Consider the following 57,671-nt stretch of genomic DNA (forward strand, 5'->3'; position numbering starts at 1 on the left):
ATTACATATTCTAATGATCCTTTTTGACCAATAGCTGTGCGTGGTTGCATATCTTCCTTATACCATGTATCTCCATAATCAACAATGTTACCATCTTTAATTAGATCTGGACCAAAGTCATAGGTATGCCTTGCACCCAAACTCAATAATTCTTCTGCATTCTTCTTTCTATACTCATATATTTTAAAGTTTCCTTCCTTATCTATAACCAATGGAGCACAATCTAAATCAGTACCTCTGTATACTACACCATCTCTTATTACATATCCTGATGTATTAAATCCACAAGCTGCACCATTAATAGCAAGAATAGCATTATGCCTGTTGGCTATAGAAGATGTTTTCTCTTTTATATTTAAGGAAAAAATGTCTCCTGAAAAAGCAGAATTAAGCTGACTTTGATTTTTTATCTTTACTGTTGTAATCCAATATCTAAGGTTTGGGTTAACTTTTACTATAGGTTCAATGATGATCATCATTGTAGGTGACCCATACTTCCTAATCCCTGTTTCATTATCTATTTTAACATATGTATCAGATGGAAATTCATCAAGCTCTACCTGAGAAATAACTTCACTATTTAATGGAGTATAATTATATAAACTAGCAACTAAAAATAGTAATATCCCTATTAAAATAGCAGATAATATTATTGTGATAATCTTTCCAACATCTAGATTACTTAATAATTTTGAGTTCCTCTCATTCATAATATCTCCCCTTGTAATACTTATACTAATATAAATATGTGCAATTATTGTTAATTATAAACAAAAGGACCAATTAATTTAAAACTAATTAGTCCTTTTGTTTATATTATTTTAGTTATTTTTTCATTTGTATTGCTAACTTTCTTAACCTCTGGTAATGATACATGACCCCACCAACGATGAGTCCATGCTACTTTCTCTATTTCACTTTCTTCAGGTATAATTTCAAAATTCAATGCTCTTTCTACTCTATCAACGTCGGTATATGAACCATATTGATTCATTTGTGTTAATAATAATATAGCACTATATTTTCCTGGAGCTAGTGTACTTATATCCAAATTAAATATATCATCATACATGATGCCTGATTTTGCATTTACAAAAGGCTTGGAATAACTTACACCAACTGGTGTATTATCTGAAAATAAGACTTCAACTCTCAGTCTTAAATTAAACAAATCTTTACCAGCTTTCCATTTCATTTTAAAGGTAATAGATTCTTTAGAAGTAAATATACAATCTTTATTATTTAGTATTTGCGTACTTATAATAGTTGCACTTTGCATAATATGTGATTGCCTTTTTTGGTTTTCAAGATTCATTAATGGGGTAGTATTAAAATTATTATTCATATAAACTTTTATTCCATCATCTACATCACCATCAAAGATAATTTTTCCATGGTCTAAAACTATTACCCTACTACAAAGCTGTTGTATTGTCCTCATACTATGGCTTACATAAAGTATTGTTCTTCCCCCATCTGCTATATCCTCCATCTTTCCTAGACATTTTTCTTGAAATCTCATGTCCCCTACCGCTAATACTTCATCAACTATGAGAATATCTGGATCAAGGTGAGCTGCTACTGCAAATGCAAGCTTTACATGCATTCCACTTGAATATCTTTTTACTGGTGTATCAAGAAATTCACCTATTTCTGAAAATTCTACTATATCCTTAAACTTAGCCTCTATCTCCTTTTTTTTCATGCCTAAGATAGACCCATTTAAATAAATATTTTCTTTTCCTGTTAATTCTTGATTGAATCCTGTTCCAATTTCTAAGAGAGAAGAAATCCTACCTTTTATTTTAATTTCTCCCTCCGTTGGAAGTGTAATTCTAGAAAAAACTTTTAAAATAGTAGATTTTCCAGCTCCATTATGCCCAATTATTCCAATTCTTTCACCTCTATTAACGGTAAAATTAATATCTTTCAATGCCCAAAATTCATTACCAGATGACATTTTATTCTTCTTACTAAATGCTCCTTTAATAGAGTTTAAAAGAACAGCTATAAAAGTATCACTTTTATCTTGATTAGATAACAACCTATACTTTTTACCAATCCCTTCAACCCTCAAAACTTCCTGAACCATATAAATCCTCCTAAATTACATCAGCAAAAGTATCTTCAAACTTTATAAAAAATTTTACTCCTAATGTTAATCCTATTAATGAAATAACAATTGAAAAAATTAATGCTGGAACATATATCCTTGCTGATGGCATAATGCACCATCTAAACCCTTCAATCACTCCAACTAATGGATTAATGGAATATATTAATCTTAGATTGGTTGGTATCACTGAACTTGTATATGCAACTGGAGACAAATACATACCAAATTGCAATATTACTGGTATTATATATTTTATATCCCTATATTTTACATTAAGTGCAGAAAAAAATAAGCCAAATCCTAAGGCTATTGTGAAAGCTAAAATAATAAAACATGGAAATAATAATATTTTTATTGGAGGTAAGTATCCAGTGAAAATCATTATAATTAATAAAACTAATAATGAAATAACAAAATCTATAAACGCTGTAACCACAGAAGATATAGGTAATGTAAGCCTTGGAAAGTATATTTTTTTAATCATATGACCATTATTAACTAGACTATTAGATACACCATTGAATGCTGCAGAAAAAAAATTCCATGGTAAAAGCGCTGAATACACCATAATTGCGTAAGGAACCCCATTCTCTGAGGGCATATTTGCTAATCCTCCAAATACAAATGTCATGATTATCATTGAAAATATTGGCTGAAAAATAGCCCAGAGTACCCCTAGTGCAGTTTGTTTATATCTAACTATAATATCCTTCCATGATAAAAATGTTATAACTTCTCTATATTTCCACAGTTCTTTCAATCTCTTTTTATGAGATGGTTTACCTGTTATTAAAATTACCTCATTCATAGTATTTCCCCCTTTAATTGTAAGTACTTATTATACAAATTTGAATTTATACAAAATAGTACCCACATACATTTTTCTTTAAAGCTAAATAAAGGACATTTTAATAAATATAATAATTCTGACGCAAATAATTTTTTATATGTTTTTATATGTGTATTATCCATATTCAATAGATTAAACGCTTTTTTATAGCAATTAAAAAACTTAAAACAAATGTATACTGAGCTTTATTATATAAGTTAATATTTCTTATTTCTTTAAAGAATTTTATTCTATCTTTATATGCATATGCTGCATCAAAATTTTTTAATGTAAATTTACCATTTGTAATTCCCTCTTCATTTTGATAATAATAATACAAGGGATAGTTAATATATACAGTATTTTTACTATTAAATAATACTTTATGAATTACAAATTCATCTTCATGTATTTTACCATAAGGATATCTTATATTTTCAAATATGTTTTTATGATATAACTTATTCCAAGCTGTAACAAACTTAACTCCATTCTCCTTATGCATCTCATTTAATGCTTCAACATTATTAAATTTATTTATATTTAATATTTTAGGAATTTCATATTTTTCTATGCTCTTATTATTCACCATATCATAGTCACAAAATGCAATATCAGCCTGATAATCAATTATAGTATTATATAATATATCATACATATTTGGATGTATGTACTCATCACTATCTACAAATCCTATGTATTCACCCTTTGCTATATCTAACCCTGAATTTCTTGCTGAAGAAACTCCTTCATTATTTTTGTGTATAACTCTTATTCTTTTATCCTTTGTAGCATAATCATCGCATATTTTACCACAATTATCTGGTGAACCATCATCTACAAGTATTAGTTCAAAATCTTTAAATTTTTGATTAAGAATTGAATTAATACATCTATTAATATATTTTTCTACTTTGTATACTGGTACTATGATACTTATTTTACACATACACACCCACCTATAAACTATTAAATTTAAACCTAATATAATTTATTATAAATTTAAATATATCTTTATAATTAAAAACAGTTAGTTTTCTTAGACTTTTTTTTATTTTTGTAAAATTCTTCAATAAGAATTTTACAGGATACCTATAGAGTATATCTATATAAAAACTTTTTAAATATATTACCCCATTATCAAACTCATATCTATAATCAATACTTAAATCTTCTTGTATAATGTAATCTTTTATTCTAATATATCCCCAAAGTAAATCTAATATCTTCTCATCTTTACTACCAGTTGTTGAATCTGACCTAATCAAATAATTATACCCTATATGCTTTGCCACACTCACTTTACTAGACTTTAAAAATAACTTAGGTATTAACTCTAAATCTTCATAATACTTGCCTTCATAAAATAATAAGTTATTATTTAAAAATAGCTCTCTTCTAAATAATTTATTCCATGGATGTGCTCTTTTTAAAATGTCACTAAAAATTATATCTTTAGGAATATACTTATATCTTACAATTCCACCTTCATCTACCTCATTTACACCAGTTAAACACATATCAGCATCATTATATACACATGTTTCATAAAGAATCTTATACATATCAACCTCTATCCAATCATCACTATCAACAAATCCTATATACTCACCTCTTGCAATATTTATACCTGCGTTTCTTGCTGTTGACTGTCCTCCATTTTCTTTATTAATCACTATAACCCTTTCATCTAATTCACCATATTCATCACACATTTTACCAGAACTATCTGTTGATCCATCATCTATAAGAATAAGTTCAAATTCCTTAAAAGTTTGATTTAATATGGAATCAACACATTTATGAATATATTTTTCAACATTATATACAGGCACTATTATACTTATTTTAGGATTCATATTATTTTTCCTTTCAATTAATATAGTTACATAGTTTACTAACTTCACATGTTGTATCTATCTTCTCCCTAGATAAAGCTTTTGAAAAATTCTCACTAACTTTTGGATTATCGATAAGAAATTTAATTTTATCGCATATTTTATCTACAGTACACTCAGCAATTAAACCATTCTGTCCATCCTCAATCTGTTCATTAGATCCAATAAAATTTGTAATAACTATTGGCTTGTTTAAACATTTTGCCTCTGCTATGGTTATACCGTAGCCTTCATGTCTTGAAGGCTGAACATAGATGTCTGAAGCCTTTATGTAGGGATAAGGATTTATAGTTTCTCCTAATAAAATAAAATCGTTTCTCAGATTAAGATTTTCTATAAGCCTCTCATATTCATCTCTATCATTACCTTCTCCAACACAATACCATCTTACTTTATACCCTTGTTTTTTCAATTTATCTAATACGCTTATTGCCAAATCTTGCCCCTTTTCTTTAGATAATCTTCCTATAGTCAAAATTCTTATACCTTTAAAACCATTGTCAAAATCTATTTTTTCTTGAGCCATGTCTTTAATTAATTCATGTGAAACTAAATTGTTAAACACCTGTGATTTAGTAGATGTAACTGGAAACTGCTTATTTAATATTCTCTCTCCATTCTTAGACACTACAAATATCTTATTAAATCTTTCATATAACTTTGTATATAATTTTTTATTTATCTCATGATGTGAAATATCAAAATGTACCCAGGAGATTTTTAGTTTTGCTTTAATTTTATGTGTTATATAAGCATCTATTATCTCAGTTGGACCTGCATAGGCTATTGCTGCATCATATTCTTTCATATTCATTGGAATGCTTTTTAGTATGTTTTTATAATATATATATCTATCATTTGATTTTTTACTCTTAAAATATGAATAAAAAAATCCAAGAATTTTATGATATTTTCTCTTCTTAATATAACTTTTTATAGTCTCATAAGGTGAATCCATAAGAATTGGTTTAATATCTTGAAACCAATTAGTTTCTTCTACTTTTACCCACTGTGGAAGATATTCTAGAAAACCGCCTTTTTTCTCAAGGAGTAAGATTGTAACATTATATTTATCCTTTGGTATAACTGATAATAGTGAAAGCAAGGACTTTTCAACTCCACCAATATTCATACTGCTTAACATAAATAGAACTTTTTTCACTGGCATTACTCCTATCCTTCTATCATTTTTCAGTTCATAATTACTCTACTAATTTTTTCAATTTCTGCTGTTGTATTTATAATCTTACTACTAAGGTTGTTTCTAATTGCCTCATATAAGTCATTATTGTCTAATAGCTTTTTAACCCCTAAATATATGGAATCAGCATCTTCACTAACTATAATTCCATTTTCTTCATTAATTATTTGCTCAGTGGCTCCAGTAAAATTAGTTGTTATAATTGGATTATTAAAGCACCTAGCTTCAGCTAAAGTTATACAGTATCCTTCATGTCTTGATGATTGTACATATATATCACAATCTTTCATATATGGATAAGGATTTAATCTTGATCCTAATAGTACATAATCTTTTTCAATTTTAAATTTATTTATCATTGTCTCATACTCACTTTTAGCTCCACCTTCTCCAACACAATACCAACGTACTTTATACCCTTCACTTTTTAATCTTGCTAAAACAGGTATAGTTAAATCTTGTCCTTTTTCTTTGCTTAATCTTCCTACTGTAAGAATCCTAATTCCGTGAAAATCATCTTTAAAAGAAGCTCCATTATCAGCAAACCTATTAATCTTCTCATGATCTAGAATATTATAAAATACTTGGGTCTTATCCATTACCTTAGGAAAACTCTTTATAAATTTACCTAACCCATCTTTGGATACCACAAAAATTTTATCAAAACTTTTATATAGCTTAGATGCTAATCTTTTGTTAAAATGTATTTTTTCTATATCAAAGTGTATCCATTGTACTTTTTTTTCTGAGTTTATTTTATTTGCTACAAAATATGTTATAAAGTCCATAGGTCCTGCATAAGCTACTGCAATATCATAGTTTTTATCTAAAGCTTTTATATTTTTAAAGATATACCTATAATAGTAGCTAAGATTCCCAGTAATTTTAGTGATGAAATATAAGATGGCAATAATGATACTCTCTAAATATTTATGTTCTGTTACATTTTTCTTTAACACAGATAAAGGTGACTCATTAAAATATGATTTTAAACTCTTATATTCATATACATACTTAACACTAACCCAGTCTGGTATTTTATTTAAAAATCCGCCATATTCCTCTAACATAAGAATAGTAATATCCCATTTAGTTCTATCCATTTCTCTTATCATCGATAGCAGCGCTTTTTCTGTACCACCTATGTTCATATTAATAACCATAAATATTATTTTATACATTTAATCACATCCACAATAGTAATATATTTCTTACTTCATATATTTTAGTTACTATTTAAACAATTCATAAATTTTATATATTTCATTCATTGTATTATAATAGCTTTCTGATTTAAGATTTCTAAGGATCTTATCTCTGAAACTGTGATCATCTAAATATTTTTTTATCCCATTTAATAGTTGTCCTTCATCTTGTTCTACAATTAAACCATCTTGCTCATTTTTAATTAATTCATTAGAAGTATTAAAATTAGTACATACAATTGGTTTTTTCAAGATTTTTGCTTCAATAACAGTTAATCCAAAACCCTCATTTCTTGATGGTTGAACGTATATATCACACATTTTCATGTAAGGATATGGGTTATCACGAGATCCTAATAATATAAAATATTTTTCAAGGTCATATACTTTAACTAAATCTTGCAATTTCGCTTTATCTTGTCCATCTCCAATAACATACCATTTAAACCTATAACCACTACTTCTTAGTAAATTAGCAGTTTTTATTGCTACATCATATCCCTTATATCCTATTACTAATCTGCCTACAGTTAATATATTCACTTCATTAGAATCAATTTCTTTAATTTTTTCTGTTGCCATATTTACAATTATATCCGGATTAACTATATCTTTAATTACTACTATTTTATTTGTATAATTTTTGTTTACATTTATAATTGAATCTTTTGATGCCTCAGAAACTGCAACTATTTTGTCAATTTTATCATAAAACATTTTATCTAACTCTTTATTATAAGTAGTAGCTTTGTAATCACAATTTATCCAAGCTATTTTCTTATTTGCATCTATCTTATCTACCACAAAATAAGTTGGAAATCCTTGTGCAAAGGCAATTGCTATATCATATTTCTTTTCAATCCTTTTTAATATATTTTTTTGATTTATATAAAATATTTGTTGATTGTTTTTAGTTTTTTTACTCTTTAATTTATTTAATCGTATATCTATAGATGATTTTATACGACACATTCTGTATAATAATCCCTTAACTATTGTTTTATCGTAATTTTCATTGTTTAAGTATAAATAAAAATTGGGAATATCTAATATATTAACTTTATTTGGAATATATTTGTCTAATGATTCTCCCTTTTTTAGCATTAACAAATCTACTCTATACTTTGAATAATCAATTACATTTAAAAGAGAAACTAAACTTTTTTCTGAACCTCCGATTGATAAGGAATTAATTACAAATAATATATCTTTTTTCACTATTAATCACCTACTTTTTGATAGATAAAACTTCATTTATATAATTTTTTGAAGAAATAATTTTTGCTTTTAAAATTTTATCCACTTTAGCATAATCTATATCCTCTAACAATTTATCCAAAATATAGTCATTTTCAATATATCTATGTTCTAAATTAAAATCAATTAACAAATCTCTCATCCTTGTATTTATATTCTCTAACCTTCTAACAATTGCCATAGGTTTCTTATATATTAAAGAAAATGCCACTGCATGAAACGAGTTTGATATTACAAATTCTGCATTTCTCACTAAAGATATGAAAGTTTCTGGTCCACTGAATTTGAAGTTTTTATCCTCATATGACCCTCTATAGTGATTTATAGTATATATCTTACATCTTCTATAATGTGAAATTTCCAATGCTAATTTCTTTATAATAGGATTATTATCAAAATCATAAACTAATACATATTTATCTTTAAATTCTGTATTACCAATATCATCCCATATTTTTCTATCTAATAAAAATACAGGATCAACTACCACTTCTACTTTTTTTAACTCTAATTCATTAATGATTTTTTTACCACTTTTTTCTCTCACCGATATTCTATCTAATTTTAGTAGATTTTCTCTTACAAAATTTTTGTATTTATTATCAATAGTTTCTGTCGCAAAACTTGCTGCATAGGAAGCTCTTATTTTAGAATCTGGTACAAAATCGAGATAAAAAGCAGGATCTTTTCCATTATCTCGTAAACAATTCCATATTTGATCACTTCCACATAAATAAACATCTGCTTTAGGAATATTATTTATTAGTTGTATATTAGATGTATATCTATATTTTGATAATGACATAAATTTATTTTTAAAAGTGTCAAAGGCTTTCTTCCTTTTCAATGCTTCTAATTTAAATGGTAATTTTAAAATTATATAAGTAAGTTTTGTTATATAATTTTTGTTCCACTTAGGGTTATCTATTGAAATTATTTTATAATGTCCACTTAAATAATCTGGCTTATAATCAATAATTTCCACATCATTTCCAATCTGCTTTAAATATTCTATTAATGCATATGCTTGTAGTGAAGCTCCATGATTATATACATCATGACAAGTTATTGTACACACTTTCATAATTTTATTCCTTATCTTTTATTTATAGTAAATCATATTTTTCTTTTGAGTAAACTACTTACTAACGGTTCCATATCTTCTCCCTTTCTTAAAATAGCTTATATATTTTTCCTAATTCTTCCATATTACTATAGTTACTCTTTCCACAACACTCTTCCATTTCCTTTTTTAAACGTCTGTCATTGTAAATATTTTCTATTCCAGAAGCTATTCCTTCTACTGATTTATCACATATTAATCCATCAACTCCATCTCTTAACTGACTTTTAGCCGTAGGATAGTTAGTAATGATTACAGCCTTTCCTAGTATTTGAGCCTCAGTAACAGTTACAGCTCGTCCTTCATACCTTGATGGCTGTACATATAAATCACAACCTTTCATATAGGGATATGGATTGATTTTTTTTCCTAGTATTATAAAATCTTTCTCAAGATGATTCTCTTTTATTAACTTTCTTATCATCTCCTCATCTCCCCCATACCCAACTACATACCACTTTATATCTGTAAACCCTTTATCATGCAATGTTCTTAAAGCTCTAACTCCATTATCTATTCCCTTTGCCATTGACAATCTAGCTACTGATAGAAGCTTAAAGCCTTTTCCTTTACTTATATCATCTTCCACTTCTTCTTCAGCCATGAATCTTATAAACTCTGGAGATACAATATTCTCCATTACCACCACCTTATTTTTTAGTTTGTTATATTTCTTTAAAAAGGAATTTTTACATTCTTCCGATACAGCTACTATAGAATCAAATTTATTCCAAAGCTCTATATCCTCTATAACATCAGTATCAATACAGGAATAATCCGTATGAATCCAGGCTATCTTTTTCTTAGCCTTTACCTTATTAGCTACAAAATAATGTGGCCATAGGTAGCTTATAGCTACATCATACTCTTTATTTAAACAAGGTAAATATTTCAATGAAAATTGCCACATCCTCTGCATCTGTACATGCCCAGATTCTTCTAAACTATTTTTCTTAGCATATTTAGAAGCATCCATTCTAGCTTTAATACGTGCTAATCCTAAACTAATTTTTTTATCCTTAAATATCTCTAATATAGATTTTCGAAAGGTGGTGTATTCTTCTATCTCATCTAAAATGTTAAATTTGCCCCTTAATAACTTCATAAAATCTCCTTTATGTCTATATAACATCAAATCTACATTATAATTGTTATAATCAAAGCTTTCTAAAATATTTATAAGACTTCTCTCTACTCCCCCAACTTCCATATCAAAGGATGCTATTAGCACATTTTTCATATTTATTCCCTTCTAATTCTATTCCATATAATTTATATAGTTTACCTTTAACGTCCTCAATTCTATATCCATGAAACTCAAATGTTCTTTTTATTAACATCTTATCAACCTTGGATTGTTCTAACATTTTCATTACTGTATTACTCCAAATTTCTATACCTGCTTCAAGATTCAATCTCTTAAGTAGATCTAGATGTAAATCTGCTTCCGGCTGAATAGCTGTAGATGTTAAACATGGTACTCCTGAAGCTTGTGCCTCTAAAAGTACAAGGCCTAATCCCTCATAGGTGGATGGTAATATAAATAAATCTATTTCCTTAAGTATGTTATTCACATCATCTCTAATACCTAACAGATGTATGTTATTCTCTAAGTTTAATTTTTTAATTTTTTCTTCTATAGGCCCCCTTAAGTCTCCATCACCAATTAAAATGCATTTAAATTTAGGATTTATTCTCACTAAGTTTGACATTAAATTAATTAGAAAATTATGATTTTTCACACGAATAAATCTTCCTACATTTCCAATTAAAATATCATCATTGTTTATTCCTAATTTTTTTCTTATATAGCTACTACCTTCATTATTAATAAATCTTTCATAATCAATATAATTAGGTAATTTACAGTATCTATCATCTTTAAGTGTACTGTATCCAAATAAATACTTACCTGCTGCATCGCTACATGACAAAAAGTTTGTGGAAAACCCCTTTATTAATCCCTTCATTATGGATATGTATAATCTTTTTATTAGACTTTTACTACAATCCTTAGTAGTATGGGCATGAGATATCCTTACCTTTACTCCAACTAGTTTTGCAGCCAATACTCCAACTCCACAATTAAATAAAGTATGAGCATGAACAGCACTATACTCATCATCATTCTTTATAATCTTCATTAAATTTATTACGGATTTTATCACACCTACTTCACTTGGAGGATCTAACTTTATTATTATTCCACCTAATTTTCTAATTTCTTCATCATAATAGCCTTCCTTATGGTAATAAGAAACAAAGTCAAATTGAATCTCCTTATAAACCTTTCTATATAAATTCATAAGCATAGTTTCGGTACCACCCACGTCCATTCCACCTACAATATGAAGCACCTTATTTCTTTTCATTTCTCATCTCTCCTTACTTTTCATCTATGATTGGGAGTATAATAGAAAATAGATTTTATATCTAAAACACTCTTATATTGCATATTAAGTCCTATTACTTGCTCTCTATAAAAGAATATTAGATAACACACTATGAATGCTAAATATATTGTTCGTCTTTGCTTACCCTCTAGACAATTCTGTATTATATACGGCAATAGTATAAAGTTGTATAATTGTAAATATAATGAAAACCTATTAAATATCCAATTTGACATACCAAAGGCTACAAATATGCAATTTAAAAGAGCCATATTAACAAATACATTACTCTGTGGCCACTTTTCTTTTAGTTCATTCCTTTTTAAATATGCAAATATAATTGGAACCATGTTTACAAAGGTTCTCATTATACTTGATCCTCCTTCGTCAAAATCTGAATAATACCCATAATTAGTATTTTCTATAATCTTAAACAAGTAACTGCTTAGCACCTCATAAAAAAGAAGTCCTAATACAGCAATTCCAATTATCATGTATATTTTCTTTGACCAAGGTTTTAATCTTGCTATAAAATATATCGGAATCATAAATAGAGCTGATTGATGAATAGTTGAAATTATAAGTACACTTAATAAGTATTTTTTAAAGCTACCATCTATAATAAACTTTACGCATAGAAATAAAAGAGCTGCTGCTAAACACTGTCTCAGTCCATTCATGGTAACTGTAAAATAACCTGCTGCTATATACATAAATATTTCTAGTTCTATATAACCCCTGTACTTGTTTAATACATAGACATTACATAGTTGAGTTATTAGAGCTACTACAAATACAATAGTTTGTGGATTATTGGAAAATTGAATTAAAATTAAATTTAATAGGACAAAACCATAGTCTCCATTAGCTTTAGAAAAACTAGGATTTTCTACTAAAAGATTATAGGTGTGCTTATACATACCTGTATCTCCAATACCAGACCTTAGCCCTGAAAATAATACTAAAACCGAAACTACAAGAGAAATCCAAAATATAGCTATAAGCTTGTACTTTTTATCATTAGCCATTCTAGCAAGCAATGATAATATAAAAGTTGAAGCTAAGGTAGCATAATATATTCCCATTTTTTTCTCCTTTCTATAAGTTTCTTATATCTCTAGTTCTAAAGATTATATAACTATATAAAATACATCCCAGAGGAATAGCTGCTAACATAATCCCTTTGTATGGAACCTCACTTAAAAAATTCTTATCCTTTACAATTAAATTACTAGATACATAATGGACACATTCTTTAAATCTGTATAATAAAGATGTATTAGGTATCTTTAAGTTTTCTATTCTATAGAAGCACCATCCCTTAGGATTATTTCTGTATTGTCTAAGCATATTCTTAGTAGACCCATCTTCCATGTATTCTACAATACAAACAGGTTCATTAACTAAAGCTAGTTTGTACTTCTCATCTAGTTTATGACACTTATAAGCTAGTCCTACATATTTCTCATCTTCAAACTCTGGATATGGATATTTTTTTGTAAGCTCAGTCCTATATATAAGTTTTTTATCTCCTTTAATACCATATTTATGATATATATCAAATAAAGTAGCTTCCCTTAATCCTTCTGAAAACTTTGTTCCTATTATCTCACCAGTTTCATATAAATCAAGAGCTGCAATTCCTGCTATATTTTCTGCCTTTCTTTCTTCCCAAGCCTTTAGAATTTTTTCTACTCCATCATCTGTCATATAATCATCTGAATCTATACATATATTTAGTTCTGTATCAATATTTTCATAGGCAGTATTATGAGCACTATGCATACCGCCATTTTTTTTATATATATAATCTATTTGAAAGTCTGCTTCCTCTTTCCAATTTATAATCAGCTCTTTAGTATCATCTGTTGATCCATCATCTATTACCAACCATTTGAAATTTTTATTTGTCTGTCTTCTCAAACTTTCATAACACTTATATATGAGTTCTTTTCTATTATAAGTTGGCGTAAAAACTGTTAAAATTGGTTTCATTAATATCCTCCATCCTAAATCATGCTTTTTATATATCTGCTTTTATTTTCAAATAAATCACTTACTAATACTATCATAGACTTTTTCAATTTTCTTACAGTAGTTTTTTATATTATAGTTGGTTTTTATAAATTCACGTCCATTTTTCCCAAGATCAATTCTTAATTGTTTATCCTCTTTCAAATTTCTTAATTCTTCCATAAAACTTCTATAATCTCCTGGCTTTATGAGCCTTCCTCTATGAGAGTTTATAACTTCACTTATACTTCCTACATCCATAGCTACAACAGGTATTCCAAATGCCATAGCTTCCAGTATTACCATTGGAAGACCTTCGTAAAGCGAAGGTAGAAAAAACACATCTATAATAGGGAAAAAATCATATACATTTTCTTCGAATCCTGTAAATATAAAAAACTCACCCAATTCTAATTTTTTTACCATAGACCTAATTTCTTCTTCTTGTGTTCCGCTTCCAATTATGAAAATTTTTGTATCTATAAATTTTTCCTTATATTTATCAAATTCTTTTATAAAAGGTATAAGTCCCTTTTCTTCATCTAATCTACCTACAAATCCTATTACTTTTCCATTCTGTGGAATGATATATTTTGTAGCTATCCACGCCCTTTTATTACTTTTAAAATTTATTATTTCTTCTACATCCATAGCATTAGATAATATAGATATTTTTTCCCTATTAAGATAATTTGTATTTTCTTTATAAAAATCATATACAACCTTACCACAAGTAATATTGTAATCATATTTTGGCCTTAATAACTTATCAATACTACTATTTAATCCATTACTATTTATCCATGGATAGCAACTATGAATATGTGATATTACCTTTATATCTACTCCATATATACTCTTTACTAAATAAGCATGTATTGAAGCATTATTATCATGAGCATGGACTATTTTTATATCATTATCCCTTATAATATTTTTAAGATACTTTATATTTTTTAAAATATGCTTCTTAGAAAAACTTAAGGAATAGCTATTTATATTATTATCCTCAAAACTTTTTTTAAGCTTGTCCCCACCACATAGGACTATCGACTCATAATTAGTTAAATTCTTACAAATTAGCAGCACCATTTTTTCAGCTCCACTTAGCTTATTCATTGGTAATATATGAAGACACCTTTTCATATTTTTACATCCCTTCAATATATATTTTCATTGCTACTTATTAAATTCTAGTAATAAGTTATGCTTTATAAATTTATATTTTTTTCAGGCAAATAGTAGTCTTGTAAATCTAAAGTATCATATATATACTCCAACTCACTTATTACATTATTTAAATCATATTTCTCTATTTCCTTAGGTGTATTAAAGCTTCTATCTCCTTCTAGATAATATTCCTCTATAGCTCTTGCAGTAGCTTCATAATCTCCCACTTCTACTAGCTTACCTATACTTTCATTTTCTATAAGATCTCTTATTCCTCTTATATTAGTACCTATAACTTTTTTCCTATGTGACATAAACTCCATTATACTTTTAGGCAACCCTTCTCTATAGGAGAGTAATATCCCTATATCTGAAATTTTTATAAGCTCATTTATGTTTTCTCTATAACCTAAAAAACTTATATTTTCTTCTACTCCCCTTTTTACTATTTCCTCTTTTAACTCTTTTAGCTTATTTCCTTCTCCTACACTAATTGCCTTAATCTTTGGATACTTATCTTTTATAAGTTCCAACGCCTTTATAAGCTGAAGTTGGTTTTTATTATGATTTAATTCTGCTATCATAAGTATTATAAAATCATCTTTATCAAAAGAGAGCTTCTTTATATTAAGCACTTCTGCCTTTAGTTCAGTCCGTCTAATATCCTCTATATTTATACCTACTCCATTAACTAAGTAACACATTTTAGGCTTTAACTTATTTTTAGTTATTTCATAGTCTTCATTATTAATATTTATTATTACATCTGTAAATCTAGCCATAAGCTTCTCCATAGGATAAAACATACACCATGCTATCTTAGGTGCACCTTTATAAAAGTGATAGCCATGAGCTGTATATATAATTTTTATTTTAGGAAACCAAAGTTTTAATATTCTTCCGTATAATGCTGCTATAGGTGTATGAACATGGACAACATCATATTTATTTATTTTTTGTATAAATCTTAATCTCCAAAAAGCTTTAAAATTTCTTAAACTTAAAGGTTTTCTACAAAATGGTACATTGTATACTTTAACTCCTTTGGATATTAATCTCTTGTCTATAGGTTTATCTATAAAGCATGCGCAATCAACAACATATCCTTTATCTATTAACATTTCTATATGTGGAATTAAAAATGCATTAATTGTTCTACTTACTGTTGTTATATATAATATCTTTTTCATAAACTTCCTCTTCCCTTATGACCCTTGCAGGAACTCCTACAGCAGTACTATAAGCTGGGATATCCTTTACTACTACAGAGCCAGCTCCTATTATTGCTCCCTTTCCTATTTTTAAATTTTGAATTACCGTAGAGCAGGATCCCATAAGTACTCCTTCTTCAATAATATCTCCTCCTGAAATATTTACGTTCCATAACAAGGATACATAATCTTTTATAATAGAATCATGACCAATACCACATTTAGGACTTATTATTACATGTTCTCCGATTTTAATATCTGTTGTTAAAATTGCTCCTTCATATATTATTGTCCCATGTCCCACAGTCATAAAATCATGTATGGATACTCTTGGATGAATTAAAGTTGCGAATTTAAACTTTCCCTCTAACTTTGAAACTATTTCTTTCTTTACTCTATAGTTTGATATAGCTACAACAACATATATGTCTTTACTAATGTAATTTAATAACTCAACATTTCCTATAATTCTATGTCCGTTTAAAGTTTTCCCTAAATTTGTTGGATTATCATCTAGGAATCCAATTATATTCCAAGTTGGTTTAAAATTATTAATTTGATTTATTATTAATGCAACTTCTCTTCCAACTCCTCCTGCTCCTATAATGATAACTTTTTTCATAGCAACTTCCTCTTTTTCACATTTAATAAAACAAATCTATGACAATTGATTTTTAAAGTCAAAGATTAATATGTTTAATTTGATATTTTAAGCATTAACTTTTTTTGTTTTATATTTTTCATAATTTCTTCTTCTTGATTTTTTACTAAGAAAACTCTTTTTTTCTTTAGTATAATATTTATAATAAGAATCTGTTCTCTTTATGTCGCAACTATTCAGTATACTTCCAACTACATTTGCATTTACCTTTTTTAATTCTTTATATGCTAAATTAATATCTTTTTCTCTAGTTTTACCGTACTTCACCACTATAATTGTTGCATCTGCTTTACCTGCAAGAATGCTGGCATCAGTAACAGCTAGTAACGGTGGAGTATCTAATATTATATAGTCATAGATACTTCCTATATTTTTTAAAAATCCTTCAAAAGTTTTCGAACCTAAAATTTCTGCAGGATTAGGAGGAATAGTACCTGATGATATTACTGATAGGTCAGAAGTAAATTCTTGTATAGATTCTTTTAAATTATCTTTATCAATTAAACAATCCGTAATTCCCTTTAAATTAGAAAGCCTAAATTTTTTATGTAAAGATGGTCTTCTAAGATCACAATCTATAATTAAAACTTTATTTCCACTTTCACTTAAACAAAGTGCTAAATTACCAGCAATTGTTGATTTCCCCTCTCCTGGTACTGAACTAGTTATTACAATGGTCTTTATTGCTTTATCAACAGATGAATATTTTAAACTTGTGCGTATGGATTTATAAGATTCAGCAGATATAGAATGTGGCATTTTATTGTATATAAACATTACTCTCTTCCTCCCTTAAATCCTTTTTCGTGCTTAGGTATATTTCCTAATACTGGTACTGGCAAAACTTTTTCTAATCTAGAGTTACTCTTAATAGTGTCATCAAGATAATCTATAAAAAATATTAATCCCAAAGAAAATATTACACCAACTCCGAAGTACATAAGCATTAGCTTCTTTTTATTAGGTACTATGGGATATACTTTACTACTATCTATAATTCTCGGCTTAGCATCTGGAATTATAGTTTTTGCTTGCTCATTAAACTCTTCACATATAGCTGTTAGTACCTGTTCTGCTCCCTCCATATCATTAGTATTATATGTTACTGTAAATATAGGTGTATTCTCTGATGCAGAAAACCCTAATGAATTTTTCACTTCCCAAGACGACTTGTTAATTTTATATTTTTTCAATGTTTCATTTAAAAAATCATCTACCCTAATTATTTCATTAAAGGTATTCATAAATTCATTGTAATATTGAATTTCATTCTGAGAATAATAGTCCATTAGATTATTTCCTCTACCAACGTAAATTTTCGCTGTAGCTTGATAACTTGTAGTCATTAATGAAGCTTTATAACCACCTAAACATGATATAGCTCCAGTAATTAATATTAAAATCCAAATTTTTTTCTTTAGTAAATATACTATTTCATCAAAATTTATCAATTTTTCATCCATAAATTTCATCCTCCTTTAATTGCTTCCATTAAAGTATTCCATGGTAATATTATCATCTTGGTTTATTCCATCTTTTTTAATAACTTTATATATGGTTAAAAATAAAATTTTCAAATCTAAAAGTAGGGACCAGTTACACACGTACCATATGTCTAATTTAAATTTTTCTGTCCATGATATAGCATTTCTACCATTAATTTGTGCCCACCCTGTAATTCCTGGTAGAACCTGATGCCTTTTTAACTGCTCTTGTGAGTATAAACTTAAATACTCTTTTAAAAGAGGTCTTGGTCCTACTAAACTCATATCTCCTTTTATAACATTTATAAGCTCTGGTATTTCATCAAGGCTTAATGCCCTCAGTGTTTTTCCTATTGTTGTGTGCCTCTTTTCATCTGGTAATACCTTCCCATTTTCATCCTTTATATCTTTCATTGTTCTAAACTTAATCATTTTAAAAATCTTATTCCTTTTTCCTACCCTCTCTTGTATAAAAAAAATTGGTTTTCCTAATTTAATCTTTATTATCAGTGCTATAATAATTAACATAGGTAATAAAATAATAAGTCCTAATATTGAAATAGCAACATCAAATATTCTTTTTATAAACATATTCTCCTCAAACTTTCTTAAATTTTATCTCTGTCTTTTTAAATGTAAATTTATTTTTTAAATTTTATATTAACCAAGTATAAATTACTTATAATTCCAAACTTTATTTAAATAATCTTTTTATAGCATCTATTACCCTTTGTTGATCTTCAATTGTCATTTTTGTATCTGATGGAAGACAAATTCCTCTTTCAAATATATCTTCACATACACTTATACCTACATCATTGTGATTAAAAAAACTAAATCCTTTATAATAAGGTTGAAGGTGGATAGGCTTCCAAACATGTCTAGATTCTATATTTTCTTTTTCTAAAGCTTTTATTATATCTATAGGTTTAATTTTGCATCCTTTAGATAAAGTCATCACACTAAGCCAATAATTTGATGTTCCATAGTCACAAATTTCTTCCATATCAATCCACGGAATATTCCTAAAATTTCTATCATAAAATTCAAAAATACTTTTTTTCTTAGCTATTCGTTGATTCAATATTTTAAGTTGACCTCTACCTATTCCTGCTAAAATATTACTCATTCTATAGTTATATCCAAGCTCTGAATGTTGATAATATCTAGCCTTGTCTCTAGCTTGAGTGGCCCAAAATCTTGCTTTCTCTATGGCATTCATATTATTTGATACAAGCATTCCACCAGCAGAAGTAGTTATTATCTTATTTCCATTAAAAGAGAATACTCCAAATTCACCCATGGTTCCAGTTTGCTTACCCTTATAAGTTGCACCTAATGATTCTGCAGCATCTTCTACAATAGGCACATCATAAAAGTTGCAAATTTTTATTATTTCGTCCATATCTGCACTTTGACCATATAAATGAACTACAATTACCGCTTTAGGCTTCATATTTTTTTCTTCATAATATTCAAAAGCTCTTTTTAATGCTTTGGGAGACATATTAAAACTTTCAGGTTCTGAATCAATAAATACTGGAACAGCTCTTTCATATATTATTGGGTTACAACTTGCTACAAAAGTTAATGATGAACAAAAAACTAAATCATTATTTTTTACATCTAATAGCTTCAATGCCATATGAATTGCTGAAGTTCCAGAGCTTAGTGCCAAGCCTCTTTTTACTTTTACATAGTTTGCTATCTCATTCTCAAAATTCTCTACATTAGGACCCATTGGTGCTATCCAATTAGTATCAAAAGCCTCAAGTACGTACTTAATTTCTTCCTCACCCATATGTGGCGATGAAAGGTATATTTTCCTTCTGCTATCTTCATTAATTATTTCACTAAACCTATTTTGCTCTGCTAATTCTAAAATTTCTTTACTTTCATCTATTTTGTAGAACTTTATTGATTGAATAATATCCTTGTTACTTTTCATATTTTCCACTATATACTTCGCCTCCTTTCATAGGATAATATGTAAAAAGACTCTTTCCTTTTCCTTAAAACTTTTATATTAAAATCCCTAACCACGAATCAATATTAAGTTTTATTATTATAAAATCTGATTAAAATTTTTGTTTATATATTAAATCCACTATTTTTGTATAAATAATTAACATATAGTTCTACATTACAATATTACCACTTTTTTACATTTGTTTCATTTAGTTTTCTTCGTCTTTTTATCCTAGGAAATAACAATGCCCTTTTGCATGATACTTTATTTGTATGTATATGCACTTATTTATACATACTTCTACTTTATATAACTAATTATTTTAATAATAAAATTCTTCTTTCACCCTAAAGTTACAATAAAACTTTTATAATATTGAATAAAAGTTTTATTATATAGTAAAAGAGTGTGCCTAGCATTGCTATGACACACTCTAATAAAATTTATTTGTTGCACTACTCTCTACTTTAGTTTTAGGCTCTATGTTTAATGAAAGTGATAGAATTTGGAGAGAATTTATATTTTCATATAACAAATAGATATATATTAAACTATTTATATATGTTAATAGGAAACTATATAAATAGTTAACTATTTGTTGTGGCCTCAAGGGTTTCAGAGATTTTCTTATTTTGAAAAAAGTAAAATTAGCCAATGATATTCTATCACTCTGGAACTAATTCTAATCTTTTATCCAATTTATCAACTAGTATAATGTTAGTAACCTCTACATTTCCTCTATTAATAACTATAAATCATTTTAATCTATAATTTTATTAAGCTATACATATAGATTCTCTGTATAGTATGAGATTTTCATTAGAATTGTACCATTTAACTATTGTTAAAATTCATATATAATTTCATAATGATAATATATAAGTGTAAATATTATGGGAATTATAAATAAATGTTAATATTTGTTTATAATTATTTACATTCCATTTTTTATATGGTACACTATATTTAAATTGTTAGATAATAATAATTATTAAATAATAACTTACTTTTAATGGTAATGTTATAGAATAAGAAAGTGGGGAATAAAGATGGGAAATCTAAAAGGAACTAAAACAGAAGCTAATTTAGCAACAGCATTCGCAGGAGAATCTCAAGCTAGAAATAAATATACTTTTTATGCTTCAAAAGCTAAAAAGGAAGGATATGAGCAAATTGCTGCTCTTTTCACTGAAACTGCAAATAATGAAAAAGAACATGCAAAAATATGGTTCAAGCTTCTTCATGATGGCATAGGTGATACTATGGAAAACCTTAAAGATGCAGCTGCTGGTGAAAACTATGAGTGGACTGATATGTATGCTACTTTTGCAAAAGAAGCTAGAGAAGAAGGCTTTGATAAAATTGCAAACTTATTTGAAGGTGTAGGTAAAATTGAAAAAGAGCATGAAGAAAGATATTTAGCTTTATTAAAAAATATTGAAGACGGAAAAGTATTTGAAAAAGAAGAAAAAGTGGTATGGCAATGCGCTAATTGCGGATTCATCTATGAAGGAGAAAAAGCACCAAATGCATGTCCTGTTTGTGCACATCCTCAAAGCTACTTCCAATTATTAGCTAAAAACTATTAATATTAAAATAACAAGGGTATTGAATCAAGAATTAATTCTAGATTCGATACCCTTATTTAATATGTTTTATTCTATATTAAAGTCTTATTCTATAGGCATTAACTTTTGATATATTTCACTTCTATACCTCTTATCTAAAAGCATTATGGTACCCTTATCTTCTTCAGTTCTAATAACCCTTCCCATAGCCTGTATAACTTTGTTCATTCCTGGAAATGTATACGCATAGTGAAATCCCGGTTCCCCTATTTCGTTAAAATATTCTTCTATTAATTTTCTTTCAAAGGATATTTTAGGTAATCCAACTCCCACTATAATCGCTCCCTTAAGTCTATCCCCAATTAAATCTATTCCTTCTGAAAATACTCCTCCTAGAACTACAAAACCTATAGTTCTCTCCTTACTATTTTTATCTACATCCATCAAAGAAAATCTTTCCAAGAATTCTTCTCTTTCTTCCTCTGTCATAACACTTTCTTGTAAGTATATATTATGTTCACTAAAATTCTTACAGTAAACTTCATATACTTTTGTCATATATTCATAGGAAGGAAAAAACACTAAAAAGTTTCCCTCATAATTATTTAGAGTTTCATTGATATATTTACAGATTGGGTAATAACTTTTCTCTCTGTACTTGTATCTAGTATCAATGTCATATTTTAGAATCAAATTTCTATTTTCTGGTGGAAAGGGAGACTGAAGTTTTATGCTATAACTTTTATCATCTCCACCTAGTAGATTTTTAAAATAATTCATTGGAGACAGAGTGGCTGAAAAAAATATATTACTTATATTACCTTTTATACACTGTTTTATCACATTACTTGGGTTTAAACAGAATATTTTTATCCGGATATCCATATCTTCATTATTACAGTATAGTACAAAATCCTCTGAAAATAACTCTCCAATTCTAATAAAATCTAAGAAAGAAAAATATACATTTAAAAATATTTCATCTATGGTTTCACCAATGTGTTCTTTTAAATAATTTTCACCTTCTGTTGCAAAAAGCCTGAAAAGAACTAGCATTTCTCCGGGTCCTTCATCTATTACTATATTACCCTTTTCACCTATTGTATATTCCTTTAGTTTCTTAATTATTTTATTTATTATACCTATTAGTTTTTTATTTTTATATTTAAATTCTTTTTTTAATTCTTTCAAATCACTTTCTTTTATCTCAGCAGAATACATTTCTCTTCCACGGTCTACTAAATTATGTGCCTCATCAATAAGAAATATATATGGTGTATCATCAAATGCCATTCTCTTTATCATAGCTTTAGGATCAAAGAAATAGTTATAATCACCTATTATAAAATCACACCAAGCAATTAAATCTAAGGAAAGTTCAAAAGGGCATACCTTAAATTGCCTGCTGTACTCCTCAATAATCTGTTGATTAAAAACTTCATTGTTTTCTATCATAGCTAATATGGCGTCATTAACTCGATCAAAATGTCCCTTTGCATATTCACAGGCATCGCCATTACATATTCTTTCCTCTAGAAAACAAATCTTATCTTTTGCAGTAATAGTTAATGTTCTAAGCCTCATACCAGAGTCTCTTAATATGCCTAAGGTATTTTCAGCCACTCCTTTAGTAATATTTTTTGCTGTAAGATATATAAGCTTAGCTGAATTATTTATAGTAAAAGACTTTATTGCAGGAAAAATTGTTGAAATAGTTTTTCCTGTCCCCGTAGGTGCTTCAATGTAAATATCTTTTTTCTCTTTAATAGTTCTATATATATTTATAGCTAGTTCCCTTTGACCCTTCCTATAATTTTTAAAAGGAAAATCTAACTTTTCAATAGAGTTATTTCTTAGTTCTATCCAACTACTCTGAAGATGAATCCACCTTGTATACCTGCCCATCACTTCATTGAAAAATTCCTTTAGTTTTTCCCTTAAAAAAGTTTTTGAAAAGGTCTTTGTATGCAAACTTTCTCTGTGACAATATATAAGATCTATATCTATTTCACTTAGGTTTTCTTCTTCACAATAGATATGCCCATATAGTTTTCCTTGGGCCCAGTGAAGAAAGTTTTCATTTTCTTCAAGTGTAAGTAAGTCCTTCATGGTAGTCTTTATCTCTATTATTTTAACTCTAGTGTTACTACCTTTCTGTGAACTAATAATAACACCGTCGGCTCTCCCTTCTAAAATAATATTTATTTCCTTATAGCATAACTCTCTTGATAGATACATCTCATTAATATAGATCTTCTCTTCTGATTCATCACATTGCTCTTTAAGTTCCTTTTGTATGACTTTATGAAGTCTAGTCCCCTCTTGAGCTGATGCAATACCCCCTATTCTATCATCAATATCCCCTTGTCTATAAATAAATTCTATTAAATTTCTAACAGATATTCTCATATTATTTTCTATCATATTCTTCTCCTAAAAGGTATATCCATGATTAAACCTAGTACTTACTTATTTTGTTTCTGGGTTTCCATCTCTTCAAAAATTTCATTTAGATATTCCCATCTTTCTAATAAAAAATTCAATTCATCTTTTAATCTATTTTGATCTTCCATTAACTGTTGTAACTTTACAAAATCACTTCCACACTGGTTTATCTCTGTCTCTACTGTGGCAATATCTTCCTCTTTTTTTTCAATTTCATCATCTATGGTATCAAATTCTTTTTGCTCTTTAAATGTAAATTTTAATTTAGTTGGCTTTTCTTTACGATTTTTATTTTCATCATATTTCTTTTCTTTGTTAGTACTTGATGTAGCAACTTCTTCTTCAGCCTTTATATCCCTATACTCTTTATAATCACTATAATTTCCTACAAGCTCTAAAATCTTTCCTTGTCCTTCAAAGCTAAAAATCCTATTGGCAATTCTATCTAGGAAGTATCTATCGTGGGATATGGCTATTACCGTACCATTAAATCTATCCAAATAGTCTTCCAGAATTGTTAAAGTCTGAATATCTAAGTCATTGGTTGGCTCATCTAAAAATAATACATTAGGTGATTCCATTAGTATTCTTAAAAGATATAATCTTCTCTTCTCTCCACCAGACAATTTAGATATAAAACTATGCTGCATGGTTCCATCAAATAAAAAGTTCTCTAACATTTGAGAAGCAGTAATTTTACTTCCATCATTTGTAGTTATATACTCAGCTATTTCTTTAATATACTCGATAACTCTCATAGTTCCATCTAATTCTATATTTTCTTGGGTAAAATATCCTATCTTAACAGTTTCACCTTGTGTAACTTCTCCCTTATCAGGGCTTAATCTTCCACTTATAATATTCAATAAAGTAGATTTACCCATACCATTATTCCCTATAACTCCTACTCTCTCTTCCTTAGTAAAGATATGACTAAAATCCTTTATAATTACCTTGTCTCCAAAGTCCTTGCTTATATTATCAAGCTCTAATATCTTCTTTCCTAACCTTGAACCAGCTGTATTTAATTCCATTCTATCTTCATCTATCTTATAGGATGTTTCTTTTAACTCTTCAAACCTATCAATCCTTGCCTTTTGCTTAGTAGATCTCGCCTTAGCTCCTCTTTTTATCCACGCTAACTCTTTTCTGTAAAGATTTTGTCTTTTACTCTCAAGCGCTTCAAAAAGCTGCATTCTCTCTGCTTTTTTCTCTAAAAATACAGAATAATTTCCTTGATAAGAATAAAGTTCTCCCCTATCTAGTTCAAAGATCCTATTAGTAATTCTATCTAAGAAGTATCTATCGTGGGTTATCATTATAACCCCACCTTTTCTTTTTTGTAATAGCTCCTCCATATAATCAATTATTTCATTATCCATGTGGTTAGTAGGTTCATCCAATATTAAAAGATCACAAGGAGTTATTAGCACATTACAAAGCCCTACTCTCTTTCTTTGCCCTCCAGAAAGCTTTCCCATTTTAGCATCAAAATCCGTTATACCTAACTTTGTTAGTAATGCTTTTGCCTCACTTTCTATTTGCCAACCTCCTAATGCGTCAATTTTACTAGTAAGCTTAAATAACTGTTGTTGCAGCTTTGAATTATCACTATTGGTTTTTAGTTCTTCTAATACATGTTCATACTCTCTTAGTACTTCCATTATTTCCCCGGCACCATTAAAAACATGATCCATAATCCTATCCTCTGGATTAAACTCAATATGTTGAGGTAAATAAGATATGTTCAGTCCATTCATCTTTGTAATTGTACCAGAATCCTCTTGTTCTATTCCTGCAATTATTTTTAATAATGTAGACTTTCCAGCTCCATTTACACCAATTATTCCAACTTTATCTTCTGATGTTATGGTTAGTTTAACATCTGTTAATAATGGTTTTTCACTATAACTCTTATATATATTTTCAAGTGTTATTAAATTCATATGTATCATCCTCTATTCTTAGCTATGTTTAATTATTTATTTTTTATAATATCTTCTATTTATAAAACCTTTCCTATGGACATTATACCTAATCGAGAAAGAAATAAAAACCTTTAGATACTATTATTATCTAAAGGTTTTTACTTAATATTTAATATTTATAGGGACTTTATACTATATTTCTAATCAAATTTATCCTAAAAAATATAACTTTCATAAAATAAAACTATAAGAAATGTGTTATACTGCTACATCTTCAGGCTCTTCTTTCTTTTTTTCACCTATAGTAGATAAATTAATTCCTAATCCTTTTTGTATTATTCTAATAATTGGAAGAGAAATTAAACCATCTATAACGTGATGAATTATAGTTCCTATTCCTGTTACAACAATTGATAAAACTATATTGCCTGTAAATATAAGTACTACTAATCCTTCAAAAATTCCATGTATTGGTGCTGTAAAAGCTACAACTTTACCATAAGACATTTTTTTCACAATCATTTTAGCTCCAATGTATCCTACTACTATATGAGATGATGCTCTCATTGCTACAATTGGATCTCCTATAGCAAATAAAAAACCTACCACTGAACCAATTCCAACTACTGCAGCCTCAAAAGGTCCTAAGAACATAGCAATAAACATAGGTACGTGTGATGCCAAAGTTGCAGAGAATGGTGGTATATATACCTTAAGAAAAGGCCCAAATATTACTGGTATTATAATAGACATAGCTATTAATAATGAACTAATTACCATCTTTTTTAGATTTGTTTTCATTTTTATCCTCCTACCTGTACTGTATATACATTAGTATATATCATAAAGTTACAGTTGTAAATAGAAAGTATCCATTATAAAAAAACAATGGATACTTTCTATTTAAATCAGTTATAAATTTGACCTTTTTTTTCTTTTAACGCTAATAATAACTTATCACATATTACAGGTATGCTATACATTCTAACTCCTACTGCATCATATATGGCATTTAATATAGCTGGAGCTGTAGGTATCATTACAGGCTCTCCAATTCCTTTAGCTCCATAAGGACCTGATTCCTCAAATTCCTCCACAAAATAAGTATCTATATGTGGTACATCTTTACTGGTTGGTATTATATAATTTGAAAAATTTCTATTTTTTATAGAACCGTTTTCTATTTCTATTTCTTCCATAAGTGCATAACCTATTCCCATGGCAACTCCGCCTTGTGCCTGACCTTCTGCGGAAGCTGGATTTATTATTTTTCCTGCGTCATTTACAGCTATAACTTCAATTATGTCAACCTTGCCAGTTTCATCATCTACTTCAATAGTAACTTTTTGTGCTCCAAAGGTATAAGGCCAATAAGGATTACCTTCACCAGTTTCCATATCAATTTGTGAAGTTTCTGCTTTAAAATAACCTTCTGTCTTTATCGGAATTCCCTTTTCTTTCATTTGCTTATAAAGGAGCTTTATTTCTTCTTTATGAATACAGTTATCGTTTGATCTACTTAAACCTTTATTTAAATTACTTCTAAGTTTTTTACAAGCATCATATACAGCATTTCCTGTATTGTAAGTTTGTCTACTTGCTGCTGCAGTACCACTATCTTTTACAAAGCTAGTGTTATCATACATTACTTTAATTAGATTTTTATCTGTATTTAGTGTTTCTGTAGCAATTTGCCACATCACACTTATACCACCAGAACCTACATCTGAAACTTCCACATATACTACAATTTCACCATCTTCCCTAAGTTCTGCCGTTGCTCTTGATTCATCAGGAAACCCATTTCCATACCCAGTACCATAAAATATAGTAGCATACCCTACACCACGGTTCTTCATATCAATTTCACACCTTCTTTTAAATTTCTACTCCATCAAGGTCTGCAAGCTTTTCTATACATTTTTTAAGACCTACACTTGATTTTAACACTTGACCTGTAGCAGTTTTATCTCCTACTTTAAAAGCATTTATATATCTAAATTTTAGTGGGTGAATCCCAATCTTTTCAGCTAACATATCCATCTGACTTTCTGTAGCAATAGGACATTGTGTTGCTCCAAATCCTCTCATTGCCCCACTATATGGATTATTGGTATATACAGCCATGGCTCTTATATCTACATTTTGTATATTATATGGACCGGTAGCATGTACTGCGGCCTTTCTTAATACATTTATCCCCCATGAAGCATATGCACCAGTATCTCCATAGATTCTAGCTTTTAACGCACAAAGTTTACCATCTTCTCTCACCCCTGTTTTTAAAAAAATTTTCATAGGGTGTCTTTTACTATGGGATATAGTAGATTCTTCTCTATCATAAACTACCTTAACTGGTTTTTCAGTCAAATAAGCTGCAATTGCCGCGTGACATTGTGGATTAATATCTTCTCTACCTCCAAAGGCTCCACCAATAGTCATATTTCTAATTCTAACCTTTTCTTCCTCAATATTTAAGCACCTAGCTACCTCTTCTCTATCATAATGTGGATATTGAGTTGCAACATATACTTCTACCACTCCCTCTTCATCAACTCTGCTTACAGATGCCTCAGGCTGTAGAAAAGCATGTTCTACCATAGGAGTATTATACCAGTTCTCTACTATATATTTAGCTTCCTCAAATCCATCATCAATATTCCCTTTTTTTATCTTTAAATCATAAAGTAAATTACTTACTTCACCTAAAATTGGAGCATCTTCTTTTAAAGCATCCTCAATATTAAAAATACCCTTAAACTCTTCATACTCTATTTTCACATTATTTAAAGCGTCTTTTAAAGCTTCCTTATTTTTAGCAACTATTATAATTATGGGATCCCCTACTCTTTTAATTATATCTTTTACAAGAGTAGGAATATCCTTAAATACAACACCATGACTTATAGCTCCTGGTATCATAGTATAATCTATGACCATTTCCACATCTTCCATGGATCTTATTTCTTCCATATTTATATTTTTAACTTTTCCATAGGGAATTGTACTTCTTTTTACTCCAGCATATAACATACCTTCAAATTCTAAATCGTCAGGATAAATCGATTTACCTAGTACTTTATTGTATACATCTGGCCTTATAAGTCCTCTTCCAACAGACTCCATTGCAACCTCTCCTCTAATTATTTTTCAACTTGCTTTGAGCTAAAATTATGCCTTGAACTATTTTGTCATAACCTGTACACCTGCAAAGGTTTCCTGAAATACTTTCCCTTATTTCCTCTTCAGTTGCATCTATGTTTTTATCTAGTATAGCTTTAGCACTTAGTATCATTCCTGGAGTACAATATCCGCATTGAACTGCTCCTACCTCCATAAAAGCTTCTTGAATGGGATGTATTCCGTTATTACTAATACCTTCTATAGTAATTATTTCGCAACCATCTAAAGTTGCAGCTAGTAAAAGGCAAGAATTCACGATTTTACCATCTAGAATAACAGTGCAAGCACCACACTCTCCTTCTCCACACCCTTCCTTTGTTCCTTTTAGCTTAATTTCGTCCCTTATAAAATCTATTAGTCTCATCATACTATTTATATTTCTTTTATATTCAATTCCATTTATTTTTATATTTACTTCTACCACAACATACCTCTTTTCTATAATTCAAAATTATATCTACTGCTGTAAAGCGTTATCTAAGGCTCTTTTAAATACACCTTTAATTGCCTCCCTTTTAAAAGGCATAGTTTTCCTACCCTCAATGCTTTTCTCTACAATACTTTCTAAATATTCTAAAGCTTCTTCAGAATATAGCCATTTAATATCTTTTCCCAAAGACCTTTCTTCTAACTCTTTAGCCCTAAAGGGATATCTTCCAACTGCTCCAAGACATATATTTATAGCACAAATCCTATCTTTTTTTATTTCTAAATTTACAGCAGCACTTACTCTTGAAATGGCTAAAGAATTTCTTTTACCTAACTTGTAATAGCCACTTATGTTTTGTGTTTTAGGTATAATAATATGAGTTAATATTTCATTTTCTTTTAATCTCTCTTCTTTATAATTTTCAAAATATTCTTCGCAACTTACTCTTCTTATTGCTTCTTCTGATTCTATAAGTAATACTCCTCCTAAACTAATTATACAAGGTATTATATCAGCTGCTGATCCTCCATTAGCAATGTTACCTCCAACAGTGGCTACATTTCTAATTTGTGGTGATCCCATAGACATACTACAATTTAAAAGTAAATTACAGTAATCCTTTATAATATTATTTTCAATTAAATCACTAAAAGTCACCATAGCACCAATATATATTTCATCCTTATCATCTACTATTTTTTTCAAATCTGAAATTTTTTCTAAGGAAACTATGGATTCACACTTTACTTTATTTCTTTTAAAGTCTAGAACTAAGTCTGTTCCCCCAGCTAACAGTTTAAGATTAGAATGATCTTTCATATATTCTTTAACTTCTTCTATAGTTTTAGGACTGTAAATTTTCAACACTTTTACGCTATACCCCCATTCATATATATTTATTCAATTTATTCATTTTATTCAAATTTATTACATATAATTTTTAAAAAAATCTTCTATATTAAATATATAGAAGACTTATTTTACTGTAATGACATTATTTTATTTTGTTTTGTTGCATGCCGTTAATATCATCTCTTCTGCAACTTGAAAATAATCATCTAAATCAAATTTCCCTTCGTCGATTAAGTACTGTAATGAAGCCCCTAACATTAAGGATACCATTACAAAAGGAATATTTCTCATAGTTTTATCATCAATTCCTTCTTGTTCTTCTTTAGAAAAAGTCTCTTCTATACTCTTTCTCCAGATATTAAAGGTATTTTGAAATATAATCCTTATCTCTTCATTTACAGTTCCTTGAACCCAATAATCAATTTGGGCATATTCCATCTTTTTATTTATTAAAATATCATCTTTTTTCTGTTCAAAGAACCCTTGAATATTTTCAGTAACAGTTTTAGCTTCAGTATCTATATAGTTCTTACGACCCTTAGAAAACTCCTCTTGTATGCTATTAAGTAATGCTACCATAATATCATTCTTAGTAGAGAAGTGATAGTGTAGGTTAGCTTGGCTCATATTAGCCTCCTTAGCAATTATATGCATACGAGTTCCACTAATTTTTTCCTTAGATACTACTTCAAGTGCCGCTTTAAGTATCCTCTTATCCACATCTTTTTCCATGATTAACCTTCTTTCTCACTTAACCCTAATTTCATCTAAAAGTATATAGTTTTTAATTTACATATATGGCTCATCTATAACTTTTCCAGCCACATACCTTTTAATGATATTTTTAGGATTTCCTGTGTAAATAAATTTTTGTAATCTTTCTTGTATTGATAGTTTTTTGAAACTTTTTAATGAACTATCATCTATAATTAATGCATCAAATTCGTAATCTTTTTCAAAACTACCAACCTTTCCAAAGAAACTTCCACTTCCCTTAGTTGCTAAATAAAACAATTCAGCTGTATTTAGTGGTGCTTCTTTTTTTCCACTTTCAAGCCATTTAATGTTTGATGCTTGTGCACTGTCTACTATTACGTTGCACATAGACAAGCTATGTCCTCCTGATATGTCAGAAGCAAGTCCAATTGGTATTCCTTCAGTTATAAATTTTCTAATTGGAGCTATACCACTTGCTAAATTGGAGTTTGAATTTGGACTATGAGCTACAAACACTTTATTCTGCCTAAGCATTTCTATTTCTTCATCTTCAAGTAATACGCAGTGAGCCATAATTGTTGGTTGGTTACCAAGAAGCCCTGCATCTTTATAAATACTGGCATAATTTTTATACTCTGGATGCAAGGATTTTACAAATTCTATTTCATCTTTATTTTCACTTAAGTGTGACTGTACTGGTATTTTATATTTTTCAGCTAAGTCACCTAATCCTCTTAATAATTTCGTAGTACAAGTTGGGACAAATCTAGGAGTTATAATTGGTTTTACGCGTTCATACTTATCCCCATATGCATTTATAAAGTTTTCCGTATCTTCAATAGATTTCACTGAATCTTCTCTTAAAAATTCCGGACAATTTCTATCCATATTTACCTTTCCTACATAAGCACCGAGACCTGAATGGTTTAAGATATCCATTAAGAGCTTTGTTGAATCTAGATGTACTGTGGCAAATATACAACTTCTAGTAGTTCCATTTTTCCAAAGTTCTCTTGCTAAACTAGTGTATACATCTTTTGCATAGGTTGTATCCCAATACTTTTCTTCCTCTGGAAAAGTATATGTCTCTAACCATGGCATTAATTCCTTGTCTAATCCTAACCCTAAATTAGGAAATTGAGGTCCATGAAGGTGCAAATCAACAAAACCAGGAATAATTAATTTATCTCCATAATCTGTTACTAATGCGTTTTTAAGTTCTTCTGGTAATACTTCATATACTCCCTTTATTATCTTATTCACTAGTACCACATACCCATTTTCGATTATTTCATATTCTCCAAAGTTTTTGGTAAAAATAATGTTTCCTTTTATTGCTTTAATCTGGCTCATCACATTCCTCCTTAATTAAATTATCATATTCAAACTATAATTTAATCTTTCTACCTAGTGAACTCTTTTTCTTCTTATTTCTTATAAAATGTATCTTCTAGAGGTAAATTAGTTCGGAATTTATGATCTAGCATATAGTAAGCTCCTTGAATTGCCGGCGCTGTTGGGATAGATGTTATTTCTCCTATCCCTTTTGCCCCATAGGCTAAATCACTAGTATTCTTTTCTATTATTATAGGTAATATCTTAGGAACTGCTGGAGCTCTAAATAAACCTAAAGTTCCAAATTTAGCTATAGGTATGCAATTATTAAGTGGATAATCCTCTGTTAAAGCATATCCTAAACTCATAACAACTCCCCCCTCAATTTGTCCTTCCACGTTTATAGGATTGATTGCTCTTCCTACATCATGAGCAGCAACTATCTCTTTAAGTTTACCATTTTTATCAAGTATTGCAAGCTGTGTTGCATACCCATAGGCTACATGACTAACAGGATTTTCCTTTGGAGAATTTATCGGGTCTGTTATTCCCCTGTATTCTCCATAAAATTCTCTATCATTTAAAAAATTCAGAACCTTATCTGTATTATTTAAGAGCCATTTTCTAATGATACTACGATCTATGCAACTTTCTTTTGCATAGTTTATTAATTTTTCTTCACTATATTGCTTCATCACTTCTTCCATAAACTTCATCGTGGCAATCCTAACAGCCTCTCCTGTAAACAATGTCTGTCTTGAAGCTGTAGTTGTTCCTGAATTAGGTGAATCAAAGGTATCAGGAAAACCTATTGCAACTTTATTGGGTGATAATCCAGTAATTTCACAAATTATCTGTGTCATTATAGTACCTATGCCTTGCCCTATACAAGCTGCACTAGTTCTCACATTAATAACTCCATCTTTTATGACTAGGTTACACCTACCTATATCAGGAAGTCCAACTCCTATTCCACTATTTTTCATACAGCAAGCAATTCCTACAATTTCATTGTCATAATATTTATCTTTTACAGCTAGTAACGTTTCTTTAATTGCTGTACCTGAATCAGCTATCTGACCATTAGGAAGTATATCTCCTGGTTCTACAGCATTTCTATATCTAATTTCCCAGCTTGATATACCAACCTTTTCAGCTAAAAGATTTAAATTACACTCCCCTGCAAATACAGATTGAGTTACCCCAAATCCTCTAAAAGCTCCTGCAGGTGGATTATTAGTATAAACTGCTGTGCCAGTGATATCAACATTATCACATCTGTATGGCCCTGCAGCATGGGTACATGCCCTTTGTAATACTGGTCCTCCTAAAGATGCATATGCTCCAGTATCGGCAACTATATTAGCTATAAAAGCTGTTAATTTTCCTTCTTCATCACATGCTGTAGTTACTTCAATTTCCATAGCATGTCTTTTGGGGTGAATTATTATGCTTTCTTTCCTACTTAAAGTAATCTTCACAGGCATTTTTATAATATATGCTAGTAAAGCTGCATGATGTTGAACACTCATATCCTCTTTTCCACCAAAGCCACCTCCAACATATTTGCTAATACACCTTATTTTTTTCTTAGGCAGCCCTAATAGTTCTGATATTTCTCTTTGCTCATCATAAATTCCTTGGGAGCCAGTATAAACTAGCACTCCATCTCCATCCGGCATTGCCAAAGCACTTTCCGGCTCCAAAAAAGCATGCTCTGTGAATGGAGTTGAATAAGAATTAGTAACTATATATTTAGAGTTTTTTAATGCATCCTCAATATTACCTCTTATAACTCTTTCATTTCTATATATATTTCCTTCAGGATGAATTTTTGGAGCATCATATCTCATAGCCACTTCAGGTTTCGTTAGTGGTACAATCTCTTCATATTCTACTTCTATAAGCTGTAAAATTTCCGTTAAAGCCTTTTTTGATTTTGCAGCCACTAGTGCTATAGCATCTCCCACGTATCTAGTTTCTTCTCCCACTGCTATTAAAGCTGGCCAATCCTTTGAAATATGTCCAATATATCTATTCCCAGGTATATCCTTTGCTGTTAATATGGTTATAACATTAGGATGATTTAGAGCTTTATCTATATTAATTTTTTTAACCAGTGCTCTTGGATATTTTGTTCTTAATGCGGAACCATATACAAGCCCATCAACCTTCATATCATCAACATATATAGCAGTTCCCAAAACTTTATCCATAGCATCAATTCTTGTTAACGATTTTCCTATAGAACCGTTTCGTTCTAAATCAAAATTTAGTTTTCCCTGCCGAAAAATTTGTGCTGCTAATTCAATTGCTTCTATTATCTTTACATATCCTGTGCATCTGCATACATTTCCTTTAATAGCAGCTTTTATCTCCTCTTTAGATGGATTTAGATTTCTATTAAATAATCCCTTAGCACTAATCACCATGCCTGGAATACAAAATCCACACTGAACTGCACCAACCTTTGAAAAAGACCATGAAAATACTTGTTTTTCGAATTCTGATAAACCCTCAACAGTTTGTACTTCTTTACCATTAATTTTTCCAAGAGTATTTATGCACGCCCTTCCTTGAACTCCATTTATTAAAACCATACAAGCTCCACAAGCACCTTCTCCACACCCATTTTTAACTGATGTTAAATTTGCTTCTTCCCTTAAGTATTCAAGCAAGTTCATATTTTCTTTAAATGAAATATTTTTTCCGTTTAGCACAAACTCATACATAAATTTCCTCCCAATGATTTACTAATATATAAATTCACCAACATATTATATAGCTGAATAGGACCCATCAAATATAATATAAACTCAGGGTCCTAGCATATTTAAATTATAATGTATGCTTGATTACAAGGATATAAAATTTACTTTTATTTCTTATAAGTTTTTAACTTTTTCATTAAATTTCTCTATTAATTTATCTAATTCTGGTGCCATTTTATGAAGTCTTCCCCAATAATTATCATAGTCATACCATTGAGCATTTAATTCATTTAATTCATATTGCTGTTGTTCTATCCATGTATAATATTTCAAATTATGAATTCTCTTCTTAGCCGCATAAGTTAGTTCTTCCATAGAATCTGTTCTTATACCTATAATACTTCTGTTATAATCAACCATAGCATCCTTTTCTTCATATTCATGCCCTCTATCTTTTCTCATTTCTTCAAGTCTAGACTGATACATTTCTGCTGAGTCTGTAAGAACAGTTAATACCATATCATTTTCGTCAAGCTCATAGTACTTTGCAAATTTTATTGCAGATATTATATTGGCTGCTCCAGAAATACCTACCCAACTAAGTTTTTCTATGACTTCTTCTGATACTCCAATGGATCTTAAATATTGTCGACCAACTGGTTCATTAAATAGTCTAAACATAGTTACGCTATCATCGTCATTTATCGCGATAACCATATCTGTATTTTTTACATTGTGAATCCAAGGTACATGCTTATCTCCTATACCTTCAATTCTATGATCACCAAAACCATTATTTAAAAGTGTTGGACATTGAAGGGCTTCACCAACTGCAAGTTTAGCTCCTGGATATTTATCTTTAATGAAATCTCCGCTTCCTAAGGTACCTGCTGAACCTGAAGTCAAGCAAATACCAGCCACTTTTCCATTATCGCCTTTTTCATGTTCTATTATGGAAACCATGGCATTACCAGTTACTTCATAATGCCAAAGATGATTTCCAAGTTCGCCAAATTGATTAAATATAACAACATTATCTCTAGTTCTTCTGAGTTCCCAAGTCTTATCATAGATCTCTTTGACATTACTTTCACATCCTGGAGTTGCGATTACTTCTCCAGCTATGCTCTTAAGCCAATTAAAACGCTCTTTACTCATATTCTCAGGTAGAATAGCAATTGATTTACACCCTAGTAATGTTGAGTTATAAGCCCCTCCTCGGCAGTAATTTCCAGTTGATGGCCAAACAGCTTCATGAAACTTTGGATCAAATTGCCCTGTTACTAGTCTTGGTACAAGACAAGCATAACTTGCTCCAACTTTATGAGCTCCTATAGGAAAAAACTTTCCTGACATAGCAAAAATCCTAGCTTTAACTCCTGATATTTCTTGTGGTATTTCTATATAATTGGGTAATGTGTTATATAAACCGCCTTCTTTAATTGGCTGATTATACCAAGATATTCTAAATAAGTTGATTGGATCAATATCCCAAAGGCCAGTTTCGGCAAGTTTATTTTTAATCTCTTGTGGTATTTTATTTGGATCCTTCATTTGAGCAATAGTAGGAATAATTATATTTCTCTCTTTTGCACTCTCTGCTGTTTTTAGAATTTGATCCTCATTAACTTCTAAATCTATTAATTTATGCATTTTATATCCTCCTCAAAATCTTTATAAAGGAATTACTTATAATTCAAGACAAATATTTTAGATATTCAATTAATTTATTCATATCCGGCTTTATTAATTCTGGTTTATTAACTGCCTGTTGAGCTGATTTTATATCCTTAAGTCCACTACCAGAAACTACAATAATCACCGTTTCATCTTCTCTTATTTGGTCTAGTTCAACTAATTTTTTAAGTCCAGCAAAACTAGTTACTCCTGCTGGTTCCCCAAATACTCCAGTCTGCCTTGCTAAGGTTGTTATTGCACTTAAAATTTCTTCATCACTGACATCAATAGCAATCCCATTGCTTTCCTCAAGAGCATTTAAAGCTTTATATCCATTTCTCGGAATTCCTACAGATATACTATCTGCAATAGTTACTGGTGGTATATAACTAAATGCTCTTATTCCATTTCTATAAGCTCTATTAACTGGATTAGCTCCTTCTGCTTGTACTGATACCATTGTTGGAAGCCGATCTATTAAACCTAGTTCATAAAATTCCTTAAACCCTTTCCATACACTAGATATGGAACATCCATCCCCCACAGACATAATTACTTTGTCTGGCACCTTAAAGTTTAATTGCTCGCATATTTCAAAAGCAGCAGTTTTTTTCCCTTCTGCTAAGTAAGGATTTATGGCACAACTTCTGTTATACCAACCAAAATGATTCACAGCTTCTAAACAAAATCCAAATGCTACATCATAATCACCATCTACTAAAATTACATCACTTCCAAATACTAGAAGCTGCGTTAGTTTTGCCTCTGGAATGTTTTTAGGAACAAATATATAGTTTTTTATTCCCATACAAGCTGCAAATCCTGAAAGAGAAGAAGCTGCATTGCCTGTAGATGCTGCACACATAATACCTTTTTTTAGTTCTATTGCTTTGGCCACACCAATAGCTGTAGCTCTATCCTTAAAAGATGCTGTAGGATTCCTACCTTCATCCTTTACATATACATTCTTTATATTTAATAATTTTTCTAATCTATTGGCTTTATAAAGTGGTGTTCCTCCTATTTGTAAAGGTGCCATACCTTCTCTAGATTCCAGAGGAAGAATAGGAATATATCTCCAAACATTCTTATCTTCATTTTCCTTTAGATGTTCCTTAGTTAATTCCTTTTTAACTGAGTCCATATTATAAATTACATCTAGTGTTCCTTCTATGCCACAGTCTGGACAGTGATACATTACTTCTTCTCCAACTTTCTTACCACATTTAGAACATACTAATCCCTTAACTTTTTCCATAATTTCACCTCAGTTTTATTGATTTAACCTTTAAAAATCCTTCTCCTCCGTCGAATGAGTAAGTGCGACTAACCAAATCATAGATTTGAAGTTGTTTTAAATGAAACTCCTTCTACTTCGTCGAACTTACAGTATTCTTTTACGTAGGTAATTGGAATTAAAGCATACATAGCTGCACATTTTACAAGTTCATCTTTCCAGGTTAATTCATTTGGTGCATGAGCTTGATCTTCATGGCCTGGACCAAAGCCAACACAAGGTATACCATACCTTCCCATTATAGATACTGCATTAGTCGAAAATGTCCACTTATCTACTAATGGATCTTCCTTAAACAACCCTTTATAAGAATCTATTAAAGTTTTACAAGCCGGATGTGATTCTTCAAGAACCCAAGTTGGAAAATAGCACTCTGTTGGATAGATAAGTCCTGTATAGGCAGGTCTTTCATAGGTATACATTTCTACTTTAGCCTTAGCCTCTTTTACTGAAGGTAATTCTCTTATTTGATCTAAAGCGTATTCCCAAGTCTCCCCATTAGTAAGTCTTCTGTCTATGGAAACAGTACAACCATCAGCTACTGCACATCTAGAAGGTGAAGAAAAGAATATTTCTGAAACTGTTAAAGTTCCTTTTCCTAAGAATGGATCATCTATTAATCTTTTATTTAACTCTTTTAATTCATTAAGAATAGGACCCATTTTGAATATCGCATTATCTCCTCTTTCTGGTGCTGAACCATGACAACTAATTCCATGAGTTGTCACTTTTATTTCCATTCGCCCTCTGTGCCCTCTATAAATATTAGTTGAAGTTGGTTCAGTTATTACTACAAATTCTGGTTTTATCTTGTCTTCATTTATAATATATTGCCAGCATAATCCATCACAATCTTCTTCCTGTACAGTACCTGTAACTATTAGCGTGTAATCATCTTCTAAATTTAAATCTTTGATTATCTTACCTGCATAAACCATTGAAGCCATTCCACCTTCTTGATCAGAACCACCTCTACCATAAATAACTTCATCATCTTCATAACCCTCATATGGATCATTAGTCCAATTATTTATATCTCCAATTCCAACAGTATCAATATGAGCATCCATAGCAATTACATGTTTGCCATGTCCTATATAACCTAGTATATTTCCCATCTTGTCTATTTCTACTTTGTCAAAACCTACTTTTTCCATTTCCTCTTTGATTCTTAAAACTACTCTCTTTTCATCACAACTTTCACTAGGAATAGCTATCATGTCTCTTAAGAACCTTGTCATATCAGCCTTATAGTTTTTTGCTAACTTCAGTATTTCTTCCTGGCATGTAATTTCTGACATATTTAAATCCCCCTTTAAATATAAATATATTTTATTTTTCAACCATTATTTCAATAATTTGAATACTTACTAACTAATTAATTAGTTAATTCAAATAAAAACCTATATAATTCAATACAATTAACCTGCATTATAATCTAATTTATTGGTATTACTAAATAAGTTTAGTAATACCAATAAACTAGAAAATTTTATTTAGTTTGCTACAGATAAAAAGGGTTTAATAGATTGAAAGTATAATATTCCTTCTAGAACTGATCCACCTATAGTTCTTGACTTATCAGAAATAGTATTGCAATTACTGATCTCATCATGCCTTGGATCTACATCTGCAATTTTTAACCCCTTTGTAACATAAGTGTTATCTCTAATAATGCCTCTTAGCACTCCATCAATTTTAGCTTTTACTTCTAAATCATCTATTAGTGCTATAGTTTCATTAGATTTAACTATATCTCCTATTTGTCTTATATTCTTAATTTTTCCTTCATAAGAACTATAAATTACTCTTTCCTTTGCATAACCACATATAGATCCTGGTACTCCTGTATCCTCTAAAGCATATCCATCAAATATTAATCTTCCCAAACTATGTCCTCTCATTGTCTCTATTACTACATTTACATCTATACCTGCTTTAAATCCAGGACCTAATGCAATGGTTATAGGTGCCATATCTATAGTGGTACCTATATTTTTTTTCGCTAAAATTGCATCAACTACAGCAATAGGCCTAACCGTTTCAATGAGCTTTCCATATCTATCAACAGCTACCGGAATATATCCCATATCCCAAGCTTCTAGTATTTCATCATAGGTTCTAACAAGAACACCCTTCATACCTTCAATTGTTGTTTCACCATCAAATACTGCCTCACTAAAAGATACATTTCTTCTAATACTAGAAGGTATCTCTATCTCAAGTACTAGAACTTTAAATCCACTTCTATGAAGTTTTTGTATAGTACCTGAGGCAATATCGCCTCCACCTCTTACAATTATTCTATTATTTATCACCAAATCGTCCCCTTGCTTAATGATAATTTGATTGTAATAATTCTATATAATCCTTTTCTGTATCAATATCCCAAAGAAAATATTCTTCGTCTACTTCCACAAAAAATATATTATCCTCATGATTTTTTAAAATAGTTTTTCCGCCCAAATCTCCATTAAGTGCTAAAAGCTCATTTCGATACTTCCATGGAAATATTACAGGATTTCCTCTTCTACCTTTATAAATTGGTACAATAAACTTATCTTGATTTTTTTCAAATTTTTCGATAAGTTTATTTATAAGACTCTCATTTAAAAAAGGTTGATCCCCTGTAATAAAAGCATATCCAGATATTTTAGATGCAGCTTTCAACCCAAGTTTTATAGATTGACTTTGTCCCATATATGTCTGGGAGTTTTTAACTACTTTTAAATCTCTAGTCTGAGCTAACTCTGCTATTGTTTCATTGCCAGTTACTACAATTTTATCTTCTAAATTACTTCTACTTACTGCATCTAAAACATATTCTATTAGATATTTACCCTTATACTTTAATAGTAATTTATACCTTCCCATCCTAGTACTACGGCCTGATGCCATAACAATCCCAGTTACCACATTGAATCCCCCTTAAAGCTTTTCTGTAGATTCTTCATATATAACCCTATATGTTTTATTTAATAAACTTCCAATAAGTATTCCGTCTAATAACTTTAATTCTTTATTTTTTACTGTTATATATTCTATTAGATTTTCTAACTTCTTAAAGTCCTCTTCTTCTACCTTATTTATAAATAAAATTCTTCTACCTTTGGAGTTTTTAAATAATCCTTCTTTTTTAAATATTAAAGCTAGCAAATCTTCTTCATTTATACTATCTCCTACACTTTTATTTATAAGTTTTAAAAACTCATCAATCCTATGAATATTTCCATCATGGATTTTTAAATTTAAGGCTTCTCCGCTTAAAACTCCTATTGTTGTACTAGTAAAATTACTTACTACTGGCTCATCTTCCTTCCAAGCTTTTAAAGCTTTTTCTTTTGCTCCATCAGATTCTATTAAAATATAATCATAATTGTTAAGTATATTAGAAATACTTTTATCATCAATTCCAATGACTTTATTTTCTCCATTAACACTAGAACCATAAACATGAATTTCACTATCTGGTTCCTTTGTTTTACTTATATTTCCACAGTATACACATACTATATTTCCATTTAGAATATACTTACTTTCTTCATTAATATAAGCTCCAAAGCTGTCCTTTAGAATTAAACAATTGTATTGATTTCTTTTAGGTAGATATATTTTAGTTGTTGTTGTTATAAGAACTCTTCCTCTTTTTTTCAACTCTTCTGCTAGGATAAACATAAGAGTGGTCTTTCCTCCAGCTCCTACTATAGATATTTTTTCTCCTTTATTAACAGTAAGAACATTTAAAATGTCCACCCTTTTTCACTCCTTTTTAAAACCTCTTCCAAACCTCAGTTGCTAGTTCTCTACTTCTAGCCCTAATTCTTTCCTCATCTAAATTAACCAGTTTTCTATTCATCATTATAATCTTCCCATTTACAATAGTGGTTTCAACATGTCTCCCACTTATTCCAAATAGAATGTGACTATCTATATTATCTTTATATATAGGTGTTGGAGAATTATAGTCAACAATTATAACGTCAGCTAATGCACCTTCTTTTATAATTCCTATGGAATTATCTATAAATCTTTCAGTTATAACTCTATTTCCTTTGAAAAGCATTTGTGGTAATTCTACCCAAGCTACTGTTGAGTCTTTAGCTTCATGCCTTTGAATAGTACTTCCGGTTTTATAAGACTCTAAAATATCAGAGGTGTATCCATCTGTTCCTAACCCCAACAATATTTGTTTTTTAGCCATTTTTAAGATTTGCGATGTTCCCACTGCATTTCCCATATTAGATTGAGGATTATTAACTACTATGGAATTCTTTTCTTTCAGCATATCCATTTCCTCATCAGTTATGTGTACACAATGAATAGCCATAGTTTTATCAGAAAGAACACCTCTTTTATACCATCTTTCAATTACGCCTACACCATACTTTTCCATAGAATCTTGTACATCTTCAATTCCTTCAGCACAGTGTACATGGAATCCTGTATTTAAACCCTCTATGGCTGTTAGGCATCTCTCTACAGTATTTTCACTAATAGTCATGGATGCATGAAGTCCAAATAATCCTTTTATCATATCATTCTTTTCCCTATTACAATACTTTATAAATTCAATATTTTCTTCAATACTTTGTTTTATTACGTTCTCCCCATCTCTATCAGAAGTTTCATAACTCAGGTTACTTCTAATACCTACTTCCTTAGCTGCATCTGCAATAGTAAATAAACTCCCCCTTAAACCATCTGGACTGGAATGATGATCAAAGGAAGTTGTTACACCATTCTTAATTTGATCTATCATTGGAACTATTGCACTATAATATACATCCTCTAGAGTTAACTTTTTGTCTAATCTCCACCATAATCCCTTCAATATATCTAAAAAACATTTTGCTGGAGGACTATCATTAGCAATTCCTCTAGCAAAGGTACTGTAATAATGCATATGTGTATTTATAAAACCCGGCATTATTAATTTCCCTCTTGCATCAATGAATTTATAGTCTAGATATTTTTCTTTTAAATTTTTTGTAATTCCTACTTCTACAATTTTATCTTTTTCTATAACTATACATCCATCATCTATAATTGTGTTTAAATCATCTCTGGTTACAACTATCCCATTACCTACTAGTAGCATTCACACTCCCCCTATAGATTAAATATTATAACCGTATTTATATACCTCTAGATTATATATTCATACCTGTTTACACAAGTTTTAATAATAGATTTCATTTCCTTGGAGATTGATTCTGAGTTATTTTCTTCAATACACCAATTATAAATTTCACCTTTTTCATCCCTAACTTTAAAAATACCTTTAATAGAATCTATTACACAGAAACCTGAATTGCTACTGTTTTCAAAATCTTCCTCACTCCAAAATATAGTAATTTTATCTTTGTAAGGATTACCTTTATATGGACAAAATACTCTACAATTTCCGCATTCATTACACATACCATGTAAATGTATAATTTGATGACCTACTATAGGACCTTCTTTAATATGGATAAACGCATTTGCTCTATTAGGACAAACATCTACGCATATTTCACAAATATTATTGCATTTAAGACATCTTATAGCCTCTTCCTTAGAAGGTATTGATTCAAGTAGTACACCTTTTCTTTCATAAGATTTCTTAAGTTCATATCCACAAGTATTTTCCTCAGCCCTAATGAGATCACAAGGCATATTTTCTTTTTTTAAAATGTCCCTAGTTATAATTTTCCCATGAGACAATGCTTCTACTATAGTACCTGGACCACTTTTAGCATCTCCGGCTATATATACGTTAGATATATTAGTTTCACATTTACTGTTTACTTCAGGAAGTTCTTTAGAATTTATATCTATACCAAGACTTTTAAATAATTTTGAATCTATTTTTTCTCCAACAGCTGCTATAACTGTAGTTGCATTTATACTTTCATATTTTCCTAAGGAAATTGGACTTTTTCTACCTGATTTATCTTGTTCTCCTAAAATCATTCTTTCACAAACAAGAATATTATCTTCTAACGCTACAGGGGATAATAACTCTTTAAATTCAATACCTTCTTCAATAGCTAATTTAATTTCTTCTCTACTAGCAGGCATTAAATCTTTAGTTCTCCTATATATAATAGTTACCTTTTCAACTCCATTAACTCTTTTGGCAGCACGAGATACATCCATGGCTACGTCCCCTCCACCAATAACACATACATGGGTTCCTAGTTTTATATCCTCACTGTTTTCTTTAAAATCCTCTAAGAATTCAATAGCATTTAAGACTTTATCAGTACCTCTTTTAAGTGAAATACTTGCTGGCTTCCAAGCTCCAGTTGCTAGGACAACATAATGAAAATTTTTTCTTAGAACATTTAGATCAACCTGTTCAGCTACATTAAAATTTATCTTAACTCCATGGCTTTTTACCATTTTAAAATCCTGTTCTAAAGCTAAATTATTTATTCTAAAACTTGGAATTACATAATTTATAATCCCATATGGTTTATCTCTTTTTTCAAATACTTCTACACTAATACCATTTCTTCTAAGGTACATCGCTGTAGATAAACCTGCTACCCCAGCTCCTATGATAGCTACCTTTTTATGACTTTTAATTGCGCATGGCTTTATATTCTTTATATATAATTCTTCAGCATTATCCACAGCTATTTTTTTCATTCTTCTAATTTCTAAGGAACTATCATAATCTAGTCTAGTACATTTATTTTGACAGTTATGATTACATAAAGTTCCTGTTATAGCTGGGGCTGCATTATCTCTAACTATTACTTGAAAAGCTTCATCATATTTTCCTTCTCCCACAAGCTCTATATACTTTGGAATCTGTTGTTCAATTGGACAGCCTTCACTACAAGGTGCAATTGTACAATCATATATTGGTAAGTCCTTATATAGTTTTCTACTTTTAACTACCCTTGCTTTCTTAAGGTGATGCTTATCATCAATTGATTCCTTTGCTAATATTTTTAGCAATTGCATGTCAATTGTTGACTTTCTATTAGAAATAAGTGGTTCTACCTTTTCAGCTATCTGTTTAACTCTTTCATAACCACCTGGTTTTAATATTGTAGTAGCAAAAGTTATTGGACATATTCCTGTTTTAAATATCTTATCTACATTAAAGAATTCAGCTCCACCAGAATATGAAATATATAATTTCCCTTCAAATTCCTCTGAAAGATTACTTGCCAAATTAATAGCTAAAGGATATAAAGATCTACCTGACATGTACATCTCTTCTCCTGGTAGTTCTTCATTTAATATCCTTACTGGAAGAGTATTTGTAAGTTTTACTCCAATCTCCATACTTTCCATTTCAGCTACGGCTTTTAATTTTTTTATCATTTTTATTCCATCATTGTATTGCAGATCATTTTTAAAATGATGTGAATTTAGTTTTATATATTCATAACCCATTTTATTAAGAATTTTTCTTACAAATGCTTCACCAAGCAATGTAGGATTCATCTTTACAAAGGTATGAAGATGTTTTTCTTTTAATAAATAAATAGCAATTCTTTCTATTTCTTGTGGAGGACATCCATGTAGAGTTGATAGGGTAATTGAATTGCACACCCTTGAAGGAATTTTATATAAATCTTCAATTGAAAATCTATAAAATTTTTCTATATTATTCTCCAACACTTGAATAGATTCCTTCCATATTTTTGTATTTTGTGAATTTTTCAAATTTTCTATGTAGGAATCTATTTTATCTGATTTTATTCCATCAAAATCATATCCTACACTCATGTTAAAAACAAAGTCTCTGTCTACACTTAAGTTAAGTTCCTTCATTAAAACATGTAATATAATCCAAGCTTTCACATATTCCTCAAAAGCTTCTTCTACAGTTAGTTCTGTAGACCACTCTACGTTATAGCATTCATCCTCAGCATTAATACACGGCTTTAACACTGGAAGATCTTCTCCATCAATAATCTGGACTGTCTTTAACTCAATAAATCTACTACCAGTAAGATATGCTGCTATAATATTTTGAGCTAATTGTGAACTAGGACCTGCTGCTGGTCCAATTGGTAGGCCTAACTTCTCTCCTAAAAAAGAGATAGTGTTATTAGGGATTCCATAGTAAAACTTATCTTTATGAATTCCAAAAATACTATCTTTAGTTTTTAGTTCAGTAAAAATCCAGTTAATGAGTTTTTCAAAACTTATTGGGCGTATTTTGTCACTCATATTTACTCCCCCCTATAATTCATAAGTTACTTAAAAGCATTATATACCCTTAAGTAAATACATAATTTAATTAATCTATTTACTCTTTATTTTTCTATAAATCTCGGCTTATCTTCTTCCAGCAATTTCTCAAAAACAGATATAGGATCCTTAACTTTACTTAAGAACATCATGGCAGCAATAATATATGGTTTATATCCAGCTTCACGATATAGTAATTCACGGTAACGATTAAATACAGATTCTCCTACTTCTCCAATTTCACAACTTACACCTGTTATATCCGCTGGTAAACAATGAAGATATAATGCTTTACCATCCTTAGTAAGCTCCATCATTTTTTCATTGCATTCCCAATCCTTATATCTAGCATTTTCTTTCAACAATTCTTTTTCAAGTTCATTAATACCTGCTATATCCCTCTTTGAATATAGTTCTGTACGTTTTTCCATAGCTTCAAATGGTGCCCAGCTCTTTGGATAAACTATATCTGCGTTTTCGAAGGCTTCTTTCATAGAATTAGTCTTTGTAAAGCTTCCACCATTTTTCTCTACATTTGCCTTAGCAACTTCCTCTACTTCAGGAAGTACATCATATCCTTCTGGATGTGCTAATACAACTTCCATTCCCATTCTTGTCATAAGTCCAATAACTCCTTGCGGAACCGAGAGTGGTTTTCCATAAGAAGGTGAATAAGCCCAAGTCATAGCTAATTTTTTACCTTTTAAATTTTCCACTCCACCAAAATAGTGAATCAAGTGTAATAAATCCGCCATACATTGAGTTGGATGGTCTATATCACATTGTAAATTAATCAGAGTTGGACGTTGTTCTAATACTTCATCAGCATAACCTTCCTGAACAGCATTAGAAACTTCTTTCATATAAGCATTACCCTTTCCTATAAACATATCATCTCTAATTCCAATTATGTCTGCCATAAAAGAAATCATATTTGCAGTTTCACGGACAGTTTCTCCATGAGCTATTTGAGATTTTCCTTCATCGAGATCTTGTACCTCTAGCCCTAATAAGTTACACGCACTAGCAAAACTAAATCTAGTTCTAGTAGAATTGTCTCTAAATACCGAAATACCTAATCCACTATCAAATATTTTCGTCGATATATTATTTTCCCTCATTGTACGAAGAATATCAGCAACAACAAATACTGATTCTAATTCTTCGTTACTTTTTTCCCATGTTAAGAAAAAATCATTATTGTACATCTCCCTGAAATCTAGTTTTTTAAGTCTCTCCATAAGGGTTTTAATATTCTCCACAAAATCCACTCCTCAATTTATTAATCTCCTATTCCAAAATAAATTTATACTTACATTTTTGAAATTCGTCATAATTTCCTCTTACTGACTAATTAATCAAATTATAACTCCCATTACATTTAATGTCAATATTCAAATCAGATAATTCAAACTATTCTATTCTATTTATTTTATGTAAATTTATTGCATTTCATCCTCTTGATTGGTAAAATTTAAATAATTTAAATTTATTCATTTCAAGCTTAAATTATTTTATTATCTTAATATTTATTCATATCCTTATTATACTTATTCATAAACTATAGTTAAGTATATATTTTTTCTTTATTTTTTATATTAACTGGTTAGTAAAATATTTATAGCACTTCACGCATTATGCATAAGATATAATTATAAATTTAGAGGGGGAATTAAATTGCAAACAACTAACGCTCCAAAGAAATCGCTTCTTAGAATTAAACTAGATGACAAACCACCTATGAAACAAACTTTAATTCTTGCATTTCAAGCAATTTTTGCATGTTTCAGTGGTATAGTAGCAGTTCCACTAGTAGTAGCTGGTGCACTAGGATTAAAAATATCTGATACATCATTTCTGGTTTCATGTGCCCTATTTGCTTCTGGTCTTACAACACTTATTCAAGCTAAAGGTATTGGACCCATAGGAAGCAAGCTTCCATTTATCATGGGTACCTCCTTTGCTTTTGTAAGTCCGGCTATTGCCATCGGTAGCACTTATAACGGCAATATGACTTTAGGTATTGCTACCATATGTACAGCTACAATGGTAGGTGCCTTACTAGAAGTAATTCTAAGCTTTTTTATTAACCATGTTAAAAAAATTTTTCCACCACTTGTTACTGGTACTGTTGTTACTATGATAGGCATCACTATCATTCCTGTTGGAATTGATTGGTTAGCTGGAGGCTCTGGAAACCCAAACTATGGAGATCCTAAATTTTTATTGCTTGGTGCTATTGTCCTAATTATTATTATAATTACCAATCAATCTAAAAATACTTTTATAAGTTCTTGCTCAATATTTATAGGTATATTATGTGGATATTTATTAGCTATACCTCTCAACTTATTAGACACTACTCCAATATCTGCTGCATCCTGGATTTCTATTCCTAGACCTCTTAAATTCGGAATTAAATTCTCTATACCAGCGATTATTAGTTTTTTAGCTGTTTATCTAGCAACTACTGTAGAAACTGTAGGTGATACTCTAGCTATTGGAGAGGCATGTGAAATTGAGGTTTCTGACAACCAACTTTCTGGAGGTGTACTTTGTGATGGTCTTGGATCAATTCTAGCTGGATTTTTTAACTCTACTGCAAATACATCCTTTAGCCAATGTACTGGCCTTATAAATGTTACAGGAGTTGCTAGTAGGTTTGTTATAATTATAGCTGGAATAATATTATCTATAATGGGTCTGATACCAAAATTTGCTTCTTTAATATCAATTATGCCTAGTCCAGTTCTTGGAGCTGCTGGTATAGTTATGTTCGGTTCTATTGCTTGTTCTGGTATTAAAATTCTAGGCAAAGTTGATATGACTAGAAGGAACATTTTTGTAATTGGGATATCTTTTGCTTTAGGTGTAGGTGTCATTGTTAGACCTGAAGCTCTTAGTATGTTCCCAGAATCCTTACAAATAATTTTTGGTTCTGGTGTAACAACTGCAACTATATTTGCTGTAATATTAAATTTAATCTTACCTAGCGATAAGTCTCAAAAACCTGTTATTAAAACTAAATCTGGTATGTCTTTAAGCAAATAACTACTTTGTATTCCCCAAATCTATATAAGAGATATAGAAAGTTGATCACGACTCTTTATATCTCTTATTTTTCCACAAAAAATTCCAGCCTAAATATCAACTGGAATTTTTTCTATTCAATTTATTTCTTAAGGGATTTTTTTGTAGCATTAAATATTTTTTGATATCCTGTACATCTACATAAATGTCCAGATATTTCTCTTTTTATTTCTTCATCAGTATAATCCTTACCACTATTTACCAATGCTGTAGTTGTAAGTACTAATCCTGGAGTACAGAATCCACATTGAATTGCACCCTCTTCTATAAATGCCTTTTGCACCTTTGATAAGTTCCCATTTTCTGATACCCCCTCTATAGTTAAAATTTCTTTTTTATCAGCCCAAATAGCCATATAAATACATGAATCTATAGGTATTCCATCCACTAGTACTGTACAAGCTCCACATTCTCCAACTGAACATCCTTGCTTTACCCCTGTAAATTGAAGTCTATTTCTCAATACATCTAACAACGATTCTCGTACATCTACTTCTAAATTATAATTTTTTCCATTTACTTTTACTGATATCCTTTTATAATTCTTATCAATCATAATAAAATCCCACCTTATTTAGTTACTTCATAAATACCTCGTACTGTTAATTCTTTTATTAAATGCTCCCTATAAGCCTTTGATGCTCTCCATGAGTCTCTAGCACTTGCTGATTTTACTGCATATTGTGCAATATTATTAATATTTTTTTCTGAATATTCTAAACCAAGGGCATACTTCTCTGCATCCTTACATCTTATAGGAGTAGGCGCAGCTACTCCTAACGCTATTCTTAAATCTTTAAATTTATTTTCCTTCTTACTAGCTACAACGCATACACCTAGCATAGAAATATCCATTGCCTTTCGATTACTATACTTAATATATGTTCCTCTTACTCCCTCATAGTCTTTTTTTTCAATAAAAATGCTTATTAGAATTTCATCTTTTCTTATATTAACCTTTCCAGGACCTTCGTAGAATTCCTCTATTGGAACTATTCTCTCCCCCTTAAAACTTCTAAGTCTTAATTTAGCATTAAATGCAAATAAACTTGGTGCACTATCTGCTGAAACAGCTCCATTACATACATTCCCTCCAATAGTGGCCATATTTCTTATTTGTGGTCCTCCCATAGATACAGCACCTTGCCCTAAAGCAGGAATAAAATCTTTTATAATTTTATTTCTATATATATTAGTAAAGCAAGTAGTGGAGCCAATTTCTATGGTGTCATTTTCTAGAACCTTTATGAAGTCTAATTCTTTTAAATTTTTTAGACTTAAAAGTTCTACTTCTTCCATATCACCATGATGCAATTTAATTAAAACATCAGTTCCACCAGATATTATTTTTAGATTATTATTTTCATGAAGAATTTTTACTGCCTCTTCTACACTTCTAGGCTCTTGTATATTCTTAATATCAAACATTTTTATCTTTAATAGAGATTTAACACTCTACTAAAATTCACCTCCTTCTATATTTATATAGTCTACTAACTATACAATCTGCACTCTTAAATTTAAGGTAAATCCTATATTAAGCCCTCTTCCTTAAACTTTTCAAATACTCTTTGTGGATTCATTGGTATTCTATTAAAAGCAACACCAGTTGCATCTAAAACTGCATTTCTTATAGCTGGGGCTGGAGAAAGTGTTGTATTTTCGCCTAGAGATTTTTGTCCAAAACTTCCTGCATCATCTGGAATTTCTACAAATGCTGAACCAATATTAGGCGTGTCTAAAATAGTTTGTAATTTATAGTCTAAAAGATTGTTATTAAGAGCTCTTCCAGTCTTCTCATCAAATATCATTTGCTCTGATAAAGCATATCCTAGTGCCATACTTACACCACCGTGAACTTGCCCTTCTGCTAGCATTGGATTAATTATAGTTCCAGAATCATGAATATTATATATTTCTACTACGGTTATTTGACCAGTTTTTATGTCTACTTCAACCTCTGCAAAGGTTGCTCCATAAGCAACTACATTAGTCCTTATATTAACAGAAGTGTCACTAGTTATAGGAGAACTGTAAATCCTATCATAAAATGATTCTAACGCTATATGCTCAAGAGAACAGACAACTATACCTGTTGTTTTTTCAACTACATTACAATCAACTATATCCATTACCTCTGGATTGAGGCCATTTTTTCTGCTAGCAAACTGAAGAACTTTACTCTTTACCTCCATAGCAGCTTTTTTAACTGCAGCACCTGTAACAAAAGTTTGTCTTGATGCATAAGCACCTGTATCAAATGGAGTAATATCAGTATCTTGATTTGAAATTACATGAACCATATCAATTGGAATTCCTAAAACCTCTGAAGTCATTTGTGCAAATATAGTATCACTACCTTGACCAATTTCTGTAGCCCCGATTTGCAACTGTACTGAACCATCTTGATTCATCACAATCCTTGCACCTGCTGCTTCTAGAGCTACGGGATAGGTACCTGCAAAATAACTAAAACAAGCCATTCCCACTCCATGTCTTAAACTACCTATTTGATTTTTATATAGCTTTTTCTTTTCATTCCAATTTATTAATTCCATTCCCTTTTCAAGACACTGTGATAGTCCCATGGAGCGCACCACATTTTTGGAGGATGGATCTACATGATTTTGCTTCACCAAATTTTTCAATCTGAATTCCACAGGATCTATATTTAGTTCTCCAGCAATATCATCTAAATGACTTTCTAGAGCAAATGAAATTTGTGGAACTCCATATCCTCTCATAGCTCCTGCTACCGGCATATTAGTATATACAGTTTTAGGCTCATATTTTATAGCATTAAAATTATATAATGGTCTAAATTTACTCCCACAGCTCATGGTCACTGAATGTCCATGAGATGCATATGCTCCATTATTTACTAAGTTCTTTATATCTATTGCTAGTAACTTACCTTCCTTAGTAACTCCAGTTTTAAATGTAAATCGCATAGCATGACGAACCCTTGTGTCTATAAAACATTCTTCTCTAGTTAATGCATATCTAACTGGTCTTCCATTAACCGCAAGTGTCATTGCTGCAGTTAATGGCTCTATAACAACATCTTGCTTATTTCCAAATCCACCACCTATATATGGCTTTATAACCCTTATTCTTCCCCATGGCATCCCTAGTGCCTGTCCTACTATCCTTCTTACAATATGTGGTATTTGAGTAGAAGTTACTATTACAATTCTTCCATCTGACTCCATATAAGCATACGCACTATGATTTTCCAGATGACAATGTTGTACAGTACTAGTATTAAATTTACCTGTAAATACTTTGTCAGCTTCTTTTAACTCTATTTCTACGTCTCCTACTTCATTGCCAAAAGAGCTAATAATATTATTTTGTCTTTCTTCATGTATTATTGGGGCACCTTCTTTTATAGCTTCTTCCTGATCCATTACAAATGGCAACACTTCATATTCTACATCTATAAGTTTTATAGCTTTTAGAGCTATTATTTCATCTATGGCCACAACTGCCGCCACTGGTTCTCCACAAAAGCGAACTTTATCAGTAATGATTAATCTATCTTCTACATCTCTATGTGCTTCATCAAAGGTCCAAGGATGTCCGGCCGTTGCAAATTTTATTTTTGGTAAATCTTGATAAGTAATTACTGCTTCAACACCATCTAAATTTTTTGCTTTAGAAACATCAATACTTCTTATTTTTGCATGGGCATAAGGACTTCTAAGCACCTTTCCTATTAGCATTTCCCTTTCAAAATAGTCATCAGCATACTTAGCCTTCCCTGTAACCTTTGCCACACCATCTAATCTAGATACACTACTACCTATTACCTTATAATTCATAATTCTCTTTAGCAAGATTATAATCCTACTAAAGCACCTCCCTTTATTCTTACTGATTAATTAGTCACAAAAATATATAACTATACAAGCTTTTTAGTGTTTTCTATAACTTTAACTCTCTACCTACGTAATTTCCTTTTTCATTACCTACCAATTTTCCATCCTTTATAATAAATCTTCCCCTTGAAATAGTCGTAATTACTTTACCTTTTACATCTAGTCCTTCATATAAATTGTAGTCACAATTGGAATGAGAGTATTTTATTTTATGTCTATCTAAAGGGTCAAATATTACAACATCAGCATCTGATCCTGGGAGTAACGTTCCTTTTTTAGGATATAAACCATGAATCTTTGCTGGATTCTTTGTAAATTTATCAATTATTTTATCACCAAACATTGTATACAATAAATTAAAAGAATATTCTATTCCACCTATTCCCATAGGAATTAAATCTAAAGTTGCTCTTGCTTTTTCATTAGATTTAAATGGACAATGATCAGTACCTATTACACTAACATGATCTATATTTTTTCTTAATTCATCAATTTCTTCTAAAGACCTAAGAGGTGGTGTTAAGGTATATAGAAAACCATCCTTTAATAAATAATTATCTTTAGATAAATAAAAATATTGAGGGCAGCTTTCTATAAATAAATTTTTATTTATTAAACTTTTATATAAGTCCGTAATTCGTCTTAAAGATTCTCCTGAACTAAGGTGCACAATATACATATACCCATCCATATTCTTAGTCATTTCAGCTAAAGTTAAAACTTCTGTAGTCTCACATAATGTGGGTCTATTTTCTTCATGGGATCTTACTGGAAACTTTCCCTCTCTGATTAGCTCTTCATTTTCACTATGAGACATAAGTATAACCTTCATTCTTTTCGAAATTTTCAGTAAATTACTGATAGTTCTTAATCCAGTTTTTCTATTACTGGAACTATAAGTAGTAAAGAATTTTATGCTACAAATTCCCCTCTTTTTAATCTCCTCAATAAATAGTTCTTCATTATCCTGAAAATTTGCAATAGTACTATGAAATCCATAATCTACAACAGAAACCTTTGCTTTTCTTTTTCTGTCTACAAAAGCTTTTTCTAACTCTTCAATATTTTTTACTGGATCTAAAAAATCTATAAATGTAGTAATTCCACCATATGCAGCTACTATAGAACCATTGTAAAAATCATCAGCAGAAACCTCATTACCCACCCTAAGCTGAAAATGTACATGAGGATCTATAAATCCTGGTAATACATAATTTCCTTTTGCATCATAAATATCTTTTGATAAGAAAATATCCTTTGACAGGTTTTTAATAATTCCATTATCAATGTACAAATTTCCTCTAATAAATTCCCCTTCCACATATATATTCCCATTGACTATGGCTAAATCATAACAATTCACAATATCAACCCCACATATTTGCTTTATAATAATATTTTACCATTATTTTCTTTTATTTACCATAAAATATTATTGTACTAATAGAAATTATTGATATGAAATATTAAATTAAATTCTCTAATATGGCTCTTGATAAACAGAGTTCTAAGCTTCAGAGGAAGTATTCCTCCCACGGAAGCTTAGAACTCGTTATCCAGGGACGTAGCAGCTCTTTGCTACCGCCTCGAAGAAGATGGAGTATTAGAGCTGGTAGTCATCGGATAAATATTTATTGTAATAGATTACATTTTTTTAAAATCCCACTATACAAATCTTTAAAAAAGTATTATACTGTTAGTGATTTGATGAATTATTGAAAATATTTTGTATATTTTCAATGTTAAACTTATTTAGTAAGGGGGTATTTTTTAAGTGTGTTGTAACTTAGAAAAAAATCAAATGTTTAAGGAATTAGAAGACTTTATTAATTCCTTACCTGTCAAAGATGGAGCTTTAATAGAGGTTTTGCATAAAGCTCAGCATATCTTTGGATATCTACCTAAGGAAGTTCAAACTTTCGTCGCTGATAAACTAAATTTACCTATATCTAAAGTTTATGGTGTTGTAACATTTTACTCATTTTTCACTACTGAACCTCGTGGTAAGAATGTAATAAATGTGTGCATGGGTACTGCATGTTTTGTTCGTGGTGCTGGAGATGTTCTTAAAGAATTTGAAAAAGAACTAGGTATTAAATCTGGACAAACTACAGAAGACATGAAATTTACACTAGGTTCTTTAAGATGTGTTGGTGCTTGTGGTCTAGCTCCTGTTTTAACTGTAAATGATAAGGTTTACGGTCACTGTACTCCAGACCAAGTAAAAAGTATATTAGCTGAATATGAGTAGAATTAGGAGGTAACAAAGTTGAATAAAATAAATTCCTTTGAAGAATTAAACAAAATTTATCAGGAATACAAATCATCCCTTGATATTAGAAAAGCAACTGGTATCGATGGCTTTGTTTGTGAAAAAAATAACTATAAAAAAGAAATACTTATTTGCGGAGGAACTGGGTGTAAGTCTGCACAAAGTGATTTAATTAAAGATAACCTTGAAAAAGAAATTAGTAAGTTAGATTTGGAAGATGAAGTATACGTTTCCATAACTGGTTGTTTTGGTTTCTGTGAAAAAGGTCCTATAGTAAAAGTTACTCCAGATGATGTGTTTTATGTTCACGTAACTCCTGAGGATGCTGAAGAAATCATAAATGAACATATTGTTAATGGAAATGTTGTACAAAGATTACTTTACGAAGAGCCAACTATAAAAGAAAAAGTTAAGACTCAAGATGAAATGACTTTCTATAAGAAGCAAGTTAGAATAGCTCTAAGAAATTGTGGATTAATAAACCCTGAAAATATTGATGAATATATTGCCGAAAAGGGATATCTAGCTCTTGGAAAATGTCTAACAGAATGCACTCCTGATGACGTAATAAATGTTATATTGAAATCTGGACTAAGAGGAAGAGGCGGCGGCGGCTTTCCTACCGGAAAGAAGTGGCAATTTGCAAAAGGCTATGATGCTGATCAAAAATATATTATTTGTAATGCCGATGAAGGTGATCCAGGTGCATTCATGGATCGTTCGATTTTAGAAGGAGATCCAAATAGTGTTCTTGAAGCTATGGCTATAGCTGGTTATGCTATAGGTGCTACTAAAGGTAATATATATATTAGAGCTGAGTATCCACTAGCAATTCAAAGACTTAGAATTGCTATAAATCAAGCTAGAGAATATGGACTCCTTGGTGAAAATATACTAAATTCAGGCTTTGATTTTGATATTGAAATTAAATACGGAGCTGGTGCCTTTGTATGTGGTGAAGAAACTGCTCTTATTCATTCAATAGAAGGTAACCGTGGAGAACCAACAAATAAACCACCATTCCCTGCTGAATCTGGACTTTGGAATAAGCCAACTTGCGTTAATAACGTTGAAACTTTAGCGAATATTCCAGCTATTATTAATAATGGTGCAGATTGGTTTAGTTCAATCGGCACTAAATCTTCCGCTGGTACTAAGGTTTTTGCTCTTGCTGGTAAAATTAATAACGTTGGTCTTGTAGAAGTGCCTATGGGAACAACTTTAAGAGAAATTCTTTTTGAAGTAGGTGGAGGAATTAAATTTGATAAAGAATTCAAAGCTGTTCAAACAGGAGGACCTTCTGGTGGATGTATTCCTAAAGAATTTTTAGATACTCCTATTGACTTTGATTCTTTAAGTGCTATCGGTTCTATGATGGGATCTGGTGGAATGATAGTAATGGATGAAGATAACTGTATGGTTGATATAGCTAAATTCTATTTAGAATTTACAAAAGAGGAGTCTTGTGGTAAATGTACACCTTGTAGGATTGGTAACACTCGATTACTTGAAATTCTTGAAAGAATATCAAAGGGCGAAGGTGATTTAAGTGATCT

47 protein-coding genes (2 of these 47 only partly in view) are annotated in these 57,671 nt (G+C 30.1%); 4 read left to right on the forward strand and 43 right to left on the reverse strand.

Translation table 11 applies throughout. The annotated features are described in order from the left end of the window. From B3B03_RS07760 to B3B03_RS07855, 20 genes are all read right to left on the reverse strand, one after another. Positions 1 to 710: the 5' portion of a phosphodiester glycosidase family protein gene (locus B3B03_RS07760; RefSeq protein ID WP_346876933.1), read on the reverse strand. 208 nt of this gene lie to the left of the window's left edge; only the first 710 of its 918 coding nucleotides appear in the window; its start codon is at positions 708 to 710; its stop codon lies off the left edge, out of view. Positions 711 to 811: 101 nt separating this feature from the next. Next, on the reverse strand, positions 812 to 2,092 hold the full coding sequence (locus tag B3B03_RS07765) for a polysaccharide ABC transporter ATP-binding protein (protein WP_346876934.1): 1,281 nt from the start codon (positions 2,090 to 2,092) through the stop codon (positions 812 to 814). A 10-nt stretch (positions 2,093 to 2,102) separates the two neighbouring features. Next, positions 2,103 to 2,924: an ABC transporter permease gene (locus B3B03_RS07770; protein WP_346846596.1), complete on the reverse strand. Its 822-nt coding sequence runs from the start codon at positions 2,922 to 2,924 to the stop codon at positions 2,103 to 2,105. A gap of 166 nt (positions 2,925 to 3,090) precedes the next feature. Continuing rightward, positions 3,091 to 3,894: a glycosyltransferase family 2 protein gene (locus B3B03_RS07775; RefSeq protein ID WP_346876935.1), complete on the reverse strand. Its 804-nt coding sequence runs from the start codon at positions 3,892 to 3,894 to the stop codon at positions 3,091 to 3,093. 10 nt (positions 3,895 to 3,904) lie between these two features. Continuing rightward, a complete protein-coding gene (locus B3B03_RS07780) occupies positions 3,905 to 4,804 on the reverse strand; it encodes a glycosyltransferase family 2 protein (RefSeq protein WP_346876936.1) in 900 nt (299 codons plus the stop codon). Between the two features lie 13 nt (positions 4,805 to 4,817). Next, the gene (locus B3B03_RS07785; RefSeq protein ID WP_346876937.1) at positions 4,818 to 6,005 is read right to left on the reverse strand and encodes a glycosyltransferase; all 1,188 of its coding nucleotides are present in this window, start codon (positions 6,003 to 6,005) and stop codon (positions 4,818 to 4,820) included. Positions 6,006 to 6,034: 29 nt separating this feature from the next. Beyond that, entirely contained in the window at positions 6,035 to 7,225 is a 1,191-nt protein-coding gene (locus B3B03_RS07790) for a glycosyltransferase (protein WP_346846592.1), read from the reverse strand. Between the two features lie 51 nt (positions 7,226 to 7,276). After that, on the reverse strand, positions 7,277 to 8,467 hold the full coding sequence (locus B3B03_RS07795) for a glycosyltransferase (protein ID WP_346876938.1): 1,191 nt from the start codon (positions 8,465 to 8,467) through the stop codon (positions 7,277 to 7,279). Between the two features lie 10 nt (positions 8,468 to 8,477). Then, a complete protein-coding gene (locus B3B03_RS07800; RefSeq protein WP_346846590.1) occupies positions 8,478 to 9,590 on the reverse strand; it encodes a polysaccharide pyruvyl transferase family protein in 1,113 nt (370 codons plus the stop codon). An 88-nt stretch (positions 9,591 to 9,678) separates the two neighbouring features. Further along, a complete protein-coding gene (locus B3B03_RS07805) occupies positions 9,679 to 10,869 on the reverse strand; it encodes a glycosyltransferase (RefSeq protein ID WP_346876939.1) in 1,191 nt (396 codons plus the stop codon). Then, positions 10,841 to 12,001 (reverse strand): glycosyltransferase family 1 protein, encoded by a 1,161-nt coding sequence (locus B3B03_RS07810; RefSeq protein ID WP_346876940.1) that lies wholly within the window; start codon positions 11,999 to 12,001, stop codon positions 10,841 to 10,843. Before B3B03_RS07810 ends, B3B03_RS07805 begins: the two co-directional genes overlap by 29 nt. A gap of 20 nt (positions 12,002 to 12,021) precedes the next feature. Then, positions 12,022 to 13,107, reverse strand: coding sequence for an EpsG family protein (locus B3B03_RS07815; protein ID WP_346846587.1), 1,086 nt, complete (start codon positions 13,105 to 13,107; stop codon positions 12,022 to 12,024). Positions 13,108 to 13,120: 13 nt separating this feature from the next. Further along, positions 13,121 to 14,017 carry a glycosyltransferase family A protein gene (locus B3B03_RS07820; protein ID WP_346876941.1) on the reverse strand — a complete coding sequence of 299 codons (897 nt, stop codon included), beginning with the start codon at positions 14,015 to 14,017 and terminating at the stop codon, positions 13,121 to 13,123. Between the two features lie 57 nt (positions 14,018 to 14,074). Beyond that, positions 14,075 to 15,181 carry a glycosyltransferase family 4 protein gene (locus tag B3B03_RS07825; RefSeq protein WP_346876942.1) on the reverse strand — a complete coding sequence of 369 codons (1,107 nt, stop codon included), beginning with the start codon at positions 15,179 to 15,181 and terminating at the stop codon, positions 14,075 to 14,077. Positions 15,182 to 15,246: 65 nt separating this feature from the next. Further along, positions 15,247 to 16,395: a glycosyltransferase family 4 protein gene (locus tag B3B03_RS07830; protein WP_346846584.1), complete on the reverse strand. Its 1,149-nt coding sequence runs from the start codon at positions 16,393 to 16,395 to the stop codon at positions 15,247 to 15,249. Then, positions 16,361 to 17,038, reverse strand: a complete 678-nt coding sequence (locus B3B03_RS07835; RefSeq protein ID WP_346846583.1) for an acetyltransferase — start codon at positions 17,036 to 17,038, stop codon at positions 16,361 to 16,363. Before B3B03_RS07835 ends, B3B03_RS07830 begins: the two co-directional genes overlap by 35 nt. Before the next feature lie 87 nt (positions 17,039 to 17,125). Beyond that, a complete protein-coding gene (locus tag B3B03_RS07840; protein ID WP_346846582.1) occupies positions 17,126 to 17,854 on the reverse strand; it encodes a CpsD/CapB family tyrosine-protein kinase in 729 nt (242 codons plus the stop codon). Beyond that, positions 17,854 to 18,540, reverse strand: a complete 687-nt coding sequence (locus B3B03_RS07845; protein WP_346876943.1) for a YveK family protein — start codon at positions 18,538 to 18,540, stop codon at positions 17,854 to 17,856. Before B3B03_RS07845 ends, B3B03_RS07840 begins: the two co-directional genes overlap by 1 nt. 15 nt (positions 18,541 to 18,555) lie before the next feature. Continuing rightward, the gene (locus B3B03_RS07850; RefSeq protein WP_346846580.1) at positions 18,556 to 19,152 is read right to left on the reverse strand and encodes a sugar transferase; all 597 of its coding nucleotides are present in this window, start codon (positions 19,150 to 19,152) and stop codon (positions 18,556 to 18,558) included. A 103-nt stretch (positions 19,153 to 19,255) separates the two neighbouring features. Beyond that, positions 19,256 to 20,362 (reverse strand): DegT/DnrJ/EryC1/StrS family aminotransferase, encoded by a 1,107-nt coding sequence (locus tag B3B03_RS07855; protein ID WP_346846902.1) that lies wholly within the window; start codon positions 20,360 to 20,362, stop codon positions 19,256 to 19,258. Positions 20,363 to 21,579: 1,217 nt separating this feature from the next. On the opposite strand from B3B03_RS07855, the gene rbr reads away from it, so the two are divergent. Next, entirely contained in the window at positions 21,580 to 22,119 is a 540-nt protein-coding gene (rbr, locus tag B3B03_RS07860; protein ID WP_035133587.1) for a rubrerythrin, read from the forward strand. Between the two features lie 84 nt (positions 22,120 to 22,203). Here the strand turns inward: rbr and B3B03_RS07865 are convergent, their stop codons facing one another. From B3B03_RS07865 to ygeW, 19 genes are all read right to left on the reverse strand, one after another. Next, entirely contained in the window at positions 22,204 to 24,522 is a 2,319-nt protein-coding gene (locus tag B3B03_RS07865; protein ID WP_346876944.1) for an ATP-dependent DNA helicase, read from the reverse strand. A 41-nt stretch (positions 24,523 to 24,563) separates the two neighbouring features. Next, entirely contained in the window at positions 24,564 to 26,489 is a 1,926-nt protein-coding gene (locus tag B3B03_RS07870; protein WP_346876945.1) for an ABC-F family ATP-binding cassette domain-containing protein, read from the reverse strand. Positions 26,490 to 26,729: 240 nt separating this feature from the next. Beyond that, positions 26,730 to 27,272 carry an ECF transporter S component gene (locus B3B03_RS07875; RefSeq protein ID WP_346846577.1) on the reverse strand — a complete coding sequence of 181 codons (543 nt, stop codon included), beginning with the start codon at positions 27,270 to 27,272 and terminating at the stop codon, positions 26,730 to 26,732. A gap of 107 nt (positions 27,273 to 27,379) precedes the next feature. Continuing rightward, positions 27,380 to 28,330 (reverse strand): xanthine dehydrogenase family protein molybdopterin-binding subunit, encoded by a 951-nt coding sequence (locus B3B03_RS07880; RefSeq protein WP_346846576.1) that lies wholly within the window; start codon positions 28,328 to 28,330, stop codon positions 27,380 to 27,382. A gap of 19 nt (positions 28,331 to 28,349) precedes the next feature. Further along, complete coding sequence (locus B3B03_RS07885) at positions 28,350 to 29,597, reverse strand: xanthine dehydrogenase family protein molybdopterin-binding subunit (RefSeq protein WP_346846575.1); 1,248 nt, start codon at positions 29,595 to 29,597, stop codon at positions 28,350 to 28,352. Between the two features lie 13 nt (positions 29,598 to 29,610). Beyond that, positions 29,611 to 30,078, reverse strand: coding sequence for a (2Fe-2S)-binding protein (locus B3B03_RS07890; RefSeq protein ID WP_346846574.1), 468 nt, complete (start codon positions 30,076 to 30,078; stop codon positions 29,611 to 29,613). A gap of 33 nt (positions 30,079 to 30,111) precedes the next feature. Further along, the gene (locus B3B03_RS07895; RefSeq protein WP_346876946.1) at positions 30,112 to 30,951 is read right to left on the reverse strand and encodes an FAD binding domain-containing protein; all 840 of its coding nucleotides are present in this window, start codon (positions 30,949 to 30,951) and stop codon (positions 30,112 to 30,114) included. Positions 30,952 to 31,083: 132 nt separating this feature from the next. After that, complete coding sequence (locus B3B03_RS07900) at positions 31,084 to 31,668, reverse strand: TetR/AcrR family transcriptional regulator (protein WP_346846572.1); 585 nt, start codon at positions 31,666 to 31,668, stop codon at positions 31,084 to 31,086. 57 nt (positions 31,669 to 31,725) lie between these two features. Further along, positions 31,726 to 33,006: a guanine deaminase gene (gene guaD, locus B3B03_RS07905; RefSeq protein WP_346846571.1), complete on the reverse strand. Its 1,281-nt coding sequence runs from the start codon at positions 33,004 to 33,006 to the stop codon at positions 31,726 to 31,728. A 74-nt stretch (positions 33,007 to 33,080) separates the two neighbouring features. Next, complete coding sequence (gene xdh, locus B3B03_RS07910; protein WP_346876947.1) at positions 33,081 to 35,720, reverse strand: selenium-dependent xanthine dehydrogenase; 2,640 nt, start codon at positions 35,718 to 35,720, stop codon at positions 33,081 to 33,083. A 153-nt stretch (positions 35,721 to 35,873) separates the two neighbouring features. Continuing rightward, positions 35,874 to 37,352, reverse strand: a complete 1,479-nt coding sequence (locus tag B3B03_RS07915) for a pyridoxal-phosphate dependent enzyme (RefSeq protein WP_346876948.1) — start codon at positions 37,350 to 37,352, stop codon at positions 35,874 to 35,876. A gap of 43 nt (positions 37,353 to 37,395) precedes the next feature. Next, positions 37,396 to 38,634 carry a threonine synthase gene (gene thrC, locus B3B03_RS07920; protein WP_346846568.1) on the reverse strand — a complete coding sequence of 413 codons (1,239 nt, stop codon included), beginning with the start codon at positions 38,632 to 38,634 and terminating at the stop codon, positions 37,396 to 37,398. Between the two features lie 77 nt (positions 38,635 to 38,711). Continuing rightward, positions 38,712 to 39,974 carry a YgeY family selenium metabolism-linked hydrolase gene (locus tag B3B03_RS07925; RefSeq protein ID WP_346876949.1) on the reverse strand — a complete coding sequence of 421 codons (1,263 nt, stop codon included), beginning with the start codon at positions 39,972 to 39,974 and terminating at the stop codon, positions 38,712 to 38,714. Positions 39,975 to 40,169: 195 nt separating this feature from the next. Next, the gene (gene yqeB / locus B3B03_RS07930) at positions 40,170 to 40,991 is read right to left on the reverse strand and encodes a selenium-dependent molybdenum cofactor biosynthesis protein YqeB (protein WP_346846566.1); all 822 of its coding nucleotides are present in this window, start codon (positions 40,989 to 40,991) and stop codon (positions 40,170 to 40,172) included. Between the two features lie 16 nt (positions 40,992 to 41,007). Then, complete coding sequence (gene mocA / locus B3B03_RS07935) at positions 41,008 to 41,589, reverse strand: molybdenum cofactor cytidylyltransferase (protein WP_346876950.1); 582 nt, start codon at positions 41,587 to 41,589, stop codon at positions 41,008 to 41,010. A 12-nt stretch (positions 41,590 to 41,601) separates the two neighbouring features. After that, positions 41,602 to 42,426 carry a selenium cofactor biosynthesis protein YqeC gene (gene yqeC / locus B3B03_RS07940; RefSeq protein ID WP_346846564.1) on the reverse strand — a complete coding sequence of 275 codons (825 nt, stop codon included), beginning with the start codon at positions 42,424 to 42,426 and terminating at the stop codon, positions 41,602 to 41,604. 16 nt (positions 42,427 to 42,442) lie between these two features. Next, positions 42,443 to 43,771, reverse strand: a complete 1,329-nt coding sequence (gene ssnA, locus B3B03_RS07945) for a putative aminohydrolase SsnA (protein WP_346846563.1) — start codon at positions 43,769 to 43,771, stop codon at positions 42,443 to 42,445. A gap of 47 nt (positions 43,772 to 43,818) precedes the next feature. Continuing rightward, on the reverse strand, positions 43,819 to 46,851 hold the full coding sequence (gene ygfK / locus B3B03_RS07950) for a putative selenate reductase subunit YgfK (protein ID WP_346876951.1): 3,033 nt from the start codon (positions 46,849 to 46,851) through the stop codon (positions 43,819 to 43,821). 86 nt (positions 46,852 to 46,937) lie between these two features. After that, entirely contained in the window at positions 46,938 to 48,134 is a 1,197-nt protein-coding gene (gene ygeW, locus B3B03_RS07955; RefSeq protein WP_346876952.1) for a knotted carbamoyltransferase YgeW, read from the reverse strand. Positions 48,135 to 48,549: 415 nt separating this feature from the next. Here ygeW and B3B03_RS07960 point away from each other — a divergent pair, with 415 nt between their 5' ends. Further along, positions 48,550 to 49,923 (forward strand): nucleobase:cation symporter-2 family protein, encoded by a 1,374-nt coding sequence (locus B3B03_RS07960; protein WP_346876953.1) that lies wholly within the window; start codon positions 48,550 to 48,552, stop codon positions 49,921 to 49,923. 121 nt (positions 49,924 to 50,044) lie between these two features. Here B3B03_RS07960 and xdhC read toward each other — a convergent pair whose 3' ends face one another. From xdhC to B3B03_RS07980, 4 genes are all read right to left on the reverse strand, one after another. Continuing rightward, positions 50,045 to 50,518 carry a xanthine dehydrogenase subunit XdhC gene (gene xdhC / locus B3B03_RS07965; protein ID WP_346876954.1) on the reverse strand — a complete coding sequence of 158 codons (474 nt, stop codon included), beginning with the start codon at positions 50,516 to 50,518 and terminating at the stop codon, positions 50,045 to 50,047. A gap of 14 nt (positions 50,519 to 50,532) precedes the next feature. After that, positions 50,533 to 51,390, reverse strand: a complete 858-nt coding sequence (xdhB, locus tag B3B03_RS07970; protein ID WP_346876955.1) for a xanthine dehydrogenase subunit XdhB — start codon at positions 51,388 to 51,390, stop codon at positions 50,533 to 50,535. 104 nt (positions 51,391 to 51,494) lie between these two features. Next, positions 51,495 to 53,786 (reverse strand): xanthine dehydrogenase molybdenum-binding subunit XdhA, encoded by a 2,292-nt coding sequence (gene xdhA / locus B3B03_RS07975; protein ID WP_346876956.1) that lies wholly within the window; start codon positions 53,784 to 53,786, stop codon positions 51,495 to 51,497. A gap of 103 nt (positions 53,787 to 53,889) precedes the next feature. Then, positions 53,890 to 55,206 (reverse strand): amidohydrolase family protein, encoded by a 1,317-nt coding sequence (locus tag B3B03_RS07980; protein WP_346846556.1) that lies wholly within the window; start codon positions 55,204 to 55,206, stop codon positions 53,890 to 53,892. 411 nt (positions 55,207 to 55,617) lie between these two features. On the opposite strand from B3B03_RS07980, the gene nuoE reads away from it, so the two are divergent. Further along, on the forward strand, positions 55,618 to 56,094 hold the full coding sequence (gene nuoE, locus B3B03_RS07985; RefSeq protein ID WP_035133630.1) for an NADH-quinone oxidoreductase subunit NuoE: 477 nt from the start codon (positions 55,618 to 55,620) through the stop codon (positions 56,092 to 56,094). An 18-nt stretch (positions 56,095 to 56,112) separates the two neighbouring features. Next, positions 56,113 to 57,671: the 5' portion of an NADH-quinone oxidoreductase subunit NuoF gene (locus B3B03_RS07990; protein WP_346846555.1), read on the forward strand. It continues 337 nt past the right edge of the window; 1,559 of the gene's 1,896 nt are visible here — the first part of the coding sequence; its start codon is at positions 56,113 to 56,115; its stop codon lies off the right edge, out of view.

The organism is Clostridium sp. UBA5712, assembly GCF_002419845.1.
In the GTDB taxonomy this organism is placed as follows: domain Bacteria; phylum Bacillota; class Clostridia; order Clostridiales; family Clostridiaceae; genus Clostridium_J; species Clostridium_J sulfidigenes.

Coding starts and splice junctions, on each gene's coding strand:
- B3B03_RS07810 (WP_346876940.1), bottom strand. CDS start 12,001: ATGAAAAGAAATAAGGTGCTTCATATTGTAGGTGGAATGGACGTGGGT.
- xdh (WP_346876947.1), bottom strand. CDS start 35,720: ATGTATGAGTTTGTGCTAAACGGAAAAAATATTTCATTTAAAGAAAAT.
- B3B03_RS07885 (WP_346846575.1), bottom strand. CDS start 29,597: ATGGAGTCTGTTGGAAGAGGACTTATAAGGCCAGATGTATACAATAAA.
- xdhC (WP_346876954.1), bottom strand. CDS start 50,518: ATGATTGATAAGAATTATAAAAGGATATCAGTAAAAGTAAATGGAAAA.
- rbr (WP_035133587.1), top strand. CDS start 21,580: ATGGGAAATCTAAAAGGAACTAAAACAGAAGCTAATTTAGCAACAGCA.
- B3B03_RS07815 (WP_346846587.1), bottom strand. CDS start 13,107: ATGGGAATATATTATGCTACCTTAGCTTCAACTTTTATATTATCATTG.
- B3B03_RS07925 (WP_346876949.1), bottom strand. CDS start 39,974: ATGTCAGAAATTACATGCCAGGAAGAAATACTGAAGTTAGCAAAAAAC.
- B3B03_RS07835 (WP_346846583.1), bottom strand. CDS start 17,038: ATGAAAAAAGTTATCATTATAGGAGCAGGAGGAGTTGGAAGAGAAGTT.
- B3B03_RS07865 (WP_346876944.1), bottom strand. CDS start 24,522: ATGATAGAAAATAATATGAGAATATCTGTTAGAAATTTAATAGAATTT.
- B3B03_RS07770 (WP_346846596.1), bottom strand. CDS start 2,924: ATGAATGAGGTAATTTTAATAACAGGTAAACCATCTCATAAAAAGAGA.
- B3B03_RS07825 (WP_346876942.1), bottom strand. CDS start 15,181: ATGAAAAGGTGTCTTCATATATTACCAATGAATAAGCTAAGTGGAGCT.
- B3B03_RS07850 (WP_346846580.1), bottom strand. CDS start 19,152: ATGTTTATAAAAAGAATATTTGATGTTGCTATTTCAATATTAGGACTT.
- B3B03_RS07805 (WP_346876939.1), bottom strand. CDS start 10,869: ATGAAAAATGTGCTAATAGCATCCTTTGATATGGAAGTTGGGGGAGTA.
- B3B03_RS07870 (WP_346876945.1), bottom strand. CDS start 26,489: ATGAATTTAATAACACTTGAAAATATATATAAGAGTTATAGTGAAAAA.
- xdhA (WP_346876956.1), bottom strand. CDS start 53,786: ATGAATTATAAGGTAATAGGTAGTAGTGTATCTAGATTAGATGGTGTG.
- B3B03_RS07765 (WP_346876934.1), bottom strand. CDS start 2,092: ATGGTTCAGGAAGTTTTGAGGGTTGAAGGGATTGGTAAAAAGTATAGG.
- xdhB (WP_346876955.1), bottom strand. CDS start 51,390: ATGTTTGATATTAAGAATATACAAGAGCCTAGAAGTGTAGAAGAGGCA.
- guaD (WP_346846571.1), bottom strand. CDS start 33,006: ATGAGCCAGATTAAAGCAATAAAAGGAAACATTATTTTTACCAAAAAC.
- B3B03_RS07775 (WP_346876935.1), bottom strand. CDS start 3,894: ATGTGTAAAATAAGTATCATAGTACCAGTATACAAAGTAGAAAAATAT.
- B3B03_RS07780 (WP_346876936.1), bottom strand. CDS start 4,804: ATGAATCCTAAAATAAGTATAATAGTGCCTGTATATAATGTTGAAAAA.
- ygfK (WP_346876951.1), bottom strand. CDS start 46,851: ATGAGTGACAAAATACGCCCAATAAGTTTTGAAAAACTCATTAACTGG.
- B3B03_RS07855 (WP_346846902.1), bottom strand. CDS start 20,362: ATGGGTGAGGAAGAAATTAAGTACGTACTTGAGGCTTTTGATACTAAT.
- B3B03_RS07845 (WP_346876943.1), bottom strand. CDS start 18,540: ATGGATGAAAAATTGATAAATTTTGATGAAATAGTATATTTACTAAAG.
- B3B03_RS07880 (WP_346846576.1), bottom strand. CDS start 28,330: ATGAAGAACCGTGGTGTAGGGTATGCTACTATATTTTATGGTACTGGG.
- B3B03_RS07790 (WP_346846592.1), bottom strand. CDS start 7,225: ATGTATAAAATAATATTTATGGTTATTAATATGAACATAGGTGGTACA.
- B3B03_RS07915 (WP_346876948.1), bottom strand. CDS start 37,352: ATGCATAAATTAATAGATTTAGAAGTTAATGAGGATCAAATTCTAAAA.
- B3B03_RS07900 (WP_346846572.1), bottom strand. CDS start 31,668: ATGGAAAAAGATGTGGATAAGAGGATACTTAAAGCGGCACTTGAAGTA.
- B3B03_RS07820 (WP_346876941.1), bottom strand. CDS start 14,017: ATGAAACCAATTTTAACAGTTTTTACGCCAACTTATAATAGAAAAGAA.
- ssnA (WP_346846563.1), bottom strand. CDS start 43,771: ATGCTACTAGTAGGTAATGGGATAGTTGTAACCAGAGATGATTTAAAC.
- B3B03_RS07830 (WP_346846584.1), bottom strand. CDS start 16,395: ATGAAAAAGATATTATATATAACAACAGTAAGTAGAACAATTAATGCA.
- B3B03_RS07875 (WP_346846577.1), bottom strand. CDS start 27,272: ATGAAAACAAATCTAAAAAAGATGGTAATTAGTTCATTATTAATAGCT.
- thrC (WP_346846568.1), bottom strand. CDS start 38,634: ATGGAAAAAGTTAAGGGATTAGTATGTTCTAAATGTGGTAAGAAAGTT.
- B3B03_RS07800 (WP_346846590.1), bottom strand. CDS start 9,590: ATGAAAGTGTGTACAATAACTTGTCATGATGTATATAATCATGGAGCT.
- B3B03_RS07840 (WP_346846582.1), bottom strand. CDS start 17,854: ATGTTTATATACAATAAAATGCCACATTCTATATCTGCTGAATCTTAT.